This window comes from Variovorax ureilyticus (genome assembly GCF_037889935.1).
Lineage (GTDB): Bacteria > Pseudomonadota > Gammaproteobacteria > Burkholderiales > Burkholderiaceae_C > Variovorax > Variovorax ureilyticus.
In genome coordinates this window covers 1-54,754 of record NZ_JBBKZU010000002.1, presented here as the reverse complement: position 1 = coordinate 54,754, position 54,754 = coordinate 1, and the positions used below count along the sequence as shown (strand labels likewise).

Annotated in this window: 57 protein-coding genes (1 of these 57 cut by a window edge); 34 read left to right on the top strand and 23 right to left on the bottom strand. The window is 66.1% G+C overall.

Going from position 1 to position 54,754, the window contains the following annotated elements:
• From WKW77_RS04605 to WKW77_RS04580, 6 genes are all read left to right on the top strand, one after another.
• Positions 1–761, top strand: the 3' portion of a protein-coding gene (locus WKW77_RS04605; protein ID WP_340355663.1) for a hydroxymethylglutaryl-CoA lyase. The gene continues 187 nt to the left of window position 1, outside the view; the window shows 761 of its 948 coding nt (coding positions 188–948); its start codon lies beyond the left edge, outside the window; it ends in the stop codon at positions 759–761.
• 14 nt (positions 762–775) lie between these two features.
• Positions 776–1,921, top strand: a complete 1,146-nt coding sequence (locus WKW77_RS04600; protein ID WP_340355662.1) for a CaiB/BaiF CoA transferase family protein — start codon at positions 776–778, stop codon at positions 1,919–1,921.
• A gap of 49 nt (positions 1,922–1,970) precedes the next feature.
• Positions 1,971–2,957, top strand: coding sequence for a tripartite tricarboxylate transporter substrate binding protein (locus tag WKW77_RS04595; protein WP_340355661.1), 987 nt, complete (start codon positions 1,971–1,973; stop codon positions 2,955–2,957).
• Positions 2,958–3,065: 108 nt separating this feature from the next.
• Positions 3,066–4,148 (top strand): 4-hydroxyphenylpyruvate dioxygenase, encoded by a 1,083-nt coding sequence (gene hppD, locus WKW77_RS04590; protein ID WP_340355660.1) that lies wholly within the window; start codon positions 3,066–3,068, stop codon positions 4,146–4,148.
• Positions 4,149–4,271: 123 nt separating this feature from the next.
• Complete coding sequence (locus WKW77_RS04585; RefSeq protein WP_340355659.1) at positions 4,272–4,499, top strand: CDGSH iron-sulfur domain-containing protein; 228 nt, start codon at positions 4,272–4,274, stop codon at positions 4,497–4,499.
• A gap of 26 nt (positions 4,500–4,525) precedes the next feature.
• Positions 4,526–5,200, top strand: a complete 675-nt coding sequence (locus tag WKW77_RS04580; RefSeq protein ID WP_340355658.1) for a protein-L-isoaspartate(D-aspartate) O-methyltransferase — start codon at positions 4,526–4,528, stop codon at positions 5,198–5,200.
• A gap of 4 nt (positions 5,201–5,204) precedes the next feature.
• Here WKW77_RS04580 and WKW77_RS04575 read toward each other — a convergent pair whose 3' ends face one another.
• Positions 5,205–6,092, bottom strand: a complete 888-nt coding sequence (locus tag WKW77_RS04575) for a LysR substrate-binding domain-containing protein (RefSeq protein ID WP_340355657.1) — start codon at positions 6,090–6,092, stop codon at positions 5,205–5,207.
• A 276-nt stretch (positions 6,093–6,368) separates the two neighbouring features.
• Here WKW77_RS04575 and WKW77_RS04570 point away from each other — a divergent pair, with 276 nt between their 5' ends.
• From WKW77_RS04570 to WKW77_RS04535, 8 genes are all read left to right on the top strand, one after another.
• Complete coding sequence (locus WKW77_RS04570; RefSeq protein WP_340355656.1) at positions 6,369–8,228, top strand: TRAP transporter large permease; 1,860 nt, start codon at positions 6,369–6,371, stop codon at positions 8,226–8,228.
• Between the two features lie 38 nt (positions 8,229–8,266).
• Positions 8,267–9,127, top strand: coding sequence for a transketolase (locus tag WKW77_RS04565; protein ID WP_340355655.1), 861 nt, complete (start codon positions 8,267–8,269; stop codon positions 9,125–9,127).
• Positions 9,124–10,134: a transketolase family protein gene (locus WKW77_RS04560; RefSeq protein WP_340355654.1), complete on the top strand. Its 1,011-nt coding sequence runs from the start codon at positions 9,124–9,126 to the stop codon at positions 10,132–10,134. The genes WKW77_RS04565 and WKW77_RS04560 overlap by 4 nt, the downstream gene beginning before the upstream one ends.
• A 56-nt stretch (positions 10,135–10,190) precedes the next feature.
• Complete coding sequence (locus WKW77_RS04555) at positions 10,191–10,940, top strand: SDR family NAD(P)-dependent oxidoreductase (RefSeq protein ID WP_340355653.1); 750 nt, start codon at positions 10,191–10,193, stop codon at positions 10,938–10,940.
• Positions 10,941–10,977: 37 nt separating this feature from the next.
• Positions 10,978–12,009, top strand: coding sequence for a TRAP transporter substrate-binding protein (locus tag WKW77_RS04550; protein ID WP_340355652.1), 1,032 nt, complete (start codon positions 10,978–10,980; stop codon positions 12,007–12,009).
• A gap of 61 nt (positions 12,010–12,070) precedes the next feature.
• Positions 12,071–14,095, top strand: a complete 2,025-nt coding sequence (gene tkt, locus WKW77_RS04545; protein ID WP_340355651.1) for a transketolase — start codon at positions 12,071–12,073, stop codon at positions 14,093–14,095.
• A gap of 249 nt (positions 14,096–14,344) precedes the next feature.
• Positions 14,345–14,671: a PRC-barrel domain-containing protein gene (locus WKW77_RS04540; protein ID WP_340355650.1), complete on the top strand. Its 327-nt coding sequence runs from the start codon at positions 14,345–14,347 to the stop codon at positions 14,669–14,671.
• A gap of 78 nt (positions 14,672–14,749) precedes the next feature.
• Positions 14,750–15,553 (top strand): phytanoyl-CoA dioxygenase family protein, encoded by an 804-nt coding sequence (locus tag WKW77_RS04535; protein ID WP_340355649.1) that lies wholly within the window; start codon positions 14,750–14,752, stop codon positions 15,551–15,553.
• A gap of 18 nt (positions 15,554–15,571) precedes the next feature.
• On the opposite strand, the gene WKW77_RS04530 is transcribed toward WKW77_RS04535, so the two are convergent.
• Complete coding sequence (locus WKW77_RS04530) at positions 15,572–16,528, bottom strand: LysR family transcriptional regulator (RefSeq protein WP_340355648.1); 957 nt, start codon at positions 16,526–16,528, stop codon at positions 15,572–15,574.
• 134 nt (positions 16,529–16,662) lie between these two features.
• On the opposite strand from WKW77_RS04530, the gene WKW77_RS04525 reads away from it, so the two are divergent.
• Positions 16,663–17,412, top strand: a complete 750-nt coding sequence (locus WKW77_RS04525; RefSeq protein WP_340355647.1) for an SDR family NAD(P)-dependent oxidoreductase — start codon at positions 16,663–16,665, stop codon at positions 17,410–17,412.
• Positions 17,413–17,457: 45 nt separating this feature from the next.
• Here WKW77_RS04525 and WKW77_RS04520 read toward each other — a convergent pair whose 3' ends face one another.
• The 8 genes from WKW77_RS04520 to WKW77_RS04485 form a co-directional block, all read right to left on the bottom strand.
• Positions 17,458–18,012: a flavodoxin family protein gene (locus WKW77_RS04520; RefSeq protein WP_340355646.1), complete on the bottom strand. Its 555-nt coding sequence runs from the start codon at positions 18,010–18,012 to the stop codon at positions 17,458–17,460.
• Positions 18,013–18,153: 141 nt separating this feature from the next.
• Positions 18,154–19,413, bottom strand: a complete 1,260-nt coding sequence (locus WKW77_RS04515) for a dihydrolipoamide acetyltransferase family protein (RefSeq protein WP_340355645.1) — start codon at positions 19,411–19,413, stop codon at positions 18,154–18,156.
• A gap of 1 nt (position 19,414) precedes the next feature.
• Positions 19,415–20,428: an alpha-ketoacid dehydrogenase subunit beta gene (locus tag WKW77_RS04510; protein ID WP_340355644.1), complete on the bottom strand. Its 1,014-nt coding sequence runs from the start codon at positions 20,426–20,428 to the stop codon at positions 19,415–19,417.
• A 48-nt stretch (positions 20,429–20,476) separates the two neighbouring features.
• Positions 20,477–21,715 (bottom strand): 3-methyl-2-oxobutanoate dehydrogenase (2-methylpropanoyl-transferring) subunit alpha, encoded by a 1,239-nt coding sequence (locus WKW77_RS04505; protein WP_340355642.1) that lies wholly within the window; start codon positions 21,713–21,715, stop codon positions 20,477–20,479.
• 299 nt (positions 21,716–22,014) lie between these two features.
• Entirely contained in the window at positions 22,015–22,554 is a 540-nt protein-coding gene (locus WKW77_RS04500; RefSeq protein WP_340355641.1) for an SET domain-containing protein, read from the bottom strand.
• Between the two features lie 237 nt (positions 22,555–22,791).
• Positions 22,792–22,956, bottom strand: a complete 165-nt coding sequence (locus tag WKW77_RS04495; RefSeq protein ID WP_340355640.1) for a hypothetical protein — start codon at positions 22,954–22,956, stop codon at positions 22,792–22,794.
• A gap of 195 nt (positions 22,957–23,151) precedes the next feature.
• Positions 23,152–24,177 carry a class I fructose-bisphosphate aldolase gene (locus WKW77_RS04490; RefSeq protein ID WP_340355639.1) on the bottom strand — a complete coding sequence of 342 codons (1,026 nt, stop codon included), beginning with the start codon at positions 24,175–24,177 and terminating at the stop codon, positions 23,152–23,154.
• A 191-nt stretch (positions 24,178–24,368) separates the two neighbouring features.
• Positions 24,369–25,283: a LysR family transcriptional regulator gene (locus WKW77_RS04485; RefSeq protein WP_340355638.1), complete on the bottom strand. Its 915-nt coding sequence runs from the start codon at positions 25,281–25,283 to the stop codon at positions 24,369–24,371.
• 229 nt (positions 25,284–25,512) lie between these two features.
• Here WKW77_RS04485 and WKW77_RS04480 point away from each other — a divergent pair, with 229 nt between their 5' ends.
• Together WKW77_RS04480 and WKW77_RS04475 are read left to right on the top strand one after the other, a co-directional pair.
• Positions 25,513–25,980 (top strand): Ohr family peroxiredoxin, encoded by a 468-nt coding sequence (locus tag WKW77_RS04480; RefSeq protein ID WP_340355637.1) that lies wholly within the window; start codon positions 25,513–25,515, stop codon positions 25,978–25,980.
• 151 nt (positions 25,981–26,131) lie between these two features.
• Positions 26,132–26,881 carry an SDR family NAD(P)-dependent oxidoreductase gene (locus WKW77_RS04475; RefSeq protein WP_340355636.1) on the top strand — a complete coding sequence of 250 codons (750 nt, stop codon included), beginning with the start codon at positions 26,132–26,134 and terminating at the stop codon, positions 26,879–26,881.
• 306 nt (positions 26,882–27,187) lie between these two features.
• Here WKW77_RS04475 and WKW77_RS04470 read toward each other — a convergent pair whose 3' ends face one another.
• The 7 genes from WKW77_RS04470 to WKW77_RS04440 all read right to left on the bottom strand — a co-directional run bounded on the left by WKW77_RS04470 (position 27,188) and on the right by WKW77_RS04440 (position 33,845).
• On the bottom strand, positions 27,188–28,162 hold the full coding sequence (locus WKW77_RS04470; RefSeq protein ID WP_340355635.1) for a PDR/VanB family oxidoreductase: 975 nt from the start codon (positions 28,160–28,162) through the stop codon (positions 27,188–27,190).
• 19 nt (positions 28,163–28,181) lie between these two features.
• Positions 28,182–29,258: a Rieske 2Fe-2S domain-containing protein gene (locus tag WKW77_RS04465; RefSeq protein WP_340355634.1), complete on the bottom strand. Its 1,077-nt coding sequence runs from the start codon at positions 29,256–29,258 to the stop codon at positions 28,182–28,184.
• 63 nt (positions 29,259–29,321) lie between these two features.
• On the bottom strand, positions 29,322–30,035 hold the full coding sequence (locus tag WKW77_RS04460) for an ABC transporter ATP-binding protein (RefSeq protein WP_340355633.1): 714 nt from the start codon (positions 30,033–30,035) through the stop codon (positions 29,322–29,324).
• Positions 30,032–30,778 carry an ABC transporter ATP-binding protein gene (locus WKW77_RS04455; protein ID WP_340355632.1) on the bottom strand — a complete coding sequence of 249 codons (747 nt, stop codon included), beginning with the start codon at positions 30,776–30,778 and terminating at the stop codon, positions 30,032–30,034. The genes WKW77_RS04460 and WKW77_RS04455 overlap by 4 nt, the downstream gene beginning before the upstream one ends.
• Entirely contained in the window at positions 30,775–31,776 is a 1,002-nt protein-coding gene (locus tag WKW77_RS04450) for a branched-chain amino acid ABC transporter permease (protein ID WP_340355631.1), read from the bottom strand. The genes WKW77_RS04455 and WKW77_RS04450 overlap by 4 nt, the downstream gene beginning before the upstream one ends.
• The gene (locus WKW77_RS04445) at positions 31,773–32,630 is read right to left on the bottom strand and encodes a branched-chain amino acid ABC transporter permease (RefSeq protein WP_340355630.1); all 858 of its coding nucleotides are present in this window, start codon (positions 32,628–32,630) and stop codon (positions 31,773–31,775) included. Before WKW77_RS04445 ends, WKW77_RS04450 begins: the two co-directional genes overlap by 4 nt.
• A gap of 36 nt (positions 32,631–32,666) precedes the next feature.
• The gene (locus tag WKW77_RS04440) at positions 32,667–33,845 is read right to left on the bottom strand and encodes an ABC transporter substrate-binding protein (protein ID WP_340355629.1); all 1,179 of its coding nucleotides are present in this window, start codon (positions 33,843–33,845) and stop codon (positions 32,667–32,669) included.
• 287 nt (positions 33,846–34,132) lie between these two features.
• Here WKW77_RS04440 and WKW77_RS04435 point away from each other — a divergent pair, with 287 nt between their 5' ends.
• Entirely contained in the window at positions 34,133–34,807 is a 675-nt protein-coding gene (locus WKW77_RS04435) for a MarR family winged helix-turn-helix transcriptional regulator (RefSeq protein WP_340355628.1), read from the top strand.
• Between the two features lie 315 nt (positions 34,808–35,122).
• On the top strand, positions 35,123–35,659 hold the full coding sequence (locus tag WKW77_RS04430) for a hypothetical protein (RefSeq protein ID WP_340355627.1): 537 nt from the start codon (positions 35,123–35,125) through the stop codon (positions 35,657–35,659).
• A 205-nt stretch (positions 35,660–35,864) separates the two neighbouring features.
• On the opposite strand, the gene WKW77_RS04425 is transcribed toward WKW77_RS04430, so the two are convergent.
• Complete coding sequence (locus WKW77_RS04425; RefSeq protein ID WP_340355626.1) at positions 35,865–36,731, bottom strand: LysR family transcriptional regulator; 867 nt, start codon at positions 36,729–36,731, stop codon at positions 35,865–35,867.
• A 126-nt stretch (positions 36,732–36,857) separates the two neighbouring features.
• Between WKW77_RS04425 and WKW77_RS04420 the strand changes: the two genes are divergently transcribed.
• The 3 genes from WKW77_RS04420 to WKW77_RS04410 are packed head-to-tail and all read left to right on the top strand — an operon-like array spanning position 36,858 to position 39,851.
• Entirely contained in the window at positions 36,858–37,985 is a 1,128-nt protein-coding gene (locus tag WKW77_RS04420; RefSeq protein ID WP_340355625.1) for a TauD/TfdA family dioxygenase, read from the top strand.
• 43 nt (positions 37,986–38,028) lie between these two features.
• Positions 38,029–38,985 (top strand): Bug family tripartite tricarboxylate transporter substrate binding protein, encoded by a 957-nt coding sequence (locus WKW77_RS04415; RefSeq protein ID WP_340355624.1) that lies wholly within the window; start codon positions 38,029–38,031, stop codon positions 38,983–38,985.
• Positions 38,982–39,851: an isocitrate lyase/PEP mutase family protein gene (locus WKW77_RS04410; protein ID WP_340355623.1), complete on the top strand. Its 870-nt coding sequence runs from the start codon at positions 38,982–38,984 to the stop codon at positions 39,849–39,851. The genes WKW77_RS04415 and WKW77_RS04410 overlap by 4 nt, the downstream gene beginning before the upstream one ends.
• Positions 39,852–40,159: 308 nt before the next feature.
• Here WKW77_RS04410 and WKW77_RS04405 read toward each other — a convergent pair whose 3' ends face one another.
• Complete coding sequence (locus tag WKW77_RS04405) at positions 40,160–40,432, bottom strand: VF530 family protein (RefSeq protein WP_340355622.1); 273 nt, start codon at positions 40,430–40,432, stop codon at positions 40,160–40,162.
• A gap of 197 nt (positions 40,433–40,629) precedes the next feature.
• Positions 40,630–40,839: a hypothetical protein gene (locus WKW77_RS04400; protein WP_286530381.1), complete on the bottom strand. Its 210-nt coding sequence runs from the start codon at positions 40,837–40,839 to the stop codon at positions 40,630–40,632.
• A gap of 264 nt (positions 40,840–41,103) precedes the next feature.
• On the opposite strand from WKW77_RS04400, the gene WKW77_RS04395 reads away from it, so the two are divergent.
• From WKW77_RS04395 to WKW77_RS04380, 4 genes are all read left to right on the top strand, one after another.
• Positions 41,104–41,643: a winged helix DNA-binding protein gene (locus WKW77_RS04395; RefSeq protein ID WP_340355621.1), complete on the top strand. Its 540-nt coding sequence runs from the start codon at positions 41,104–41,106 to the stop codon at positions 41,641–41,643.
• Positions 41,644–41,895: 252 nt separating this feature from the next.
• A complete protein-coding gene (locus WKW77_RS04390) occupies positions 41,896–43,023 on the top strand; it encodes an LLM class flavin-dependent oxidoreductase (RefSeq protein WP_340355620.1) in 1,128 nt (375 codons plus the stop codon).
• A complete protein-coding gene (locus WKW77_RS04385) occupies positions 43,020–43,574 on the top strand; it encodes a flavin reductase family protein (RefSeq protein WP_340355619.1) in 555 nt (184 codons plus the stop codon). The genes WKW77_RS04390 and WKW77_RS04385 overlap by 4 nt, the downstream gene beginning before the upstream one ends.
• 53 nt (positions 43,575–43,627) lie before the next feature.
• Positions 43,628–44,410 carry a cyclase family protein gene (locus WKW77_RS04380; protein WP_340355618.1) on the top strand — a complete coding sequence of 261 codons (783 nt, stop codon included), beginning with the start codon at positions 43,628–43,630 and terminating at the stop codon, positions 44,408–44,410.
• Between the two features lie 347 nt (positions 44,411–44,757).
• Here the strand turns inward: WKW77_RS04380 and WKW77_RS04375 are convergent, their stop codons facing one another.
• From WKW77_RS04375 to WKW77_RS04365, 3 genes are all read right to left on the bottom strand, one after another.
• Positions 44,758–45,735 (bottom strand): Bug family tripartite tricarboxylate transporter substrate binding protein, encoded by a 978-nt coding sequence (locus tag WKW77_RS04375; RefSeq protein WP_340355617.1) that lies wholly within the window; start codon positions 45,733–45,735, stop codon positions 44,758–44,760.
• A 17-nt stretch (positions 45,736–45,752) separates the two neighbouring features.
• Positions 45,753–46,754, bottom strand: coding sequence for a Bug family tripartite tricarboxylate transporter substrate binding protein (locus WKW77_RS04370; protein ID WP_340355616.1), 1,002 nt, complete (start codon positions 46,752–46,754; stop codon positions 45,753–45,755).
• 158 nt (positions 46,755–46,912) lie between these two features.
• On the bottom strand, positions 46,913–47,659 hold the full coding sequence (locus tag WKW77_RS04365) for an IclR family transcriptional regulator (protein WP_422823124.1): 747 nt from the start codon (positions 47,657–47,659) through the stop codon (positions 46,913–46,915).
• 159 nt (positions 47,660–47,818) lie between these two features.
• On the opposite strand from WKW77_RS04365, the gene WKW77_RS04360 reads away from it, so the two are divergent.
• From WKW77_RS04360 to WKW77_RS04325, 8 genes are all read left to right on the top strand, one after another.
• On the top strand, positions 47,819–48,814 hold the full coding sequence (locus WKW77_RS04360; protein WP_340355614.1) for a 2Fe-2S iron-sulfur cluster-binding protein: 996 nt from the start codon (positions 47,819–47,821) through the stop codon (positions 48,812–48,814).
• A gap of 38 nt (positions 48,815–48,852) precedes the next feature.
• Positions 48,853–50,220 carry an aromatic ring-hydroxylating oxygenase subunit alpha gene (locus WKW77_RS04355; RefSeq protein WP_340355613.1) on the top strand — a complete coding sequence of 456 codons (1,368 nt, stop codon included), beginning with the start codon at positions 48,853–48,855 and terminating at the stop codon, positions 50,218–50,220.
• Positions 50,217–51,011 carry an SDR family NAD(P)-dependent oxidoreductase gene (locus WKW77_RS04350; RefSeq protein WP_340355612.1) on the top strand — a complete coding sequence of 265 codons (795 nt, stop codon included), beginning with the start codon at positions 50,217–50,219 and terminating at the stop codon, positions 51,009–51,011. The genes WKW77_RS04355 and WKW77_RS04350 overlap by 4 nt, the downstream gene beginning before the upstream one ends.
• 20 nt (positions 51,012–51,031) lie before the next feature.
• Positions 51,032–51,610: a 3-phenylpropionate/cinnamic acid dioxygenase subunit beta gene (locus WKW77_RS04345; RefSeq protein ID WP_340355611.1), complete on the top strand. Its 579-nt coding sequence runs from the start codon at positions 51,032–51,034 to the stop codon at positions 51,608–51,610.
• Between the two features lie 14 nt (positions 51,611–51,624).
• A complete protein-coding gene (locus WKW77_RS04340; protein ID WP_340355610.1) occupies positions 51,625–51,798 on the top strand; it encodes a hypothetical protein in 174 nt (57 codons plus the stop codon).
• Between the two features lie 126 nt (positions 51,799–51,924).
• On the top strand, positions 51,925–53,595 hold the full coding sequence (locus WKW77_RS04335; protein WP_340355609.1) for an FAD-dependent oxidoreductase: 1,671 nt from the start codon (positions 51,925–51,927) through the stop codon (positions 53,593–53,595).
• Entirely contained in the window at positions 53,592–54,275 is a 684-nt protein-coding gene (locus WKW77_RS04330) for a fumarylacetoacetate hydrolase family protein (protein ID WP_340355608.1), read from the top strand. Before WKW77_RS04335 ends, WKW77_RS04330 begins: the two co-directional genes overlap by 4 nt.
• Positions 54,272–54,754, top strand: a 483-nt coding sequence (locus tag WKW77_RS04325; RefSeq protein ID WP_340355607.1) for a fumarylacetoacetate hydrolase family protein, incomplete at its 3' end; no start/stop codon positions are given. The genes WKW77_RS04330 and WKW77_RS04325, both read left to right, overlap by 4 nt.

Below are 54,754 nucleotides of genomic sequence, written 5' to 3'. Positions count from 1 at the left end.
AGCTTGCCGACACCGAGGAAGTGCTGGCCTACGCGAAGACGCTGCCGGGCCTGTTCGCATCCGTGCTCGTGCCGAACCTTCGCGGTGCCGAACGCGCGCTCGAAGGCGACGCCGACCTGATGATCCTGCCGCTCTCGGCGAGTCACGCCCACAGCCTCGCCAATCTGCGCAAGACACCGGACGACGTAGTCGCCGAACTGGGCCGCATCCGCGCGGCGCGCGACGCCTCGGGCAGAAAGACGCTGATCGAAGGCGGCGTCGGCACGGCGTTCGGCTGCACGATCCAGGGGCACGTCGAGGAGTCCGAAGTCCTTCGCCTCATGCAGGCCCTGCTGGACGCGGGCGCCGACCGCGTGAGCCTGGCGGACACCGTCGGCTATGCCGATCCGGCCTCGGTCGGCCGCCTGTTCGAGAAGGCGCTGAAGATCGCGGGCGACCGCTTCTGCTGTGGGCATTTCCACGACACGCGCGGCCTTGCGCTGGTCAACGTGCATGCCGCGCTGCAACTCGGTGTCAGCCGCTTCGACGCCTCGCTCGCCGGCATCGGCGGCTGCCCGCACGCTCCGGGCGCGAGCGGCAATGCGTCCACCGAAGACCTGGCGTTCATGCTGGAAGCCATGGGCATCGATACCGGCCTTCACATTCCCGCGCTGCTGGCGCTGCGCGCCAAGGTGGCGGGCTGGCTCGACGGCGAACCCACGCACGGCACGCTCTGGCGCGCCGGGCTGCCCAAGACTTTCGCGACCCCTGCAACCGCCTGATCTCCCTCCACACCATGAACCAAGACAACACCCTGCCGCTCGCCGGCATCCGCGTCCTCGAATTCACCCACATGGTGATGGGCCCGACCTGCGGGATGATCCTCGCGGACCTCGGCGCCGAGGTCATCAAGGTCGAGCCGCCCGGCGGCGACAAGACCCGCAAGCTGCCGGGCCTGGGCATCGGCTTCTTCCGCAGCTTCAATCGCAACAAGAAGAGCGTGGTGCTGGACATCACGAGCGAGGCCGGCCGCCAGACCGCCGCCGAACTGGCCGGAAGCTGCGACGTGGTGCTCGAGAACTTCCGGCCGGGCCTCATGAACGAACTCGGCCTGGACTACGAGACCCTGTCGAAGAAATACCCGCGCCTGATCTGCGTGAGCCACAAGGGCTTCCTGCCCGGCCCCTACGAAAAGCGCCTGGCGCTGGACGAGGTGGTGCAGATGATGGGCGGCCTCTCCTACATGACCGGCCCGGTCGGACGCCCGCTGCGCGCGGGCACCAGCGTCAACGACATCATGGGCGGCATGTTCGGCGCCATCGGCGTGCTCGCGGCGCTGCGCGAGCGCGATCGCACCGGGCGCGGGCAGGAAGTGCAGAGCGCGCTGTTCGAGAACTGCGTGTTCCTGTCTTCGCAGCACATGCAGCAGTTCCTCATGACCGGCGAGCCGCCGCCGCCGATGCCCTCGCGCGTGTCGGCCTGGAGCGTCTACGACGTGTTCGCGCTTGCCGGCGGCGATCAGCTGTTCATCGGTGCGGTGAGCGACAAGCAGTTCAACACGCTGTGCCGCGTGCTGGAGCGCACCGACCTGCTGGACCGCCCCGAGTACGCGGACAACGCAGCACGCGTGGCCGTGCGTCCGCAACTCCTGGCCGAACTCGGCGCGATTCTCGTGACCCACCGCATCGATGAGCTCGCGCCCAAGCTGGAGGCCGCAGGCATTCCGTACGCGCCGATCTCCCGCCCCGAGCAACTCGTGAACGATCCGCATTTGAAGCAGAGCGGTGGCCTCGTGCCGATGACGACGGACGACGGCGGAAGCACCGAGGTGGTGTTGCTGCCCCTCACGATGGGCGGCCGCCGCCCGGGTGTTCGCATGCCCTTGCCCCGCATCGGCGAGCACACCGAAGAGGTACTCGCCGGGCTCAAGAACGCCGCTTGAGCCGCATCCCATCAGCATTCCGTTCCATACCAATCATCAGGAGACAGACATGTTCATCGACACCATCGGCCGTCGCTCGCTGCTCGCGTTCGGCGCCGCCGCACTGGCTGCCAGCTTCGCCGGCACGGCCGCCAGCCAGCCCTCCACGCCCTTGCGCGTGATCCTTCCGGTGAGCGCGGGATCGGGCGTCGACGTGATCGTCCGCTCTGCCCAAGTCGCACTCACGAAGGCGCTCGACGGGCAGCCGGTGGTCATCGAGAACCAGCCGGGCGCGGGTGGCATCACGGGCACGCAGAACCTGGTCAAGGCGGCGCCGGACGGCAACACGATCGCTGTCATCTCCAACAATCACTCGGTGAATCCGAGCGTCTTCAAGAAGCTGCCTTACGACAGCCTCGCCGACATCACCCCCATCACCATCCTGGGCGGCTCGCCGTTCGTGCTGGTCGTCAACCCGAACAAGGTGAGCGCGAAGAACGCCAAGGAACTCCAGGCCCTGATGAAGGCCAAGCCGGGCGAGTTCAACTACGGGTCCTCCGGCAACGGAACGATCATTCACCTCGCCGGCGAGATGTTCGTCGACGAGGCAAGCGTGAAGGCGCGCCATATCCCCTACAAGGGGATGGGTCCCATGATCACGGACATCATGGGTGGCCAGGTCGAGATGGGCGTGGGCGCTGTCGCGGCCGTGCAGGGCCAGATCAAGTCCGGCGCCCTGCGGCCCATCGGCGTGATGGGCAAGGAGCGCGTGCCATCGCTGCCCGAGGTGCCCACCATGGCCGAGCAGGGATTCCCGGGCGTCGATGTCGCGGGCTGGTTCGCGGTCGTCGGCCCCAAGGGCCTGCCGCCGGCGCAGGTCAAGCGCCTCCGCGATGCATTTGCGACCGCATTCAACGATCCCGACGTCAAGGCCGGTTTCGCGAAGCGCGACGACTTCCTGATCCTCAACACACCCGAAGAAGCCGGCAAGTTCCTCAAGTCCGAGCAGGAACGCTATGCCAGGCTCGTCAAGAAGGCCAACGTCACACTCGAATGACCCGCAGACCGACCACCTGCGCCCTCCGCCGACTTCGTCCACACTGTCACGTTCAGGCGCGACCTCGACGCCGGTCGGCCGAACTCATCTGTTTCCGAGGAGCTCTTCATGAGTGATCTGTTCGACAACCCCATGGGCCTGTGCGGCTTCGAGTTCGTGGAATTCGCCTCGCCCAGCCCGGGCGTGCTGGAGCCCCTGTTCGAGAAGCTCGGCTTCACGCTGGTGGCCAAGCACCGTTCGAAGAACGTGCTGCTGTATCGCCAGGGCGGCATCAACTTCATCGTGAACAACGAGCCGGGGCAGGCGGCCTACTTCGCCGCCGAGCACGGTGCCTCGGCCTGTGGGCTGGCCTTCCGCGTGCGCGATTCGCACAAGGCCTACCAGCGGGCGCTGGAGCTGGGCGCCCAGCCCGTGGACATCCCCACCGGTCCGATGGAGTTGCGCCTGCCGGCCATCAAGGGCATCGGCGGTGCGCCGCTGTACCTCATCGACCGCTTCGAGGACGGCAAGTCCATCTACGACATCGACTTCGAGTTCCTGCCGGGCGTGGACCGCCACCCCAAGGGCCACGGCTTCCAGGTCGTGGACCACCTCACGCACAACGTGTATCGCGGCCGCATGGCCTACTGGGCGGACTTCTACGCCAAGCTCTTCAATTTCCGCGAGATCCGCTACTTCGACATCAGCGGCGAGTACACCGGGCTGACCTCCAAGGCGATGACGGCGCCGGACGGGCTGATCCGCATTCCTCTCAACGAGGAAGCCAGGCAGGGCGGCGGCCAGATCGAGGAGTTCCTCATGCAGTTCAACGGCGAGGGCATCCAGCACATCGCCCTCCTGACCGACAGCCTGCTCGATTCGATCGACCAGTTGCAGATGGCCGGCATCCCGCTGCTCACGGCACCCAACGACATCTACTACGAGAACCTGGAGAAGCGCCTGCCGGGGCACGGGCAGGCCGTGGGCGAACTGCAGGCGCGCGGCATCCTGCTGGACGGCACGACCGAAGGCGGCCAGCCGCGCCTGTTGCTGCAGATCTTCTCGGAGCCGATGCTGGGGCCGGTGTTCTTCGAGTTCATCGAGCGCAAGGGCAACTACCGGGAAGGCTTCGGCGAAGGCAATTTCAAGGCGCTGTTCGAGTCGCTGGAAAGAGACCAGATCAACCGCGGCGTGCTCAAGGCCGAAGCCTAGAACACGGCCCCCCGCCGAGTGCCTCCTCGCCCATCAGGGTCTCCCGGTTGAAGTTGCGGGCCCGCTGCGCTCAAATTCCCGGTTGAACGCGTTCGCGCCGCGTCCAACCTGGTGGAGGCAATCATGGCGAGACTGGTCATGCGTACGCGCAGCAAGCCCTATCCGATCGACATCGGCGGCGAGACGCAATTCATCTGCGGTTGCGGCCTGTCGGCGAACCAGCCCTTCTGCGATGGCACCCACAAGCTGACGCGCGATGAACAGGAAGGCACGCTCTGCTGGTACGACGCCGACATGCAGCGCAAGGAGATCGGCCACGCATTCCCCAACATTCGCGCGCCGAGGGAATAGGTCCGGCCCGGCGTGCCGGAGGCACCATGAGCGACCCTGACTTCACGATGCTGCAGCAGCGCATGCTGGCCGAGATCGCCGCCAAGACGGTGTTCTCGACCAACTATCTGGACAAGGCGGCGCTGGATTCGAGGGTCATGAACGCCATGGCCACGGTGCCGCGCCACGCGTTCGTGCCGTTCGAAATGCGGCCCTATGCCTACGTCGACACGCCCTTGCCGATCGGCTACGGCAAGACGATCTCGCAACCCTTCATCGTCGCCGTGATGACCGACCTGCTCGGCGTGCAGCCGACCGACACGGTCCTCGAGATCGGGACGGGGATGGGCTACCAGTCGGCCATCCTGGCGCAACTCGCACACCGCGTCTTCACCGTCGAGATCATCGAGGAACTGGCCGAGCAGGCCGCGCACCGGCTGGCCGACCAGGGGTGCGACAACGTCGAGATCAGGGTCGGCAACGGCTGCCAGGGCTGGCCCGAACATGCGCCCTTCGACAAGATCATGGTGACCGCGGCGCCCGAGCTGATTCCGCCGGCGCTCATCTACCAGTTGAAGCCGGGCGGCACGATGGTGATACCCGCCGGGTTGCCTGATGCACAGCAACTCATCCAGCTCAGGAAGGACGCGCAGGGTTCGGTCACGACGAGGGAGATCTTCCAGGTCCTTTTCTCGACGCTCGAGGACGTGGCCTTGCCGTGATTCTTCAGTCGTTTCTCGCCGCCTCGCCGTGGAGCCATGACAGGAACGCCTCGACCGGCGCGCGCTTCCCATGGCGCGCCGGGTATACGACGAAGTGCGCCTTGATGGGTATGGCCTTGTCCAGGCTCAGGATCGGCTTGAGCTTTCCCTCTGCCATGTGCCGTCCGGCAATGGTGTAGCTCTCCAGCGCCACGCCCAGGCCCAGCGCCGCGGCATCGAGCGACATCATCGCGCGGTCGAAGCGAAGGACGAATCGCTCGGGCGCACGCTGGTTGGTGTGGGCCTTGAACCAGTCTGACCACTGCACCACGCTGACGTTGCTCTGGATCAGCGGAACATCCAGCAACTGCTCGGGCCGCTTCAGGCGATGCTGGCGAATGAAGGCGGGACTCGCCAGCGGCACGATCCGCTCCTCGAAGAGCGGCTCGATCACGAGGTCGGGCCATTGCGGCACGCCGTAGCGGATGTCGATGTCCGCCTGCCCGAGCCTGAAGTCGCTGTGGGTGTGAGCGGCCGACAGGTTCAGCGAGATGTCGGGATAGGCCTGCGCAAAGGCGGCCAGCCGCGGGAGCAGCCACAAGCTCGCGAAGCTGGGCGTGGAGTGCACATAGAGGCTGTTGCGCACGCCCTGGCGCAGGTCGTCGCTCGCCGCACCGATGGCCTGAAGAGCGCCGCTGACACGCGTGAGGTACTGCTCGCCCGCGGCACTCAGGCGCACCCCATGCGCGCTGCGTTCGAACAGGCGCACGCCCAGGTGGGCCTCGAGCCGCGCCACCTGGTGGCTGATCGCGGACGCCGTGAGATGCAACTCGGCGGCGGCCAGCGCAAAGCTGCGGCGGCGGGCCACGGCCTCGAAGGCCTGGAGGTTCACGAAGGGAGGAATGGAGGCCATGGGGGAACCCTGACGTCAGATGAATTCCTGTCATCTTAGGCTGATAACTCTTCGCTTGTCGTCAAGTGACCGAGCGCGGAACATCCGCTCCCAGGAACCCAGGAGACAAGGCGGTCACGCAAGTGCGCCAGCCATCAAGGCCTCGCCGAAGGCATCGGCACCTCCGACGTTCGATCCATCGATCCACCAGCTCAAGGAGACAACCGAGATGCCGAACCCTGACAACCATGGGACCCGAGGCCGGGCGATGCCGCAAGCGCGCACGGGGAGCCTGAAGTGAGCAGCGCGCTACTGGAAGCACACCCCGTGCAAGCGGACGGTTCGCTTCTCGCCCGTGCCGAGTCGTGGCTCGGCCACGCCATCGAGATTCCCGCCGCCGCGCTGGTCGTGGGCGAAGTGGCCGTGCTGCTGGCGGGCGTGGTCATGCGCTTCATCTTCAACAGCCCGATCCCGTGGGCCGACGAACTCGCGTCGATCCTGTTCCTCTGGCTCGCCAACCTGGGCGCCGCCGTGGCGCTGCGCCGCGGCTCGCACATGCGCACCACCGCGCTGGTGTCGCGCTGGGGCCCCCGGGCGAGGGCCTGGGCGGAAGCCCTGGCGATCGCGGTGCCCTGCCTGATGCTCGTGATCCTGATCGGCCCGATGACCGAATACGCGGCCGACGAATGGATCGTGCAGACGCCGGCCCTGTCGTGGCCGAACACGATCCGTGCCGCGGCGGTGCCTGCAGGCGCGGCAGTGATGATCGCGCTCGGCCTGCTGCGCCTGGCCCGCGTCGGCATCGCCGATCTCGTCGGGGTGACCGTCGCTATCGCGGCGCTGGCCGGCGCGCTCTATGTCGGCTCGGGCTGGCTGCAGTCGGTCGGCAACTGGAATCTCGTCATCTTCTTCGCGCTGCTGCTGGGCGCCGGCGTCCTGCTGGGCGTGCCGATCGCGTTCTGCTTCGGCATGGCGACGGTGGCCTTCCTGCTCTGCGTCACCTCCACACCGCTCGCGGTGGTCAGCGGCCGCATCGACGAGGGCATGAGCTCGCTGATCCTGCTGGCCGTGCCGCTGTTCATCCTGCTGGGACACCTGGTGGAGATGACGGGCATGGCCAAGGCGATGGTGGACTTCCTGGCTTCGCTGCTGGGCCATGTGCGTGGCGGCCTGAACTACGTGCTGCTCGGGGCGATGCTGCTGGTGTCCGGCATCTCCGGCGCCAAGACCGCCGACATGGCCGCCGTGGCCCCGGTGCTGCTGCCGGAGATGAAGAAGCGCGGCAACGACGAGGGCGAGCTGATCTCGCTGCTGGCCGCATCCGGCGCCATGGCCGAGACCGTTCCGCCCTCGCTGGTGTTGATCACGATCGGCTCGGTCGCGGGCATCTCGATCGGCGCGCTGTTCACCGGCGGACTGCTGCCCGGCGTCGTTCTGGCGGTGATGCTGGCATTCCTGGCCCGCTACCGCAGCGCAGAGGTTGCGCACGGCCTGAAGCGCGCCCCCATCGGCGTCATCGGCCGCACGCTGCTGATCTCGCTGCCGGCGCTCCTGCTGCCCGTGCTGATCCGCACGGCCGTGGTCGAAGGCGTGGCGACGGCCACCGAGGTGTCGACCATCGGCATTGCCTATGCGGTCGTCGCGGGCCTGTTCATCTATCGCCGCTTCGACTGGCGCCGCCTCTATCCGATGCTGGTCGACACGGCGGCCCTGTCGGGCGCGATCCTCTTCATCATCGGCACGGCCACCGGCATGTCCTGGGCGCTGACGCAGTCGGGCTTCTCGCACAGCCTGGCCGAACTGATGACCAGCGTGCCGGGTGGCAAGTACGGCTTCCTGCTGGTGTCGATCGCGGCCTTCATCGTGCTGGGCAGCGTGCTGGAAGGCATCCCCGCGATGGTGCTCTTCGCGCCGCTGCTGTTCCCGGTCGCCAAGGCCATCGGCGTGCACGAGGTGCACTACGCGATGGTGATCATCCTGGCCATGGGCATCGGCCTGTTCGCCCCGCCCTTCGGCCTGGGCTACTACGCCGCCTGCACGATCGGCCGCGCACACCCCGACGTCGCGCTGCGCCGCATCTGGCCGTATCTCGGCGCGCTGCTGGTGGGCCTGCTCATCGTGGCCTTCGTGCCCTGGTTCTCCATCGGGCTGCTCTGAACCGCTCCCTTCACCGACTTCTTCAACCAAGGACTTCCATGTCTGATCCGACGACGAATCTCCGCGAGCGGGCCTACCGCATCCGCCGCTTTGCCCTGCGCATGGGCGAAGTGCAGGGCCAGGGCTACATCGGCCAGGCCCTCGGCTGGGCGGACGTGCTCGCCGTGGCCTACGGCCACGCGCTCAACTACCGTCCCGCCGAGCCCGAGTGGGAAGGCCGCGATCGCTTCCTGCTCTCGCACGGCCACTACGCCATCGCCTTCTACGCGGCGCTGATCGAGGGCGGCATCATCCAGGAGAGCGAACTCGAAACCTACGGCAGCGACGACAGCCGCCTGCCGATGTCGGGCATGGCCACCTACACGCCGGGCATGGAGATGTCGGGCGGTTCGCTCGGCCAGGGCCTGCCGATCGCCGTGGGCATGGCGCTCGGCCTGCGGCAGAAGAAGAACCCGGCCTTCGTCTACGTGTCGATGTCCGACGGCGAACTCGACGAGGGCTCGGTCTGGGAAGCCGCCATGGGCGCCGCGCACCATCGGCTGTCGAACCTGATCTGCCTGGTCGACATCAACAACCAGCAGGCCGACGGGCCATCGAGCAAGGTGCTCGGCTTCGAGCCGCTCGCCGACAAGTGGGCGGCCTTCGGATGGGACGTGCAGCGCGTGGACGGCAACGATCTGCCTGCGGTGCTGAAGGCCTTCAACCGTGCGCGCGACCTGTCCGAAGCGAAGCCGCGCGTGATCCTCTTCGACACCCTGATGGGCAAGGGCGTGCCTTTCCTCGAACAGCGCGAGAAGAACCACTTCATCCGCGTCGACCCGCCGGAATGGCAGCAGGCACTGCAGATCCTGGACGACAGCTGGTCGGCTGCCCAACAAACCGAAGGAGCCCTCGCATGAACACCGTCGTTGCGGAAAAGAAGAAGCCGCGCCTCACCACCTCGGCGATGATCGCCTCGATCGCGGCCGAAGGGCAACGCGTCAAGGCAGCGCCGTTCGGCAAGGCACTGGTCGAGCTGGGCGCGCAGCGTCCGGAGGTCGTCGGGATGACGGCCGACCTCGCCAAGTACACCGACCTGCACCTGTTCGCGCAGGCCTACCCCGAGCGCTTTCACCAGATGGGCATGGCCGAGCAACTGCTGCTCGCCGCCGCGGGCGGCATGGCCAAGGAAGGCCTGATTCCCTTCGCGACCACCTACGCGGTGTTCGGAACGCGGCGCGCGTATGACTTCATCCACCAGGTCATCGCCGAGGAGAACCTCAACGTCAAGATGTGCTTCGCGCTGCCGGGCCTGACGACCGGCTACGGCCCCAGCCACCAGGCGACGGAGGACATCGCGATGATGCGCGGCATTCCGGGCCTGACGATCGTCGACCCGTGCGACGCGCTCGACATCGAACAGGCCGTGCCCCAGATCGCGGCGCACAAGGGGCCGGTCTACATGCGTCTCCTGCGCGGCAACGTGCCCCTCGTGCTCGACGAGTACGACTACAGGTTCGAGCTCGGCAAGGCCAGGATGCTGCGCGACGGCAACGACGTGCTGGTCATCTCCAGCGGCTTCATGACGATGCGTGCGCTCGAAGTCGCGCAAGACCTGGCGGCGGACAACGTAGGCGTGGCCGTGCTGCACTGCCCCACCATCAAGCCGCTCGACGAGGCCGCCATCGTCGAAGCCGTTCGCTACAAGCACCGCCTGGTGGTCGTTGCGGAGAACCATTCCGTCATCGGCGGGCTGGGCGAATCCGTCGCCAGCGCGCTGCTGCGGCATCGCGTGCAGCCGGCCGGCTTCGAGCTCGCCGGATTGCCCGACGCCTTCCTCGACGCGGGCGCATTGCCCACGCTGCACGAGCGCTACGGCATCAGCCGAGAGGCGCTGGCCGGCCGCATCCGCAAGTGGCTGGGCTGAAACCCGGGCCAGACCCTTTTCATTCAACGCAACACACCCCCTCAATGGAGATCGACATGCTTCTCGCTGACAAAGTAGCCCTCATCACCGGCGGCGCCGGCCTCAACGGACTCGGTTTCGCCACCGCACGCATGCTGGCGGCGCAAGGCGCCCGCGTCGTCATCCTCGACCTGGAACGCGCCGACCCGGCAGGCGCCGCCGCCAAGCTCGGCCCGCAGCACGTGGGCCTGGTGGCCGATGTCACGGACAAGGCCTCCTGCGAGCGTGCCGCCAAGGCGGCCGTGGAGCAATGCGGCCGCATCGACATCCTGGTCAACAACGCCGGCATCACGCAGCCGCGCAAGACGGCCGACATCACCGGCGCGGACTACGACGCGGTGCTCGACGTGAGCCTGCGCGGCACGCTCTACATGTCGCAGGCCGTGCTGCCGGCGATGCGCGCGGCCAAGAGCGGCTCCATCGTCTGCATCTCGTCGGTGTCGGCGCAGCGCGGCGGCGGCATCCTGGGCGGCCCGCACTACTCGGCGGCCAAGGCCGGCGTGCTCGGCCTCGCCCGCGCGATGGCGCGCGAATTCGGCATCGACGGCATCCGCGTCAACTGCATCACGCCCGGCCTCATCGCGACCGACATCAACAAGGGCCTGATCCCCGACGACCGCATGCAGGGCATCCTGGACCAGATCCCGCTGAACCGCATCGGCGAGCCGGCCGACGTCGCCGGTTGCGTGGTCTTCCTGGCCAGCCCGCTCGCCAAGTACTGCACCGGCATCACGCTGGACGTCAACGGCGGCATGTTGATCCACTGACCGCCTGCTCCCCACACACCTACAGAAGGAGACAACGATGACCCAGCCCCAAACCTCTCGCGCGGGCCTGACCCGCCGGCAATGCCTGGCCGGCGCCGCGGCGCTCCCCCTGATCGCCGCGCTGCCGCGTCGCGCGCATGCGGCCGAGTTCACCTACAAGCTCGCCACCGGCCAGGACCCCAGCCACCCCGTGAACAAGCGGGCGCAGGAAGCCATCGAGCGCATCAAGGAAGCGACCAAGGGACGCCTGGAGATCCGCCTGTTCCCGGCCAACCAGCTCGGCTCGGACACGGACCTCCTGGCCCAGGTGCGAAACGGCGGCGTGGAGTTCTTCAACCAGGCCAGCTCGGTCCTGTCGACGCTGGTACCGGCGGCGGGCATCGTCAACACCGGGTTCGCCTTCACCGACTACGACCAGGTCTGGAAAGCGATGGACGGCCCGCTCGGCAAGTACGTTCGCGGCCAGATCGAGAAGGTGGGCCTTCTCACGATGTCCAAGCCCTGGGACAACGGCTTCCGCCAGATCACCACGTCCACCAAGCCGATCAACACCCCCGATGACCTGAAGGGCCTGAAGCTGCGCGTGCCCTCGGCCCCGATGCTCTCGACGCTGTTCACCGCGCTCGGCGCGAGCCCGACGCCGATCAATTTCAACGAGGTGTATTCGGCGCTGCAGACCAAGCTGGTCGAAGGCCAGGAGAACCCGCTGGCGATCATCGCCACGGCGCGCCTGTACGAAGTGCAGAAGTACTGCAGCCTGACCAACCATGTGTGGGACGCTTACTGGATCCTCGGCAATCGCAAGGCCGTGGACCGCCTGCCCAAGGACATCCAGGAGATCGTCTTGCGCGAGTTCGACAAGTCCGCCGACGACGAGCGCGCCGACATCGCGGCGCTCAGCAAGTCGCTGCGCGGCGATCTGCAGGCCAAGGGCCTCCAGTTCGTCGAGGCCGACAAGAAGGCGTTCAAGGCGACGCTGACCAAGAGCACCTTCTACAAGGATTGGCGCGGCAAGTTCGGCGAGGACGCCTGGAAGCTGCTCGAAGAAAGCGCGGGGTCGCTCGCATGAGCGCCGCGCCGGACCGCTCCAGGCAAGCTCGCACCGCAGTGCGAAGCACGGAGGTTGCCCAATGAGCGCAGTGCTTGCTCCGGGCGCAGACGTGGCGACCCGGCCCGCGTTGTCGAAGCTCGCCAACGCGATCCGCTTCCTCGCGATCGATGCGATCGTCCGCGCGGGCGAGGGGCACCAGGGCGTGCCGCTCGGCATGGCCGAGATCGCCACCGCGCTCTATACGCGTCACCTGAAATTCTTGCCGGCCGATCCCACCTGGGCCGATCGCGACCGCGTCGTCCTGTCGAACGGCCACGGGTCGATGCTGCTCTACGCGCTGCTGTACCTGACGGGCTACGAAGCCATCTCGATCGATCAGGTTCAGCGCTTCCGCGAGATGGGCTCGCACTGCGAAGGCCATCCCGAGATCGCGCCCGCGCATGGCATCGAGGTGACCACCGGCCCCCTGGGCCAGGGCATCGCCGACGCGTTCGGGATGGCGGTGGCGGAGGCCTATCTCAACGCGCGCTTCGGCAGCGGATTGGTGGACCACCACACCTACGCCTTCGTCGGCGACGGCTGCCTGCAGGAGGGCATCGGCCAGGAAATGATCTCGCTGGCCGGGCATCTGCGCCTGGGCAAGCTCGTGCTGCTCTGGGACGACAACCGCATCACCGATGACGGCAGCACCGCGTTGTCGATCAGCGAGAACGTGGCCGAGCGTTTTCGCGTGGCCGACTGGCACGTCGTCGAAGTCGACGGTCACGACCTCGAAGCGGTGGCGGCGGCGCTGGCGGCCGCGAAGCTCGACCCCCGTCCGTCGATGATCGCGTGCCGCACCGTGATCGCTCGCGGCCTCGCCCGGCTGCAGGGCCAGCGCGGCGGTCACAGCGGGCGCCTGTATCCCGAAGATGCGGACATCGCCCGGGAGGAACTCGACTGGCCGCATGCGCCCTTCGAGGTGCCGGCACAGGTGCTCGAAGCCTGGCGCGATGCGGGCCGCCGCAGCGCAGAGAAGCATGCGGCCTGGCAGGCCCGGCACGCCGCGCTCGCGCCTGCCGAGCGTGCCGAGTTCGATCGCGTCATCGCCGGCCGATTGCCCGACGGCTGGCGCGAGACATTGCTCGCCTACAAACGGCAAGCCTCGGAGCGAAGCGATTCGCCCGGCGGGATCATGATCTCGGCCGAGATCAACGACCTGCTCACGGACGTGCTGCCCGAGCGCATGGTGGGCTGCGCCGACCTCGAGGCGCCGACCAGCCACAAGCGCCGGCTCGCGGCCTTCACCGCCGCCGACCGCAGCGGCGCGTATGTGCACTGCGGCGTGCGGGAGCACCTGATGGGCGCCATGGCCAACGGCATGGCGGCGCATGGCGGTGTCATCCCGCTGGCCGTCACCTACCTCGCGTTCTCGGACTACGAGCGACCCGCCATGCGCATGGCGGCGTTGATGGGCCTTCCCGTGAAGTTCATCTTCAGCCACGACTCCATCGGCGTCGGCAGGAACGGCCCCACGCACCAGCCCGTGGAGATCCTGGCCTCGCTGCGCGCCATGCCCAACATGCTCGTGCTGCGCCCCGCGGATGCGGTCGAGGCCGCCGAGTGCTGGGAGATCGCGCTGGAGCACACGAGCGGCCCCGTCACGATGGTCTTCGCGCGACAGGCGCTGCCGCTGGTGCGGCGCACGCACCAGTCCGATAACCTCTCGCGGCGCGGCGGCTACGTGCTGGCCGAGGCCGAAAGCGGCGCCCGGCAGGTGACCCTGATGTCCACCGGCTCCGAGGTGGCGATCGCGCTGCAGGCGCGTGACCTCCTGCAGGCCCAGGGCATTCCCACGGCGGTGGTCTCGATGCCTTCCTGGGAACTCTTCGATGCACAGGACGCGGCCTACCGCGCCTGCGTGCTGCCGCGGGGCGGCGTGCGGGTGGCCGTCGAAGCGGCCGTGCGCTTCGGATGGGACCGCCACCTCGGCGAGCGCGGCGGATTCATCGGCATGAGCGGCTTCGGCGCCTCCGGGCCCGCCGAGGAGCTCTACGAGCACTTCGGCATCGTGCCTTCGGCGGTGGCCGCCGAGGCGAAGCGATTGCTGCAGCCCGGAAGCTGACGAGAGCCGCCTGCCCACCTGCGGCGCTGCCATCCGCAATCCGGGCTCGCGCACAATCGTAGGAAGTCCCTGACATGCGCAGGCGCCATGCATGCGCCGAGTTGCATGCACGCAAGGGACTGCCTACACGAGAAGGATGCCAATGCCGATCGGCCCTGCGCGGGCATCGCGCGATACCTGCTCCATCGGGACTCGCTTTTTTTCGACTGAACGCCGGGCCCCCGCCGGCACGACCCACGGAGCATTCGCATGACCATCCCCGTATCGGCCCAGGACGTGATCTCCTCAGATCGCGTCGAGGGCACCCACGTCTACAACAGCAGCGGCGACAGACTGGGCACCATCGACGATCTGATGATCGACAAGGTGTCGGGACAGGTCCGCTACGCCATCATGGCGTTCGGCGGCTTCCTCGGCATCGGCACGGAAACCCACCCGGTCCCCTGGAGCATGCTGAAGTACGACACCGCACTGGATGGCTACGTGGTCCCTTTGGATGAGGCGACCCTTGAGCGCGCGCCCCGCAATGCCGGGGACAAGGGCCTGCCTCCGACCATGCCTGCGACAGCGCGGTGAACACGTCGCTACAGGCAGTGCACCCGGCCGCGAAAGGGTATATACCAACGCCTTTCCACGAATGATCCGGGTCACGACATGGCGCAACTCACTGCCGATGAGCTCACCTCCTACCGGAACGAGGGCTGGGTGCGGCCCGCGTACCGCCTGCCTCACGACCGCACGACGTTCATGCGCGAAGCGCTGGACGAGCTGATCCGGCGCAACCCTGGCGTGCGCCCCGAAAAGCTGGTGTCGGCGCACATCGAAGGTGACAACGGGGAAGGCGTCCACGGCAGTGCAGCGTTCCTGGAACTGGCGCGCGATCCGGCGTTGGTGGAGCTGGTGTCCGGCGTCCTCGGGGACGATGTCATCCTGTGGGGCTGTCACGTGTTCTGCAAGCCGGCAGGCGACGGCTATGAAACACCGTGGCACCAGGATGGCCACTACTGGCCGATCCGCCCGCTCGCGACCTGCACCGTCTGGGTCGCGCTGGAGGACTCCGACGCCGGCAATGGCTGCCTGCGCGTGATACCCGGTTCGCACAAGGAGCGGCGACTGCACGACCACCTCCACGAAGACCGCACGGACCTGACGCTGGCGCAGCGGCTCGCGCCTGGCACGTTCGACGAAGACACGGCCGCGGACGTCGAACTGGCGGCCGGGCAGATGTCGCTGCATGACGTCTACATGATCCATGGCGCGCGAGCCAACACGTCGAATCGCAGGCGCACCGGCGTGGCCTTGCGCTACATGCCTTCGACGTCCGTCTTCGACCGCTCGCTCAGGCCCGTGGATGGCAAGAGCGGCGTGCCGGTCGACTTCGCGCGCCGTCCACTCTGGCTCGTGCGCGGGGTGGATCGCAGCGGTTGCAACGATTTCAGCGCCGGGCACCGGCGCTGACCCGCGAATCCGCGCTGCCTATCGTCGACGCGGCCTCGTTCCGGAGGAAGCAGGCGTGGCGGGAGGCTGGGCTTCGCTCAGTCGTGCAGGGAAGACCTCCAGCAGCCAATCGACGAACACCCGCAGCCGATGGGTGACGTGCCGGCTTTGCGGATACACGACGTGGAAGGGATACGGGGCCGGTCGCCAGCGTTCCAGGATTTCCACCAACGACCCTTCGCGCAGTGACGGCGCGGCCGCGTAGGCAAACGTCTGGACGATGCCCAGGCCCGCCACGCAGGCCGCGAGGTGGGCGTTGCTCTCGTTGACGCCGACGCGGTGCTCGACCTTGATCTCGGTCTTCTCGCCGTTGCGCTCGAAGCGAAACGGCACCGCCCGGCCGTTCTGGCTGGACACATAGCTCACCAGCCGGTGGCCGTTCTTCAACTCGTCGGGGTAGGCAGGTGTGCCGTACTGCTTGAGGTAGCCCGGCGTGGCGCAGGTGATCAGCGCCGCCTCGCCCAGGCGGCGGCCCACCAGCGATGAGCTTTCCAGCGGACCGCCGCGGATGACGCAGTCGACCTTGTCGCTGATCAGGTCCACCGAGCGGTCGGACACGCCCAGGTCGATGCGAATGTCCGGAAAGCGCGCCACGAAGTCCGGGAGCAGCGGGATGAGTACGTCCCGCGCAGTGGAGCCGCCGACGTCGATGCGCAGATGGCCTCGCGGTTTGCCGCGCGCGAGGTTGAAAGAGGCATCGATGTCCTCCAGGTCGCGCAGGATGCGCGTGCTCCTGGCGTAGTAGTCCTCGCCTTCCGGCGTCACCGTCACGCGCCGGGTCGTGCGCTGCAGCAGCCGCACGCCGAGATGGGCCTCCAGTTCCCGGACCAGCTTGCTGACCGTGGCGAGGGGCACGTCCAGCGAATCGGCCGCGCGGGTGAATCCACCTGCCTCCACCACGCGGGCAAAGGCGCGCATCGCCAGAAGCTGATCCATGGGCAGTTCCTCCTTGCAGGGTCGCCATTATCTACAAGGGTGGATAGTGATTCCATTCAATGAGCTTTTTCGATCAATGACCGGAGCCTAGAGTCACGCCATCCCAACCCTCAAGTCACGAAACGGAGCTCATCATGAACAAGCAACTCGAAGGCAAGATCGCCCTGGTCACCGGTGGCAGCAGCGGCATCGGCCTGGGTGCCGCCAAGGAACTGGCGGCCCAGGGCGCCAGGGTCTTCATCACCGGGCGGCGCCAGGCGGAACTGGACGCAGCGGTCGCGCAGATCGGTTCATCGGCGACGGCGCTGCGCGCCGATGCTTCGGTGCTGTCGGACCTCGATGCGGTCTATGCCCGCATCGCGAAGACGGCCGGTCGGCTGGACATCCTCTTCGCCAATGCCGGCGGCGGCGACATGATGCCGCTGGGCGCCATCACCGAAGAGCATTTCGATCGCATCTTCGGCACCAATGTGCGCGGCGTGCTCTTCACGGTGCAGAAGGCGCTGCCGCTGCTGAGCAAGGGTGCGTCGGTGATCCTCACCTCGTCCACCACGTCCATCCAGGGCACGGCCAACTTCAGTGTCTACAGCGCCAGCAAGGCGGCGGTGCGCAACTTCGCGCGCTCCTGGGCTTTGGACCTGAAGGATCGCGCGATCCGCGTCAACGCGGTAAGCCCCGGCCCCGTCCGCACGCCGGGCCTGGGCGATCTGGTGCCCGATGAGGCGCGCCAGGGGCTGTTCGATTTCCTCGCGTCGCAGGTGCCGCTGGGCCGGCTGGGCGAGCCCGGCGAGATCGGCAAGGCCGTGGCCTTCCTGGCCTCCGACGCCGCCAGCTTCATCAATGGCATCGAGCTGTTCGTCGACGGGGGCATGGCCCAGGTCTGACTGCGCTGGCGCCGCTCGCCCTCACCGGAAGGCAGGAACGCCGGATCAGACCGACGCCGCCGGCAGATTCGGCCGGTTCCCTGGCGGCGCGCCGGCCGCTTCGCGATCGCTCGGCGGCAGGAGCGCAGCCGACGCCAGTGCGTCGCCGAAGGCGAGCAACTCCTTCGTCGCGCTGCCGTCCTCGATGTCGTGCGTCAGCAGTTCGGTCGTCAGTACCGGCGGGCGCTGAAGCAGCCGGGTGGCTTCCGACACGGCGTTCGCCGCACTGGTCGCGTTCATGACCGTGATCTGCGCGACACGCCGCAGTTGACCGGCGTTCTCGGCCAGAAAAGTGCGCATCGGGCCCGCCATCTGCGCGGCCCAGATCGGGGACACGATGACGACCGCATCGAAGTCGGCGGGCGCGGGTCCTTCGTAGCGGATGGCGGGCCAGCGCCGCAGCAGCGAATCGAGCAGGCAGCGCAGATCGCCCGTGAATCCCGAGCGCGGGCGCGCGTCGCGGATCTCGCCGAGCGCCCAGCCGTGATGCGACGCGAGCAACTGCGCGACGCGGCGACATGTGCCGCTGTACGAATAGAAAACCACCAGGGTATTGCTCATGAAGGGCTCCTTGGAGGCATCCCTCGCATTCGCGCCTTCCAGGTGGACATGCCGGACGACCCCTGCCGCCATCTTGATCGTCCGGCCGGCGTGCGCTTTGCGCCAGGTCAAGCAATGCGCGCGCCGGAGACGTCCTTTTCGCTACTCGACGAACAGCAGCGCCGGGCCTTCGATCACCGCGCGCATGGCCTGCACGAACCGGGCGGCGTCCATGCCGTCGACGACGCGATGGTCGAACGAGGAAGACAGGTTCATCATCCGGCGCGGCACGACGGCGCCGCCGCGCCAGACCGGACGTTCCACGATCCGGTTGACCGCGACGATCGCCACCTCGGGCCGGTTGATCACCGGTGTCGAGACGATGCCGCCGAGCGCGCCGAGGCTGCTGATTGTGATCGTCGAGCCGCTGAGCTCCGCGCGCGTGGCGCGGCCTGCCCTCGCGGCTTCGACCAGGCGTGCCATGTCTGAAGCCGTGGCCCACAGGTCCTTCGCCTCGACGTGCCGGACCACCGGCACGACCAGGCCGTTCGGAGTCTGCGTCGCGACGCCGATGTGTACCGCGCCGTGCCGTGTGACGATGCCCGCTTCATCGTCGAAGCGGGCATTGATCTGCGGGAATTCGCGCACCGCCAGCACGGTCGCCCGCATCAGCAGAGGCAGCAGGGTCAGGTGCCCGCGCTCGGCGCTCCATTTCGCGTTGAGCGCCGATCGCAGGGCCTCGATCTCGGTGACGTCGATCTCCTCGACGTAGCTGAAATGCGGGATGCGCCGCTTCGACTCCTGCATCTGCAGCGCGATGCGGCGGCGCAGGCCGATGACGGGGACGGCCTGCTCTTCGTCGCGCTCGGCGTTCGCGGCGCCGGGCGCGCGGCTCGGCGGACGGGCGCCATGCGCGGCGACGTGCGCGTCCAGATCCGCGTGCACGATGCGGCCGGCGGTTCCGCTGGGCACGACGTCCTTCAGATCGACGCCGAGTTCCCAGGCCCGCCGGCGCACTGCCGGCGAAGCGATCGGACGATCCTCCGCGGCCCGCGGGGACGACGGCGCCAACGGCGCCGACGGCGTCTTCGGCGCCTTCGGCTCCGCAACGCGCTCCGCCACGGACGAGGGTGGCAAGGCCGCGCGCGCGGACCCGGGCGCCGGCGCCCCGTCGCCCGACCGCTCGATACGGATCAGTTCGGAGCCCACGGCCAGGGTCTGTCCGACTTCTCCGCCGAGCGCGATCACGCGGCCGGCGACCGGCGAAGGGATCTCGACGTTGGCCTTGTCGGTCATCACGTCGGCCAGCCCCTGGTCCTCGACGACCGCATCGCCGGGCTGGACGTGCCAGGCCACGAGTTCGACCTCCGCGATGCCTTCGCCCACGTCGGGCACCTTGATCACATGGATGCTGCCGGACATGTCAGGTCTCCATCGCTCGCCTGAACGCTGCAGCCACGCGCGCTGGGCCGGGGAAATAGGCCCATTCCAGCGCATGCGGATAGGGCGTGTCCCAGCCGGTCACGCGTTCGATGGGCGCCTCCAGGTGATAGAAGCAATGCTCCTGCACCAGCGCGACGAGTTCCGCGCCGAAGCCGCTGGTGCGCGTGGCTTCATGGACGACGACGCAACGGCCCGTCTTCCTGACGGAGGCGACGATCGCCGGCAGGTCCAGCGGCCAGATGCTACGCAGGTCGATGATCTCGGCATCCACCCCGCTCTCGGCCGCGGCCGCTTCGCAGACGAACACCATCGTCCCGTAGGCCAGCACCGTCAGATCCGCGCCGGAGCGCAGCACCTTGGCCGTGTCGAGCGGCACAGTGTAGTGGCCTTCGGGCACTTCCCCCGATGGATGTTGAGACCACGGAACCAGCGGCCGGTCGTGGTGGCCGTCGAACGGGCCGTTGTAGAGCCGCTTGGGTTCGAGAAAGATCACCGGGTCGTCGTTCTCGATCGACGCGATCAGCAGGCCCTTGGCATCGTAGGGATTGCTCGGCATCACCGTGCGCAGGCCGCAGACATGCGTGAACAGCGCCTCCGGACTCTGGCTGTGCGTCTGCCCGCCGTAGATGCCGCCGCCGCAGGGCATGCGGATCGTGATCGGCGCCGAGAAGTCGCCGGCCGAGCGATAGCGCAGCCGCGCCGCCTCCGAGACGATCTGGTCCGACGCCGGGTAGAAGTAGTCCGCGAACTGCACCTCGACCACCGGACGCAGTCCATAGGCGGCCATGCCGATCGCCGAGCCGACGATGCCGCCCTCGGAGATCGGTGCATCGAAGACGCGCGAGCGGCCGTATTTCGCCTGCAGCCCTTCGGTACAGCGGAAGACACCGCCGAAGTAGCCGACGTCCTGTCCGTAGATCACGACGTCCGGATCGCGCTCGAGCATCACGTCCATCGCCGAGCGCAGGGCCTGGACCATCGTCATGCGGGCCATGTCAGCGGCGTCCGAACCCCGCGGAGCGGGCAAGGCTGGGGGTGAATTTCATGTCTGCGCCTGCCGCATCTGCTCGTGGAGGTGGGGCGGCATGTCCTTGTAGACGTCCTCGAACATCGACTCCAGCGGCGGGACATGGCCGTCGATCAGCGTGCCGCCGTAGGACTCGGCCTCCTTCATCGCGGCGGCCACCTCGGCCTCTAGCTGCTCCTGCGTGCGCCGGTGCTCATCGTCGGACCAGGCATCCAGGCCCACCAGATGCTGCTTCAGCCGGGCGATCGGATCGCCCAGCGGGAAATGCTGCCAGTCGTCCGCCGGCCGATAACGCGCGGGGTCGTCCGACGTCGAGTGCGCCCCGGCCCGGTAGGTGACCCACTCGATCAGCGTGGGACCGAGATTGCTGCGCGCCCGCGCCGCCGCCCAGCGCGACGCGGCGAGCACCGCGAGGAAATCATTGCCATCGACACGCAGCGACGCGATGCCACAGCCGACGCCGCGTGCCGCGAAAGTCGTCGCCTCTCCCCCCGCGATGGCCTGGAAGGTCGAGATCGCCCACTGGTTGTTGACGACGTTGAGGATCACCGGCGCGCGATAGACATGCGCGAAGGTGAGCGCCGTGTGAAAGTCCGATTCGGCCGTGGCGCCGTCGCCTATCCACGCCGACGCGATCTTCGTGTCGCCCTTGATCGCCGAGGCCATGGCCCACCCGACTGCCTGGATGAACTGCGTGGCCAGGTTGCCGCTGATCGAGAAGAACCCGGCGCGCTTGTACGAATACATCACCGGGAGTTGGCGCCCCCGCATGGGGTCGCGTCCGTTGCTCATCAACTGGCAGATGAGCTCCACCATCGGAATGTCCTCGCGCGCCAGCAGCAGGCCCTGCTGGCGGTAGGTCGGAAAACACATGTCGCCGGGCTGGATGGCGAACGCATGGGCGGTCGCGATCGCCTCCTCGCCGAGACACTGGATGTAGAAGGAAATCTTCTTCTGCCGCTGCGCGATCAACATCTTCGCGTCGAAGGCTCGCGTCTTCATCATCGCGCGCAGGCCGCGCTGGAGAAGCGGCACATCGGGCTCGGGCGCCCACGGGCCGACGGCGCGGCCGTCCTCGTCGAGCACGCGCACCAGGGTAAAAGCCAGGTCCGCGGTGTCGACCGGTGTCGCGTCGATCGCCGGCTTGCGCACAGCGCCGGCGGGCGACAGGTGCAGGTAGGAGAAGTCGGTCTCGTGACCCGGGCGCCCGGTCGGCTCGGGCACGTACAAGCGAAGAGATTCCAGCGAAGTCATCTTTGTCGTCTCCTCGCGCGCGTGAGGGGCTGGCCGAAAGTATGCGCTTCAAAGCGCCACGGAGGAATGCTCGACGGCAGCAGACGGTTGTTCGCCGGGCTCGACGGCCGGCGACACGAAAAAGCCCCGGCCGTCACCGGTCGGGGCAAGAGGTCGGTGGTCGACCTTGGAGAAAGGATTTCGCAGGGATCTCATCATGAGCGCATTGGCAGCACCTTGCAACCACACGGCAGTGCAGGCTCGTGCACACGAATGAGGAGCCGTCGAGACGTGCCCGGCCCGACCTGTCCGCCCGGAATTCAGGCGACGATCGCCCCGGCTTCTTCCTCGCGCCATGGCGCCTCTTCCCGATCGCCCACCTCGCCTGCTTCGGTCACCAGCATGGTCCCGCGGCAATTGGCCGAACCGCAGTGGCAGGGGTAGTCGGATGCCTGCGCATCGTCGGCGGCCGTGAGGTTGTAGTCGATGAAAAGCTCTTCGCCCGCAGCGATCGGCTCCAGGGTCACGAACTTCACGACCAGTTCGCCCGCCTCGTCGTACTCCTCGATCGCCTCGCAGTTCGGCTCGCACGCATGGTTGAAGTGACGCGTGGCATTGCCACCCTTGGCGCCATCGATCATCTCTTCGTTCGTGAGGCAGAAAAGATAGGTGAGCTGGTCGTTCCAGTCCTTGGCCGCCACCTCCGCGGGGGTGTAGCGGCGCCCTTCGTAGAGCCCCAGCACGGCATCGGGAGGAAGCGAGCAGGTCGCAAAGGCGCCAAGCCCATGCACGCCACTCGGTCCAACGCGCACGAAAGGCGTCGAAGAACGCTTGGGGGTCTTGAGTGAACGCTTGGTCATGCAACGCTTCCGGGGAGGCCGGCGATTCTATGTCGCGGTGCCGTAGCGGGGCTCGAGACTTGCCGAGGTGCACGCCGGACCGGACGACACGGCGCAAGCCTCATCGGCCTCGTTCAACCGATATCGCTCGAACCTGATGATCGTTCCGGGCTTCCTGCTGGCGATGATCGGGATCGGCCTGGGCCTCCCCCACACGTGGGCGCCGAAGCCTCCGGCCGGGCGCCCGAGCGACTCTCGTCAGGCTTCCTGCCCGCCTCGAATCACGGCCGTCGAACGCTGGATCTGCGAAGCCATCAGCCGCTCCATGCGCGTTGGCGGCTCGCGGTGCACGACGAGGTCGATGACCCAGCCGACCGTCACCAGGACAGCCAGTGCGCCAAGGCTGAAGATCGCTGATTCCATTGCCCGCTCCTGAGTCGTGAAGGCCGTACTTTGCGCGGCGCGGTCGGGCTTGTGAATCCTCCAAATGGAGGGCGCGGTCTGTGACGCAGTTCCCTTTTTTGCCCGCGATCGTGTGGTAAAGGGTCCGTCGCGCTGGCGCCTCGCGACGCTTGCAGATGTCAAAGACGCCGGTGCGGCTCAGGCCCGTTTGCGGGATCAATCGCCGGCATTTTCCATGTCCGCACCGTACGCACCCACGCTGGCCGCACCATTCAGTCGTGCGCGCTTGAGCAGCGCCTCCTGCGCTTGCCGCACGTTGGCGGGCCGGCCACACCAGGCGTGCAGCGCAGGCTCCTGAAGCGCGCGTCCATAGGAGAAGCTCAGCTGCCACGGCTGTAGGCCCTGTCGGTTCAGCGCATCCAGATTGGCCGTCGCCTCGACAGGAGACTGTCCGCCGGACAGGAAGTTGATGCTCGGGACCGCCGCTGGCACCGCCCTGCGCAGCACGCGGATCGTTTCCGAAGCCACTTCCTCGGGCGTTGCCTGTAAGGCGTTCGCCTTGCCCGGCACCACCATACTGGGCTTGAGCAACATGTGTTCGAACGCCACCCGATGGCGAGTCAGGGCGCGGAAGACCTCGTGCAAAACGGCCTGCGTCACCTCCGCGCAGCGCGCCAGCGTGTGATCGCCGTCGATCAGCACCTCGGGCTCGACGATCGGCACCATGCCCTGCTCCTGCGATACCGCGGCGTAGCGAGCAAGCGCTTCCGCGTTGGCTTCGATCGCGGCGCGGCTTGGCAAGGTGTCGGAGACGTTGTAGACGGCGCGCCATTTAGCGAATCGCGCGCCTTGCTGCTTGTAGCCCTTGAGACGTTCGGCGAGCCCATCGAGGCCTTGCGTGATCTCGTCGCCGGGTGCCAACGCGAGCGGGATCTTTCCCGCATCGACCTTGATGCCGGGCACGATCCCTTGTCGCACTGCCAACTGCGGCAGCGGCTCGCCATCGTCCGCGCGGTGGTTCAGCGTCTCTTCGTACAGGATGACGCCGCTGATGTACCGGCCAAGGTCCGGCGTCGCCAGCAACAGGCTGCGATAAGCGCGCCGGTTCTCCTCGGTCGATTCCACGCCGATCGTCTTGAATCGCTTGGCGATGGTCGGTCCGCTTTCGTCGGCGGCCAGAACCCCCTTGCCTTTCTGAACGAGCGCGTCGATGGTCGCTTGGAGTTCGTCGGGAGTGGCCATGGAAATCCTCCATACGGGACGTTCAGTCTCTCGCGGGAGGTGCTGCGACACAAGTCCCTGTTGCCCGTGATGCCATGCGGGCCTTCGCCGAGTGCGTGTGGCAGGCGTCGCCGGCGATGAACACGCGCGGGAGGCGCGGCGGGGCGCACGCTCGATGGGCTCGATACCTCGACGATGGCGTTTGTGTCGTCTCACCTTCCATCGACGGAACCGTATGGCGCGAACGCTTCCACCGTCCAGTCGACAAAGGCACGCAGCTTGGCGCTCATGTGCCGGCTGGACGGGTAGGCCACCGACACGACCATCGGTGCCGGCTCCCAATCGGTCAGCAACTCGACCAGTGCCCCGCTCTCGACGTACGGCTGGGCCATGAAGGCGAAGGTCTGCGCCACGCCGAGCCCGGTCAGCAGCGCCGTCAGGTGGGCCGTGCTTTCGTTGACTGCGATGACGGCACGCCCGTTGATCTCGATTTGCTCGTGGCCATGCTCGTAGCGCGGCGGAACGTAACGTCCGGTGCCCGATAAGAAATAGCTCACCACCCGGTGCCCTTCGAGCAGGTCAGTCGGCGTCCTGGGCGTACCGTGGCGCTTCAGGTAATCGGGCGTTGCGCAGGTCATGTAGGGCATCTGCGCGACGCGGCGCGCCACCAGCGACGGATCGCTCAACACGCCGCCGCGGAGCACGCAATCCACCCCTTCGCCGATCAGGTGGACTGGCCGGTCGCTCACGCCGAGCTCGAGAAGGATGTCCGGGTAGCGCCTGTGGAACGCCGGCAGCATGGGAATCAGGATTCGGTTGGCCAGCGACGAGCCGATGTCCACACGCAGACGGCCTCTGGGGCTGGCTTGCGCATTCGTGACATCGGCCTCTATGTCGTCGATGTCGGCCAGCACTCGCGAAATTCGCTCGTAGTAGGCAGCACCCTCCGGTGTCACCGTGACACGGCGCGTCGTGCGCTGCAGCAGCTTCACACGCAAGTGGCTCTCCAGTTGCTGGACCAGCTTTGTCACGCTGGGCTTTGGCATTTGCAGCAAGTCGGCCGCCCGCGTGAAGGTGCCGGCTTCTACAACCCGGGCGAACACGCGCATGGCTGCGATTTGGTCCATCGCCGGATTATTGGCTAACCGGAAATAAACATGTCCCGCCCACCATCTTGGTCATCCCGAGGGCCGGTCCGACACTTCATGCCATCGCCACCGACCTCCTGGCGTTCCGCCACCTTCCACCCGTTTCCGGCAAGCGATTCAAGCCCTATCGCGATGCCCATGGCGCACAACGCAACCCTTGCGTCTGCGCTCAAACCACAGGGCGAACCAAACCGAAAAGGAATCCGAAATGACCACCAAGATCCAAACCGTGCTGCTGACGGGCAAGACTCATACGACGGCCAGCCGCCGCGAGGGTGCCCCGCGCGGCGATGAACGCGTCGACATCCAGATGTCCACGCCCGGCAAGTCCGGCAATGAAATCATGCTCAAGGCGATCCAGCTGCACCCGACGGCCGAGCAGTTGTTCGCCGGAGCCTGGTCGGCCTGCTACACCGGCGCCCTGGGCGTCGCAGCCAAGGCGAAGAAGGTGGCGCTGCCCTCAGACATGTCAGTCGACATCGAAGTGGACCTCGGCCAGACCGGCGATGCGTACTTCATCCAGGCCCGGATCGATGTACGCATGCCGGGCGTCGCGCCCCACGTGGCGGAAGCCATTGCGCATGCTGCGCATGACATGTGCCCTTACTCGAAGGCCGTGCACGGCAACATCGACGTCGCCACGAACATCGTGGCCGCAGAAGCTTTGGCGGCGTAGTACCCCAGCCTCACCATGCACCGAACCTCGCTGTCGATTCGACAGCGAGTGCAACAGGAAACACGCAGCGTGCCTTGAGCATCTCTTGATCGACGCAGGCTGCGATCCCTCACTTCTCGACCCATCACCACTCACCTTCTCAGAGAACAGCATGTCCAAGCCCCTCGCCAACAAAGTCGCCCTCATCACAGGCGGTTCACGCGGCATCGGTGCCGCCATCGCCCGCCGCTTGGCGCACGATGGCGCCGATGTCGCCATCAGCTATTCAACCTCCGCCGACCGCGCCGAGTCGCTGGTCAAGGAACTGAAGGAGGCAGGCGTGCGCGCCGCAGCTTTCCAGGCAGACCAGGCAGACCCGCGACAGGTCGAGGCGCTGGTGAACAGTGCGGCGCGCCACTTCGGCAGGCTGGACATTCTTGTCAACAACGCAGGCGTGTTCGTGGTCGGCCAGGTCGGTGCGCCCGATAGCGACGTCGCGTCCTTCGACCGCCAGTTCGCCATCAACGTCGGCGGCGTGGCCGCAGCCGTGCGCGCGGCAGTACCACTCATCAGCGATCACGGTCGCATCATCTCGATCGGCTCCGGTGCAGCCGATCGCACGCCCTGGCCGGGCGTGGCCGACTATTCGGCGACGAAGGCCGCGGTGTCTGCCTACACCCGCGGCTGGGCGCGCGATCTTGCTCCGCGCGGCATCACTGTCAACACCGTGCAGCCGGGCTCGGTCGACACCGAGATGAACCCGCAGGATGGCGACTTCGCGGCCGTGCAAAAGGCCGCCATTCCCCTCGGGCGGTATGGCCGGCCCGAAGAGATCGCTGCGGCGGTGGCGTTTCTCGCGAGCCCCGACGCCAGCTTTGTCACGGGTGTATCACTCGACGTGGATGGAGGCGCTGGCGCGTGATTGCCAAGCTCGGCAACAGCCGGGGGCAAAACACTCGGGACGGCCGCCGGCGTGACTCTGGGCGAACCTGACACCCTGGGACCAGCGTGTACGCCAGGTCGAGCCGGCATACCTCGGATTCGTCAATTGCCCACCGTTCACTACGCCACCGAAAGCGCAATGTGGCTCGTGCCACTGTGCAGCGAAAGCGATCTATTGGGCAGGCACGCGCGGAGGACTGCAAACTGGCGCTCTGCGGACCTTCGTGGCGCCCTACCTGCAGCAACCGCAGGATCCCAAGCACGCCGGCGGCGTGCGCACTCGCTGCTAGAGATCCAGCACCAGGCGGTCCGATCTGGCGCGCGAGCAGCAAGGCGTGAACTGGTCGTTGGCCGCGTGTTCTTCCGATGTGAAATAGAGATCTCTATGATCGGGAATGCCGCTGATTACGCGCGTCGCGCACGTGCCGCAGACTCCCTGTTCGCAGGAACTCTCAACCTCGATGCCCGCGTCCATCAGCGCCTGCAGCGCGGTCTGGTCCTTGCGAACCGCGATGACGCGGCCCGATCTCGCCAATTCGACCTCGAAGCCTTGGTCGCCGCTGGATTGCCCGAGCTCGTTGGCAAAGAACTCGTAGTGCAACTGCGACTCCGGCCAGCCATTGGCGCGGGCGGCCGAAAGAACAGCGTCCATGAAGCCCTTCGGCCCGCAGACATACAAGTGCTCCCGAGGCTGAGGACACGCCAGCCGGCCCTGGATGTCGAACCTTTGGCCCACCAGACAGTCGTCGCTGTGGAAATGGACGCTGCCTGCAAAGCGTGACTTGGCAATGCGCCCCCTGAAGGCGGTGCGTTCCGCCGAGCGGGTGCAGAAGTGCATCTCGAACTCGGCGCCTTGGGCCGCCAGGCTCTCCGCCATGCACAGGATCGGCGTCACGCCAATGCCGCCTGCCAGCAGCAGATGGCGCCCGGCGCCAGCAGCAAGCTGAAAGTGGTTCTTGGGTTCGCTGATCATCAGCGAAACACCCACCTCGATCGTCTCGTGCATCGCTTTTGATCCGCCGCGCGACGAAGGCTCCTTCAGCACGGCGATGAGATAGCGATGCGTTTCCGACGGGTCGTTGCAGAGGGAATACTGTCGCACGAGGCCATCGCCCACATGTACGTCGATATGGGCACCGGCCGCGAAGGCCGGGAGGCTTTCACCGTCGCAGGGCACCAGTTCGAAACTGACGATCTCCCTGGCCTCCTCTTGCTTGGCTGCGACCCTGACGCGCAGATGTCCCGCGGATTCCTTCGTCATCGGTAGATCCTTCCCGCGCTCATGCCAGCGACTGGGTAGTGAGGCGCTCGACGATCCGGCGCGCACGATTCGCACCGGCATCGACGTGGATGTCGAGCCATGTCGCGCGGTCACCGAACTGGAGCATGTTCCGGTACTGGGCTTCGATCACGCCGCGGTCCTCGTCAAAGGTGAACTCCGTCTGCTCGACCACGGTCTCGAAGTTGTCGTCGCGCTCCGGATGCCGGTTGCTGGCCATGCTCCAGAAGTAGTGGCAGGTGGTCTCGGTTTCGGGCGTGATGCCGTGAAAGCCCCGCATGTGAAAGCCACCGCGATCGGGGTTCTCGATGGAATCCGTACCGGGCTCGATCGCGCCCGTCCAGATCTCGAGGTGAGAAACGCGAAAGACGATTTCCTGCCAGCGATCGCACTTGTCTCCGAACGGCCAGGCGGCGCGGTACGTCGGCGGCGGCGTCGAGCCGGGCATCAGTCGCACCACTTTCACGGAATCTCCATCCTGGGTGACCTTCATCGCGGCATTCATGTGCAGATGGGCATCGCCGCCGATGGTCTTGAGATGCACGTAGCCGAGATGGCTGAGGTCCAGCAGGTTGTCATGGATCAACTGCCACGGAGAGTTGTAGTGATACATGCCGCTGCCGAAGCGGTAGCGCGGATCGTCGTGGGGAGAATAGACGGGCGGTTCCTCCGAAGGCGCCGCGCCGGCGACGCTCGGCATCCAGATCCAGACGATCTGGTTCTTCTCCGCGACGTGGTAGGGCCTGACGCAGGCCTTGGACGGCACGCGCTCCTGCCCGGGGATTTCCAGGCACTGCCCGCTTGGCGCATAGAGCATGCCGTGGTAGCCGCAGCGCACGCCCTCGGCTTCCACCGTGCCGCAGGACAGCGGCAGCGACCGATGGCAGCAGCGGTCTTCCAGCGCCGCGATCTGCCCGTTGCCCGTGCGAAAGAGCACCACCTTCTGATTGAGAAGGGTGCGCCCGACGGGCTTGTCCCGGATGTCGGATGAGAAGGCGGCGACGTACCAGCGGTCGAGCGGAAAGCTGCTGCGCGGGGTCCCCGTGGCGTCGTGGACTTTGATCGTGGCTGTGTTCATGAAAGTTCTCCTGGAGAAAGCCTGTTTGCAGGGATGAGCGTTGGGGGGCAGGACCGACTCGCGTCAATGGACGGCGATGCCGACCCAGCGGTCCAATGCCTCGGTGTCATGGATGAGTGCATCTGCCGCGGCTTCGTGCACGACGGTGCCGTGGTCGAGGATGACGGCACGCTCCGCGTAGCGAAGCGCCTCGTCCACCTGCTGCTCCACGATGACGACCGCAATACCGGTTTGCCTGCTCATCTCCTGGAAGGCGCGCAGCAGTTCCTGGCGGATCAACGGCGCGAGGCCTTCGAGCGGCTCGTCGAGCAGGATCAGCCTCGGCTGCCCGAGCAGGGCACGTGCCACCGAGAGCATCTGCTGCTCGCCGCCGGACAACTGCGTGCCTGCGTTACGTCGTCGCTCGGCCAGCCGCGGGAAGAGCGCGTAGGCCTCGTCGATGGCGCTGCGCGGGCGGTGCTTCATTCCCGCAGCGAGGTTCTCCTCGACCGACAGCGAAGGGAAGATGTCGCGCGTCTGCGGTACATAGCCCAAACCCCGGTGTGCACGCTGGTGCGGGCTCAAGGCGGTGATGTCCTCGCCTTCGAATTCGATGCGACCTGAGCGCACCCGCACCAGGCCCATCAGCGCGCGGAGCGTCGTGCTCTTGCCAGCGCCGTTCCGGCCCAGCATGGCCAGTCGCTCGCCTGCGGCAACCTGCAGAGTCAACTCGTTCAACACGGTGGTTGGGCCGTAGCCGGCGACCAGGCCAGCGACTTTCAGGATCGGTGTGCTCATGCTGGATGTCCGAGGTAGGCTGCGCGAACCCTGGGGTCACGGCGAATCTGATCGGGCGAGCCGTCGGCCAGGACGGCGCCTTCGGCCAGCACGACGATGCGGTTGGCAAAGCGGAACACCAGGTCCATGTCATGCTCGATGATCAGCACGGCGAGGTCCTTCGGCAGCGCATCCAGCGCCGAGAGAAGCCGCGTGCCGTCGCCCTTCGGCACGCCGGCCATGGGCTCGTCCAGCAGCAGGACCTTGGGACGCAGCGCAAGGGCCAGCGCCATCTCGATCAGGCGCTGCTCTCCATAGGCGAGGTCTTCCGTCGGGGTGGCGGCGTGGGCCAGCAGGCCGAATCGCCCGAGCAGTGCGCGCGCTTCGTCCTGCAGGCGGGGATAGTCGTCGATGCTGCGCCAGGCGCGGGCGCTCAGGCCTTCGCGCTCGAAGAGAGCCATCTCGATCTGCCGCTGCACCGGCAGGTGCGGTGCAAGCGTCGTGATCTGGAACGTTCGGGCCAGGCCCATGCGCACGCGCCGGGCCTGGCTCAGCCCTGTCACGTCCTTGCCGCCGAGGCGGATCCCGCCCTTGTCCGACCGCAGCACTCCGCTGACCTGATTCACCAGCGTGGTCTTGCCGGCACCATTGGGCCCGATGAGGGCGAGCCGGTCTCCCGCAGCGAGCCGGAAGGACACGGACCGCGTGACATGCAGGCCGCCGAAGCGCTTGTCCAATCCTTCGACTTCAAGAAGCAGACTCATCGGGAGCCTCCCATCCGGCGGCGCAGGAACGCGACCACCTTCGCTGGCGGCAACAGCACGACGCCCATCAGCAGGAAGCCGACGACGAACAGCCAGTGATAGGGATTGATGGATGCCGCGGTGTGGTGCAGCAGGGTGAAGACCACGGTGCCGATCACGGCCCCATACAGGCGCCCCGCACCGCCCAGGATCAGCATGACGAGGAGCTCCGCCGAGAGCGCGAACGACAGGCTGTCCAGGCCGACCACCGCATTGGTCTGGGCCGACAAGGCTCCGGCCGCGCCTGCCACGGCGCCGGCCACCGTGTAGATGGCGAGCAATCGCCTGTAGATCGGTGTGCCGAGCGCCGCCATGCGCGCCCGGTTCTCGTGGATACCGCGCACCGTCAGCCCGAAGGGAGAGTTCACCAGCCGCCAGAGCAGGTAGAAGACGACCACCAGGATGGCGAGCGCATACCAGGCGGCCACCCTGCCCTCCAGATCGAATGCGAAGCGGCCGAACAGGGGCGCGATGCTGAAGCCCGAGAGGCCGTCGTCGGCACCGGTCCAGTCGCGCGCCTTCTGAGCCAGGCTGAGGACGATCTGCGCGACGGCGACGGTGAGCATCAGGAAGGTGAAGCCCTGGTAGCGCAAAAGGAAGGCGCCGCTGGCGAAGGCCAGCACGCCGCCGGCGCCGATGCCCACGGCCAGTCCGAGCAGGGGCTCGGGCGCGACCTTGAGGGCGAAGATGCCCGCGGCATAGGCGCCGACACCGAACATAGCGGCATGCCCGAGCGTGGCCAGCCCGGCCACGCCGACCACCAGGTCCAGCGAAAGCACCAGCAGCGCGGTGATGAAGATGCGCGTCAGCAGGCCCAACTGGTCGGGCAGCAGCGTGCAGGCAAAGGCGCCGGCCGCCAGCAGCAGCACGGAGGCGCGCCAGGCGGGTGCGCATTTCGGCCGCGCCGGCGCGGCGGGTTCCTGCATGCGCGACATGTGAGGGACGGTGTGGGTGCTCATCGCTTCAATATTCCGTTGGGACGCCAGGCGAGCAGCGCGGCCATGGCGAGGAAGAAGAACAGGCTGCCCCAGTCGGAGGCGAGGTACTTGCTCGCGGTTTCGATCACGCCCAGGGCCACGGCGGCCACGAGCGAGCCCGCGATGCTCCCCATGCCGCCGACGGACACCACCACGAGGACGAGCACCAGGTACTTGAGCGCGTAGTAAGGCTCCAGGGGCATCAGCTCCGCACCAAGGATTCCACCCAGGCCGGCGAGCGCGGCGCCGGCCGCGAAGCTCGCGCACTGAACGACCCGAATCGGAATGCCCAGGCTGGAGGCGCAACCGTCGTGATCCACCGCCGCGCGCAGCCAGATGCCGAAGCGCGTGCGCGCCACCACCCACGCCGCCATCGCCGCAATGCCGAGACCGGCGCCAATCACCAGCAGGCGCTGGGCCGGCAAGGTACGCCATCCCAGGTCCACCGAGCCGGCCAGCGCCGGGGGCAGCGGAATCAGCTGGACCTGCGGGCCCGCCAGGGCATTGGTGGTCGCAATCAGCACGAAGCTCAGGCCGATGGTGAAAAGCACCTGCTCCAGTTCCTTGCGGCGGTAGAGGTGCCTCAGCACCAGGGCCTCGAGCGTCGCGCCGAGCAGCCCGGTCAGCGCAATGGCAACGGGCACGGCAAGCCAGAAGTTCCATTGCGCCTCGCGCACCAGCAGTGCGGCGCAATAGCCGCCGACCATGGCGAAGGCTCCGTGACTGAGGTTGACGAAGCGCATCAGCCCCAGCGTGAGCGACAGGCCGACGGCGATGACGAACAGCACCATGCCGTACGCCAGTCCGTCGACGGCGATATTGAAGAGGACGTTCACGTCAACAGACCCCAAGCGCTGAACCCGAGCGCCTCATCACTTGTCCAGACCATGGTCGGTCTGCGGTCCGAAGCTCTGGACCTCCTTGTTCACCAGCGCGGCTCCGGCCTTCTCGACCTTGCGGAGATAGACGTCCTGCACGATGTGACGAGTCCTCGCGTCGATGCGGACCGGCCCGCGCGGACTGTCCCACTCGAGGGCCTTTGCGGCGGCGATCGCCTTGGCGCCATCCTTGCGGCCGCCGGTGGCCTCGATCATCTTGTGGATGACGTACATGCCGTCCCAGGCACCGACCGAGGCATAGTTGGCCACGGCGTTCGCATCACGCTTCTTCAGCGCCTCGACGAAAGCCCTGTTGGCCGGCGAATCGTGTGCGCCGGAATAGTGGAACGCCGTGGTCAATCCCAGGGACGCGTCGCCGAACTTCTGAAGGTCGAATTCGTCCGTCTCGGCGGTGCCGAGGAACTGCACGCCAGCCTTGGCAAGGCCGTTCTCGTTGTACGCCTTGATGAAGCCCAGGTTGGGCGGCCCGCCGGGCAGAAAGGTGTAGACGGCCTGCGCGCCGCTGGCCTTGATCCGCTGCACGAACGGGCCGAAATCGGTGGTCGCGATCGGCATGCGGATCGACTCCACCACCGTGCCGCCCTGCCTGACGAACTCGCTCTTGAATGCGGTCTCTCCATCGATGCCCGGGCCATAGTCGGTGACGGCCGTCACCACCTTCTTCACGTTCTGCTTGGCGGCCCATTGCGCCAGCGGCGCAGTGACTTGCCACAGCGTATAGCTGGTGCGAACGAAGTACTCCGACTTCTCGGTGATGGAGGACGTCGCCGCGTTGAAGATCACCGTCGGCGTCTGGGACTGCTGGATCAGCGGAGCCACCGCAAGCGCGTTGGGGGTGAAGACGAACCCACCCAGATAGTCGACCTTGTCCTTGACGATGAGCTCCTGCACCAGGCTCTTGGTCTGCCCTGGATTCGGGCCGCCGGTGTCGCGGTAGATGAACTCGACGTCCCTGCCGCCCAGCTTGCCGCCCTGGCTCGCCAGATAGGCTTCGGCACCCGCCTTGAACAGGGCGCCGTAGTGGGCAAACGGGCCGGAGAAGGGGCCGACGATGCCGACCTTTACCGCCTGGGCTTGTGCTTGCGCGGCGGTGAGAGAGAAAGCAGCAACGGCGGCAAGCGCACCAATGACGCGGCGGCGTGTGGGGGTCATGTCTAGTCTCCTGACGATTGGACTCGCGGGGGCGCGAACCTGTGGTTTTGCCGGGCTTGACCGCCCAACTAGTTGTAGTTTCAACTAGTTGATATGCCAACTACAATAGGGTTTCTACCCGGTCGAGCCGACGCGCGGCCCTCGCCGGTTCGTTCGCCGAAAATGTTCCCCGCGGAATCTGGTTGCACCTTTGGCCGCTCCGATCCGCGTGCGGCAATCCTTCTGCGCAGCCAGTGCAAGCCGGCATTCCAGTCCCCGTCATTTCTTTGAACAGGAGAGAGCCATCGATGCCCGCCACCAAGGCTTCCACAAAAGCAGATCGCCCAGCCTCCAAGTTGTCGCGGCGTGCGATCGGCGCGCGAGCAGAACCGAACCGAAAGACCAAGAACCCACCGCCCGTTCAGGACCTGAACGAAGACGCCGTCCTGATCGGGTCCGACGGCATCGATCTCGAGAACTACTTACCGGCCTATCTCACATGGGTCGCGAACAAGCTCTCACGAAGCGCCTCGCAGCACTATCTGCGGCTCTTTGACATCGGGATCGAAACATGGCGCTGCATGGTGCTGCTGGCCGTCGAAGACTCGATCTCGGCCCAGAAGGTGTCGCAGATCATCGGCATGGACAAGGGCTCGGTCAGCCGCTGCTTCAAGAGCATGCAGGCCAAAGGGCTCATCAAACTCGGCCTTGAAGCCAGCGACGGCAGGCTGCGCATTGCAACGCTGACTGCCAAGGGGCGTGCTTTGCATGAGCAGATTCGCGGCATCGCCCTGGAGCGCGAGCGCGCCCTGCTTTCAGTGTTAAGTGACAGCGAGCGGGAGGTGCTGCTGTCACTGCTCAAACGTTTGCATGAGAACTTGCCGCAAGTCGAGCTGGCCACCCAGCGCTACGTCGACGGTCGATTCCCCTTTGCCCAAGCGCTTCAAAGCCGCAGCTCGGAACAGCACGACGATGAGCAATAGCGCCGGAGCCGTGAAGAGTCCAGCGGCTGTCTGTTCCTCCGCCAAAATGCCCTGGGAGGCGCTCCGCAATGGACAGCAGCTAGCAAACGAACCGCTACCGTTTCGCAGCAGCGGAAGCGGTCGTCCCGACATGCAGGCACGGAGGACTCCAAGCTGGCGCTCCACGGACACTCAAATCCCCCTACTCGCACATCGGTGGTTGCGGTTACCTTCGAGCTTCCCGAGCAGCCGTGGCTTTCTTCCCAATCCACCATCGAAGACCTTCTCAGCTCGCCTATGATGCCGCGGCACTTTTCACAACGACCAAAGGAAGTCATGCGTCTAGTTCTCAGGTTTGCCATGCTCGCGGCAATCGTTGCCCTCGCTGGCTGTGCGGCAAACGTTCAGCGCCAAGGTGACACCCAGAAGCTCACCCTTTCTCCTGTTGCCGCCAAGCGCGTCGCACTTGATGTTCAGGGCGGCAAGGAGTTGCTCGCAGAGTCGACCGACTGGACTCAGTTCCAAAAAGAGTGGCAAGTCGGAATGAAGGAGGCGACAACCGCCGCCGGAATGACCTTGGTACCAATGGATGCAGCGATGGCACCGAACGCTGAGGCGACCACCCTGGTGACCGTGAACATCAAGGACTATCGATACGTCACTCGCGGCTCGCGTATCGCCGTCGGCATGATGACCGGCAATGCATGGATCGATGCCGACGTCTCGTTCTCGGAACTGCCAGGCGCCACGCCGGCCGGCCGACGCAAATACCTGACGACATCCTCCGCAATGCAGGGAATTGCCGCGCCAATGACCGAGACGCAGATTCGCGGGATCTGCGACGAGATCATGAAGGATGTTGCGCAAAAATAGGCGTCATCATGACGAGCGCGTAGCGGGGGTGTCGCTACCGGCGTAGGGTCCTCCGAGAGCTCCTTCCCTTTCCGGATCGAGACAAAAGCCGAGCCGCAACCCCTCGACAGGTTGACTGCGACGAGCAGACGTGCCGAGACTAGACTGAGCCTAGTCAATTTATTGGACGACAGGGTCAGGCCGCGCCCCGTGCGCATCCGGCAACTTAGCGCAACTGCTGCGTCAGCGCCTCGCGCAGCGCCACCAGTGCCCTGTCGTCCTCACTCGATTTTCGGCTCACCAGAGTGAGGACCAGGTTCGGGGCGCTTCTTCCCAGTGACACTTCGCGTACAGGGTAGGCCTTGCGCAGGCCCTCGTCCAGCATGTGGACGATCGCCACGCCCAATCCGCCGCTGACCATCGCAATGATGGCGGGCGCCGAGTCCAGCTCCAGCGCGCCGCGCTTGTCCGGCACCAGCGAAAGGACGTGCCGTGCCGCCATGGCGCCGGTGACGGTGTTCCTGTCGTAGCGGATCCAGTCGTAGCGGCGCAGCAATGCGGTCGCACTCGCTTCGGTGGAATCGGGCGGCGCGATCAGCATCAGGTCCCGACGCGCCAGCGGCCACCAGCGCAGGCGGTCGCTGCCGCCCTTGGCCGGCATGGCCACCACGGCCGCATCGAGCTGCCCGGCCTTGACGTCGGCTACCAGAGACGCACTTCGGCCGCGCATGGGCCGTACCGCCAGGCGCGGATGCCGCTCGCGCAGCGAGGACAGCGTGCCGGGCAGGAGGGACGGCAGCAGCGACTCGATGATGCCCAGCCGTACCACGCCTTCGATAGCCATGGACGGACGGCGGCGCAGCACGTCGAGCCGCAGCAGCCCTTCGCGCATGGCCGATGCCACGTCGAAGGCGGCGACCAGCGGGCGCACCTGCGCGCCGGAGCGATCGAAGAGCGTCATGCCCAGGTACTGCTCCAACTGCTTCATCTGCATGCTCACCGCGCTGGGCGTGAGGTTCATCTGCACGGCCGCGCCGGCGAAGCTGCCGCTGCGGATGACGGCGTCCAGGGTGGAGAAAGCCTCGATCTTCATCAAATTCTCTGACGTTCGGATTCAAGAATCATCGCTTTTTATTGATCTTAGGCAAACCTAGACTGTCCTTCATCGAGTAGCCGCGCATCTCCCCGGCCCGTCATCAACCTGAGAGGACAAGACCTTATGAGCACCCCCTTCCAAGCTCGACCATGGCTGGCCGAGGACGTTCGCAACGACACGTCGTGGATCATCCGAATGACAGCCGAGGAAGTGGCGGGCTTCGACACGGCGTTGGCGCACGCCGAAGGCACCGGCAAGGGCTTGCTGGCCATGGATCTGGAAGACTTTCCCCTGCCCGCGGCCTCGCGCGCCGTGCTCAAGCGCGCCATCGAGACCACCCAGGAACGCTGGGGCATGTGCCTGCTCAAAGGCTTTCCGGTGGAGCGCTGGACCGAGGCCCAGACCCGCCTGGCCTATTGGGGCATGGGCCTGCACATGGGCGTGGGCCGCACGCAGAACCGGGCCAGCGAGATCATCAACGACGTGCGCGACGCCGGCGGCGACTACAAGGTCAAGGGCGGCCGCGGCTACAACACCAATGCCGGGCTGGACTTCCACCAGGACTCCTGCGACGTGGTCGCGCTGCTGTGCCGCCGCACGGCCAAGAGCGGAGGCACGAGCAAGGTGATCAGCTCCATCGCGCTGCGCGACGAGGTGCAGCGGCTGCGCCCCGACCTGATTCCGGTGCTGCAGCAGCGCTGGTTCCATAGCTACCAGGGCACGCAGGACCCGGTGCAGCCGCCGTTCTACGGTTGCCCGATCTTCGGCGACGACCCGTCCTACTTCTGCGCGCGCACCAACCGCAAGAACACCGACGCCGCCCAGCGCGACTTCCAGGAAGTGCCACGCCTGACCCAGGCGCAAATCGAAGCCCTCGACCTGCTTGATCAGCTCATGCCCAGCGACAAGCTTTGCTACTCGATGGAACTGGAACGCGGCGATCTGCAACTCCTGAACAACTACGTCACTCTGCACTCGCGCACGAACTTCGAGGACTTCGAGGAACCCGACAAGAAGCGCCACCTGCTGCGCCTGTGGCTGTCGATTCCTGCCTCGCAACCCCTGCCCCCGCAGTGGGAGGAGTACTACGGGGACGTGCGTCCCGGCGCGGTGCGAGGTGGCGTGCGCGGCAGCGCCATCACCGCCGAATTCCTGGCCTACGAGGAACGCCATGCCCGCGCGCTCGGCATGGCCTGGCGTCCCTGGCAGCCGCTGGTGACGCGCGAACCCGCCATCGTGGACGCCGGGTGACACGCATCGCTCGCCGCTCGCACATCCCACTAGGAGACATGACATGAATAGACGCAAGACACTGTGCCTGCTGGGCGGGGGGGCGGTGGCCCTGGCCAGCCCGTGGGTGCGGGCCCAGACGGTGACCCGTTTGCTGGTAGGCGCCACGCCCGGCGGCGGCACCGACATCGTCGCCCGCCAGCTGGCCCTGGAACTGAGCAGCCGGCTGGGCCGGCAGTTCATCGTCGACAACCGTCCCGGTGCCGCAGGCAACATCGCTGCCCAGGCCGTGGCCAAATCGGCGCCGGATGGCGCTACGCTGCTCCTGAGCTACACCAGCCACGCCATCAACCCGTCGCTGTACGGCAAGCTGCCTTTCGACGCCGTTGCGGACTTCACGCCGCTGGCAGGCATCGCGTCCCTGCCCGGCATCCTCGTGGCGCGCTCCGGCCTGCCCGCCAAGGACATCAAAGAACTCATCGCGCTGGCGAAGTCCAAGCCGGGCAAGCTCAACATCGCCATTGCCGGGCTGGGCAGCTCCAATCACCTGGCCAGTGAAGTGCTCAAGCTCGACGCGGGCATCGACATCACCGGCGTGCCCTACAAGGGCACCGGTCCGGCGCTGCTGGACGTGGTGGCCGGGCAGATCGACCTGGTGATTTCCGGCGTGGCCAGCGCACAGCCGCTCTTGCGCGGCGGCAAGGTGAAGGCACTGGGCGTCACCAGCAAGCAGCGGCTGGCGGATTTCCCGGATGTTCCCGCCATTGCAGAGGCGGTGCCGGGCTTCGACTTCAGTTCGTGGTATGGCCTGTTCGGCCCCGCGGGCATGGAGCCGGCCGAGGCGGCGCGCATTTCCGCCGCCGCGCGCGAGGCGCTTGGCTCGCCCGCCATGCGCGAGCGCTTCAAGAGCGAGGGGCTCATCGCCATGGGCACGGGCCAGGAGGAATTCAGCCGTTTCGTCAAGAGCGAGATCGTCCGCTGGGGCAAGATCGTCCACGCCACCGGAGCGAAGCCGGAATGAACATGCTGCGCGAACGGCTGCGGCAGGATCGCCCCCTGCTCGCACCGGGTGTGTACGACGCACTGACCGCCCTCCTGGCCCAGCAGGCCGGCTTCGAGGCGCTGTACCTTTCGGGCGGCGCGGTCGCCTACACACAACTGGGGCGTTCCGACATCGGTCTGACCACCGCCAGCGAAACGGCGAACGTGCTCGCCCGCATCACCGATCGCGTCCAGCTTCCGGTGATCGTGGATGCCGACACCGGCTACGGCAACGCGCTGAACGTGCAGCGCACCGTGCGCGACTTCGAGCGCGCCGGCGCGACCATGATCCAGCTGGAAGACCAGGACTTCCCCAAGCGCTGCGGCCACCTGGCCGGCAAATCGCTCGTCAGCCGCCAGGAGATGCGCGGCAAGCTGCGCGCCGCGCTGGATGCACGGCGCAGCGCCGACACGCTGATCCTGGCGCGCACCGATGCGGTCGCCGTCGAGGGCACGGAGGCCGCGTTCGAGCGGGCTGAGGCTTATCTCGAATGCGGCGTGGATGCGCTGTTCATCGAGGCCTTGCGTTCGCGCGAAGAGATGCGCGCGGCATGCGAGCGCTTTGGCCATCGTGTGCCATTGCTGGCCAACATGATCGAAGGCGGGCGCACGCCAGTGAGCAGCGCGGCCGACCTGGGCTCGCTGGGTTTTCGCATCGTCATCTTCCCCGGCGGCACGGCTCGCTGGGTGGCGGCCGGCCTGCAGCGCTACTTCGCCTCGCTGCAGGCCGAGGGCACCACTCAGCCGCTGCGCAGCCAGATGCTGGACTTCGACCAACTCAATGGGGTCATCGGAACGCCGGAACTTCTGATGCAGGGTACGGCCTATGCGAGCGACCGCACCTAGTCGAGGTTGCATTCAGAGGGTGCGTTGCGTAGCCACCCAGCCCGCAGGCGCCCCACTTCCTCTGCAGTCATAAGATCCATGCGCGACTCTCGTCTGGCCCGCTCTGCCGGCTACTGCAGCGTAGCGTAGCGGGCTTTCAGTCAGGCAGACATGGACGACTGCACGGTGGCTGCTCTACGGACGTTCCAGTGCTCTGCTCCGTTGTCGCTGCCGGGAGTTGTGACCTTGCGCGTCCGATTGCCGATGTCTGCTTCCCCAAATTGAGCGGTATCGACGACCGGCGCGCTCTGGCCGGGCGCGGACCTGCACTAGCGACTCTCGGTCAAGGAGCGCCGCATCCGCTTTTCTTCGCGCAGCATAAACAGATAGAGCCCTTCCACTTTCTCTCGAGCCCAAGGCGTCTTGCGCAGGAATTTCAGACTGGACTTGACGCTCGGGTCATGCGAGAAGCAGCGTACCGGTATCCGCTGCGCGAGGTCCGCCCATCCATAACGGGCTTCCAGCGATCGAACCATCGTCTCCAGCGTCACGCCGTGTAGAGGGTTTCGCGGCTGGGCGATGGGCGGCGGGGCTTCGTGCATCTAGAGATTCTGCGCCCTGTTTGTCCGGCGTGACTCGTGACCGCAGGGTCTGGTGGGCACCTTGCTCGAGGGCCCGGTCCTGGCCGATGACGGCTGCCGGCCGACTCCGGCAGCACGGCTAGAAACATCGAACCGTGAGTATGTGTGCCAGCTGGACGCCGAAGGCGGCCCGGGCGGGCGGAACAAGGTTCTTCAGCTCAAGCGTCGCTTCTTCGGCGACGACCGAACAGCATGGCCGCGAGCGGAATGGTGGTCAGCACGCCCACGGCTACCAGCGTCCACCCGATGTTCTTGCGTTGCTCTTCACTGAGCTTGTCGGAAAGCAGCAGGCCCACGCCCGCTCCCAGAGCGCCGCGGGTCCCAGCCAACAAGGCGAGTTCGGGCAAGCGAATTTCAGTTGTGAACACGACAAAACTCCTTTCGTGGCGGAGGGCTGTCCTTCAGTATGCGCCAGACCGTCGGTAGAGCCATCAGCCCCTCGACGCAAGGCGCAGTCGCGTGAGGGCCTCCGTCAACTTTGACATCATCTTCTTATGCATCGTGGTTGACTGCCACCAGACGCGAATTGACCGGTGATGCGAGCTCTTCGGCGCTTCTACTCCCCCTATGATTCGTCGTCACTCACGCAGCCGACTTTCGCCTTCGGCAGCCCCTTGCACCTTCCTCGATCGATGAAATCCGAAAAATCAAAGCGCGCCACCGCCTCGCACCACTGGCACCTGGCCGAAGACGATCTCGGTGTCGCGGTGACCGATCTCGAGTACGCCGTGATGCGCACCTACGAGTCGTTCGTGCGATGGCAGGCCGAGTGCCTGGCGGCCGTCACGGGCGCGGTCCTGACCGGCCAGGAGAACGCGCTGCTGCATGTGATTCGCATGCACGACCAACCGAAGACCATCAAAGATCTGTTGCATCTCACGAACCGCCAGGACGTGCCCAATGTGCAGTACGGCCTGCGCAAGCTGCTCAAAATGGGCTTCATCGAAAAGCAGGGCTCGGGGCGGGCTGGCGTCTACTACGAAGCCACGGCGGAAGGCGCGAAGGTCTGTGACGACTACGCCAAGTTACGAAAGAAGTTGCTGCTGGAGGGTGCCAAACGCCACCCTGCCTTCAGGCAGCATTCGCACAGCGCTGGAGCCCATCTGGAGCTCCTGGAACGGTTGTACGAGTCAGTGACGCGAGAGGCCGCCACGTTCCACCGGCGCGGCTGATCGACCCGCGGGCCAGATCCACCGCTTCGGCGGCGACCTTCACACCTCACCTCTCGCAGCGCATCTCTTCGGCCCGCGCGGCCACGAAGACCGATGACAGGCGTGCCCTTGTCCTGAGACCGCGACCCGGGGGAAAACCCCCGTACCGGCTCGAAGGTGGCTTCCTATACTTCGATCGAATAGAAAGTCTATTTAAATGTCTATCTGATCCAACTCTCGGCATCCAAGCCGTCGTCAACCGAAGGAGCATCCATGAATCGCTTGCTGAACACATCCGACTTCCTGCTGGGCACGTTCGCCTCCAACTGCTCGGGCGGCATGTCCGTCACCAAGGTCGAGGAGCGATGGGACAACTCCTGGGACAACAACTTGCGCCTGGCAAGGCTGCTGGATGAGGCCGGCATCGACTTCATGCTGCCCATCGCGCGATGGATCGGCTACGGCGGTGAGACGGACTTTCATGGCAACGTGCTGGAGACCGTCACCTGGGCAGCCGCGCTGCTGGCACATACCCGGCGCCTGACCGTGTTCGCGACGGTCCATACCGCGGCGAACCATCCGATGGTGGTGGCCAAGCAGATCGCCACGCTCGATCAGGTCGGCGCGGGACGCGCCGGTCTCAACATCGTTGCGGGATGGAACCGGCCGGAGTACGAAGCGCTCGGCCTGGCGCTGGCCGACGATCACAAGACCCGCTATGGCTATGCGCAGGAGTGGTTCGACATCATCCAGAAACTGTGGACACACCCGCGTCCCTTCGATTGGCAGGGCGAGTATTTCAAGCTCAGCAAGGCCTACGGCCTTCCTGCGCCGCGCAACGGCCGGCCGCCCATCCTGAACGCCGCGGGCTCGAGCGAAGGGCGCGAGTTCGCCCTGAACAACGCGGACTTCCTGTTCACGCCCGCGATCGATCTCGATCGCTCCAGCCAGGAGATCGCCGAGTTGAAGGCCAAGGCCGTCGCGCAAGGGCGCAAGGTCGACATACTGACCTTCTCGCATGTCGTGTGCCGGCCCACCGAGCGCGAGGCGAAGGACTATCTCAAGCACTTCGGCAACGACCACGCCGACTGGGCCGCGGTCGACAACCTCATTGCGCTGCAATTCGCCAATGCCAAGTCTTTTCCTCATGACTTGCTGGCGCTGATCCGCGATCGTATGGCGGCCGGCCATGGAGGCTATCCGTTGACCGGCACGCCCGAGCAGGTGGCGGACGGCATTTGCGCGCTCGCTGCGGCGGGCTTCAAGGGAACCACCCTGTCCTTCGTTGACTACGTCGAGGAGTTCCCTTACTTCCGCGACCAGGTCCTGCCCATCCTCGAATCCCGAGGGCTGCGCGCGCCCGTCGAAGTGCCCTCCGAATCCTTGCGGTTGGCAGCATGAACGCCGCGCAAGCCACCTCCATGTCGGGCGCGCCGCATTCGCTCGCCATAGCGGCCGAACCGTCGGCGTTCAGGTCGGCGATGCGTGAACTCGCCGGGGGCGTCAGCATCGTCACGGTGCAGGTCGGGCATGAGCGCACCGGATTCACCGCCACGTCGGTGACCTCACTCTCGGCCGATCCGCCCACGGTGATCGCCTGCGTCAACAGGACGAGTTCATCGGCATCGCTGCTGCTCAAAACCGATCGCTTCGGAGTGAGCATGCTCACACACGCCCAGCAGCAGGTCGCCAACCGATTCGCCGGCATGAACGGCGTGACCGGCAGCCAGCGCTACGCCGCCGAACGCTGGACGCAGCTCACCGCAGACGGCGCACCCGTCATGGTCGACAGCGCGATCTCGCTGGACTGCCGTATCGAGGACATGATCCAGAAGCACTCGCACTGGATCCTGGTCGGACGTGTGATGGCCATTCACCGCGGCGAGATCGAGGCGCCCCCCCTGGTGTACTGGCGAGGCGGCTATCACCAGCTCGCCGATTGCCGCGCCTAGTTCGTCGTGCGAGCCACGCATGGCTCGCACCACTTCACTTGCAGAGACCCTCCATGAACCAAAGCTCCCTGTCCCCGCTCCAGCGTGCCCTGACCACCGACTCGGTGCGCATCGTTGACCTGACCCAGACCTTGTCGCCATCCTTTCCCGCACTGCAACTGCCGCCCCAGTTCGGCCAGGTGTGGTCGTTCAAGATGGAGAAGATCTCGCAATACGACGATGCCGGCCCGGGCTGGTACTGGAACAACTTTTCGTGCGGCGAACACACCGGCACGCACTTCGATGCGCCTGTGCACTGGGTGACCGGCAAGGACCATCCCAACAACGCCGTCGACACGATCGACCCCTCGCACTTTGTCGGTCCGGCCGTCGTAGTGGACGCGAGCGCCCAGGTCGCACTGGACCCCGACTGGCTGTTGACTGTCGATTTCCTCGAGGGCTGGGAAGCCCGGCATGGACGCATTCCGGCGGGCGCCTGGGTGCTGTTTCGTACCGACTGGTCCAAGCGCGTCGACGATCCGGCTGCATTCGTCAACATGCGGGAGGACGGCGCTCACACGCCGGGTCCGACGCAGGAGGCGGTGCAATGGCTCATCGAGGAGCGCGATGTCAGGGGATTCGGCGTCGAGACGATCAACACCGATGCGGGCCAGTCCCACGCGTGGCCGGTGGCCTATCCCTGTCACACACTGATGCACGGCTCAAACAGGTACGGACTGCAATGCTTGACGAACCTCGACCAGTTGCCGCCGACGGGCGTCGTGATCCTCGCAGCGCCGCTGAAGATCGAGGGCGGCTCGGGCAGTCCACTACGGGTCCTTGCGCTGGTTGGGTGAGCCACCCATTGAGCAAGCGACCATCATTTTTTGTGGAGGTTGCGCATGCGGAAACTGGCGGCGATACGAAACAGTGACAGTCCTGTTCACCCTGTGCGCACTGGCCGCCGATCTGGCCTTGTCTTGAACGCTCAACAACTTCACCCGCCTCACCAGAGCTGAATTGCCTACGGAGATGCTGGATCAATGAACGATCGCGTCGGATCTGAGGGCATCACCATCCGATGCGGTTGCGATTGCATTCGACTTCGCGACGAATGGCCTTCCCGCGGGGCGTCTTGCGCCTCTCGCGAGTTGTCGGCGCTTGCCCAGTTGCATCGGCTCCGACCTGGACCCATTCGCTGGCGCTATTCAGCCTTGGCGCCAGTGGCCTTGACCGCCGCGCCCCATTTGCGCGACTCGGATGCGATCCACTGGCCGAATTGCTCCGGCGTGCTCGCCACCACCTCGAACTCCATGTCGCGCAGACGGGCGGTGATGTCCGGTGATTGAAGGACCTTCACAAGTTCACGGTGATAACGCTCGATGATCGGCTTGGGCGTGCGCGCCGGCGCGAGCAGGCCGACCCAGCCGGTCGCTTCCATCGTCGGGTAGCCGAGTTCGACGAGCGTCGGAACGTTGGGCGCGCTCGGGAAGCGCTTGTCACCGGTGGTCGCCAGCAGCTTCAGTCGACCCTGCGACACGAACTGCTGGACATTCCCCGGCACCATGAACGCGACATGCACGTTGCCACCGAGCAGATCGGTGAGCGCCGGCGTCGCGCCCTTGTATGGCACGTGAGTGACCTTGATGTCCGCGGCGGCCTTGAACATCTCCATCGTCAGGTGTGAGGCGCTGCCCATCGAGACCGAGGCATACGAGTACTTGGCGGGATTCGCCTTCGCCTTCGCGATGAACTCCTTCGCAGTGCCGAAGTCCGCCGCCGGGCCTGCGACGAGATACTGGGGCGACTTCACCGCGAGCGTGATAGGCGCGAGGTCCTTCTGCGGATCGAAAGGCATGTTGTCGAACAGCGCCTTGTTGATCGCCAGCGGACCGTTGTAGCCCACCAGCAGCGTGTGCCCGTCGGGCGGCGCCTTGGCGACGTAGTCGGCGCCGATGTTGCCGCCCGCGCCGGGCTTGTTCTCGACAACCACGGGCTGGCCGAGGGCTTCCTGCAGCTTCGGCGCGATGAGGCGCGCCAGCGCATCGTTGGTGCTGCCGACGATCGGCACGACGATCTTGATGGGCTTGGTCGGTGCCCACGCCTGGGCACCGGCGTTCGATGCGAAGGTGGATCCCAGCAAGAGGCCCATTGCCACAGCGACGGTGTTCCATCTGGTCATGGTCATGTCTCCGCGGGTTACTCGGGCTGGATGTTCGCGGCCTTCGCGACCTGCCCCCAACGGGCGATGTCGCCGGCGATGCGCCTGGACAATGCCGCCGCATCGGCGTCGCCCGGGTCCATGCCGAGCGTGTGCATCTTCTCGATCATGTCCTTGTCCTTGAGGATGTCGCCGACGGTTGAGCGCAGCTTGGCCAGAACCGGCGCCGGCGTGCCCCTGGGCGCCATCAGCGCGGTCCAGATCGGCGCGTCATAGCCCGGGTAGCCGAGTTCAGCGATGGTGGGCACGTCCGGCAGTGCGGTAGAGCGCCTGGCGGTCGTGACGGCCAGCGCCTTGAGCTTGCCGCCCTTGACCTGCTGGATCACCGCGGGACTGTCGAGCACGCCGGTCTGGATCTCGCCGCCCAGAACGCCGGAGACCACCGGGCCGGAGCCGCGATAGAGGATGTGATTGAACTTCATGCCCGAGACCGAGGAGATCGTCTCCGCCACGAGAACGAAGGAAGTGGTCGGCGTGCCGTTGTCCAGCTTGCCGTCCTTCTGCTTCTTGGAGTACGCCACGAGGTCGGCGAAGTTCTTCACCGGCAGCGAGGACGACACCGTCACGACTAGCGGAAAGGAGCCGAGCAGCGCGATCGGCTCGTAGTCCTTCACCGGGTCGTACGGCAGGCTCTTCATCAGGATCGGATTGGTGGTCAGCCCGCCGCTGGACGACACGAGCAGCGTGTAGCCGTCGGGCTGCGACTTGGCCACGAAGTCGTTGCCGATCGCGGAGTTCGCGCCGGCCTTGTTCTCGACGATGAAGCTCTGCTTCAGCTTGTCCTGCAGCTTGGCGGCGAGCAGGCGCGCAAGGATGTCGTTGGTGCCGCCGGGCGCAAAGCCGACGACGATCTTGACCGGCTTGTCCGGGTAGTCCTGTGCACGAGCGTGCTGAGGCGCGAACGAGATGAGGGTGGCGGCGAAGGCGGCGCTGAGTGCGCGCAGGACGAACCTGCGCGAGAGCGCGGATGGCGTGTGCATGGGCGATGTCTCCGTATCGGTCGGGGGGGTCGACGTGGTTGCGATCCGAGTCCATAGGTCGGATCGCCAGTCCATTTTATGGACAGCTTTTGATTCAGGTCAAATTTGTGGTCAACGTGTCCGCAGAGCGGACAGAAAACGGAGCGGCCCCGCCGACGCTACTTCGCGGGCGCGTCGGCGCTCCCGTAGCCCAGCATCGCCGAAAGATTCTTCGCCTCCTCCTGCAGCAGCTTTGCAATGTGCTTCAGGCGCGTGCCGTCCAGTCGGACTTCCGGGCCGAAAACGCCGAGTGATCCCGCCACCGCGCCATGCCGGTCGAAGAAGGGCACCGCCACCGAGACCGCGCCGGAGATGAGCTCGCTGTGGCTGCTCGCATAGCCGCGCTTGCGTGTCTGCGCGAGTTCGTTCTGCAATTCCTTGATGTTGACGTTGGTGCCTTGCGCGAAGGCACGCAGCTCGTCTTCGCTGGACCCCATGTACGCGAGGATCGCGCGCCCGGTCGCACCACGGACGATGCGCTCGGTGTAGCCCACGCCCCGCTTGAAGTTCAGCGGCTGCGGGCTGGGCAGCTCGGCGACGCACAAGCGCAGCTCCCGTTGCGGAAGGAACATCGCGACCGTCTCGTTCGTGGTCTGCCAGATGCGGCGCAGCACCGGTTCGGCCAAGGCGGAGAGATCGAGGCTCGATGTCCACACATGCGCCAACCGCGCAACGGAAGGGCCGAGTCGGAACCGCTGCGGCTCGCCCACGGACACCAGGAAGCCGTTCTCCTCCAGCGTGTAGAGCAGGCGGTAGAGCGTCGGGCGCGAGAGATCCACGCGCTTGAGCAGCTCGGACGGCGTCAGTTCGAAATCCTGCGGCGTGAACGCCAGAAGGATCTCCAGCGCGCGACCAACGGCGCGCACGTTTTCGTTTTTCTCTGAGACTGCCAAGGGAACTCCTCCAATGCTTGTTAAGGGTTGAGGCCCTCGATTGTCCGCTACATGGACAAGTTGACCTAAATCAAATTTAGTCCATACAATGGATGCACAGTCCGTCCTTTGGACACAACTTTGGAGACCGCCATGAGTTCAACCGTCCCCGTGACGCTGCTGTTTTCGGACGGTGTCGCGCACCGCCTGGAAGTGCCCTGCGGCAAGAAGATCGTCGAAGCGGCAAGCGAAGCTGGCCTCAATCTGCTGACCGATTGCTCCAACGGCCAATGCGGCACCTGCACCGCGCAACTGCTCTCGGGCGCGGTCGAGATGGAGGACTACGACGCTTCCGTCCTTCCGGATGAAGACAGGGACTTGGGCGCGGTGCTGCCGTGCGTCTGCCGCGTGACAGGCGCTTGCGCGGTCGAGTTCCCGTACGACTCCACCGAAGCGCTCGCGGAAGAAGCGCCGCCGATTCCCGGCGAGGTCGTCGCCGTGCGCCAGGTCGCGAGCGAGACGATGCTGCTCGAAGTCTCGATTCCCGACGGCGTCCTCTTCGAGCCCGGGCAGTACGTCCGCATCCAGCCCGAAGGGACGGAGATCGCGCGCTCGTACTCGATGGCGAACGGGCCCGGCAGCAACCACCTCGAGTTCTTCATCCGCCTCGTGCCGGACGGCGCGTTCTCTAGTTGGCTGGCTTCCGCGAAAGCGGGCGACAAGGTCGAGCTCAGCGTGCCGCACGGCACCTTCTTCCTGCGGGACGAAGAACGCCCTCGCCTCTTCGTCGCCGGCGGGACCGGCGTAGCGCCCTTCCTCTCGATGCTGCGCAGCATGAGCGACAAGGCCCGCGCGCAGCCGACCACCTTGTTGATCGGCGCCCGCACGCGCGGCCATCTCTTCGCGCTCGACGAACTCGAAGCCCTCCGCCAGGCCTCGCCGAACGTGCAGGTCAGGCTGGCCGTGGAGCAGGACGCCGATGCCGATTGCCATCAAGGTTATGCAACCGATCTGATCGGCCATCTCGGCCTCGACCCGACGACCCGCGTCTACCTGTGCGGTCCACCACCCATGGTCGAAGCCGGCCGCAAGGCCGCCGAAGCCGCGGGCCTGCCACGTCAGGACGTGCTTTGCGAACGCTTCGCCTGAATACCCCCGCCCCCGCTCAACCCTCACCGAGAGACCCAATGATCCCGATCACTACCGAATCCCGATACAACGCGATGATCAACCTGCGCAAGGGCGAGATCAGTCGAGAAATCTTCTCCAGCAAGGAAATCTTCGAAGAGGAACTGGAGAAAGTCTTCACCCGCGCATGGCTCTTCGTGGGCCACGAAAGCCAGGTCCCGAACCCCGGCGACTTCTTCACGTCACGCATGGGCGCCGAGTCGGTCATCCTCGCGCGCGACAAGAAGAAGAAGGTCCATGTGTTCCTGAACTCGTGCCGGCACCGCGGCATGAAGGTGTGCCAGTACGACCACGGCAACACCCAGCTCTTCACCTGCCCGTACCACAGCTGGAGCTACACGACCGAAGGCAAGCTCTTCGGCGTGCCGCAGTTCAAGAACCTCTACGAAGGTTGCCTGGACAAGGACGACTGGTCGCTCATCGAAGTGCGGAAGATGGAAATCTACAAGGGCACCGTCTGGGCCAGCTGGGACAAGGATGCGCCCGACCTGATGACCTATCTTGGCGACGCGAAGACGCATCTGGACCTCGCGCTCGATTGCCGCGACGGCCGCGAAGGTGGCTCTGAAGTACTCATCGGCGTGCACAAGTGGATCATCCCGTGCAACTGGAAATTCGCTGCGGAGAACTTCCTCGGCGACACGTATCACAACGTGAGCCACCGCTCGGTCGACATGATCGGCATCGGCCCGTCCGCAGAAGCGGGAGCCAAGGGCCGTCGCGACAACGAGCTGGAGAAGGCGCAGCACGTGTGGGCGAACTTCCCGGCTGGCCACGGCGTGCACAGCGCCATCATGCCGGAGACGTGGGAGTTCCTCGACACCTATCAGAACAACCCGATCGTGGCCGAATACTTCCGCGAGGCCCATGCCAAGCGCAAGGAACGGCTGGGCGACGAGCGGCACCGGCTGGTGCCCTTCGTCGGCACGATCTATCCCAACGTCTCGTTCCACGGCAACCAGCCGCGCAACCTTTGCGTATGGCATCCGCACGGTCCGGAATCGACGGAGGCCTGGCGCTTCTTCCTCGTGGATGCGGATGCGCCGCAAGAGGTGAAAGACTTCCTGCGCACCTACTACATGCGCTATTCGGGCCCCGCCGGCATGACGGAGCAGGACGACATGGAGAACTGGAACTACGCCACCGCCGGCAGCCGCGGGGTCATTGCGAAGCGCTACCCCTACAACTACCAGCAGTCGCTCGGCAAGGTCCAGACTACCGGCCCAGTGGCGGGCAACGTGAGCCTGCAGGTGAGCGAGGAGAACCCGCGGCAGTTCTACCGCCGCTGGCGCGACTACATGAACGGCGCCGATTGGGACACCCTGCTCGGCCGCAAGGACAAGGAGCCGGCGAGCTTCGCCGCATGACCATGGGCGTCGTCATCGTCACCGGAGGCACCTTCGGCCTCGGCCAGTCGATCACCGTCGAGCTGGCCCGTCGGGGGCATCGGGTCGTATCCTTCGGGCTCGCCCAACCACAGGTATCCAGCACCGCAAAGGGCTTCGACAGCCTTCTTGCGGAACTGGAGGAAGCAGGCTGCAAGGCCGATGTGCTCGAAGCCGACGTCTCGAACGCTGGCGACGTGCAGCGCATCGTCGAACACACCATCGACAAGTACGGAACCATCGACGGGCTGGTCAACAACGCGGCCATCGGCCCGCTCGGCACGGTCCTCACCACCGACGAACCGACGTTCGACCGCATCGTCGACGTGAACCTCAAAGGCACCTACCTGATGTCGCGCGCGACGCTGCCGCACATGATCAAGGCGGGTGGCGGCTCGATCGTCAACATCGGTTCCGGCGCCGGTTACGGCAAGCCGAACATGGCGATCTACAGCGCCAGCAAGGGCGCTATCGTCGCGCTGAGCACCGCCATGGCCTACGACCACTTCCATGACCACGTGCGCGTGAACGTCGCCATCCCCGGTGGCGGCGGCATCGTGTCGGGCATGAGCGTCGGCCGCATGGGCGGCAACCTGGACGCCTTCAAGAGCAAGCCCGTGTCGGGCACCGTGGCCGGGCGGCCCGCCACCGGTCGCGACCTGGCCAATGCGGTCGCGTTCCTGCTGTCCGACGACGCGGCTGCCATCTCGGGAACAGTTGTCGACGTCGGCTGCTTCGCCCATCAGGGCGGCCCCATTCCTCAAAAGCAATGAGCCCAACATCAGGAGAAATCATGTCTGAACTCGCAGAACCCGCGGTCACGCAGGCCCGCCTTCCGCGCGACGCCAAGTACTACGAAGTCAAGCGCGAAATCGAGGAGTTCCTCTACGACGAGGCGAACATGCTGGACGACCGCCAGTTCAATGAATGGCTGGACACGCTGGCTGACGACCTCGAGTACTTCATGCCGATGGAATACAACGTCAAGTTCGGCGACCATGCGACCCGCGAGTTCACCACGCGCGACAAGCAGATGAGCTGGTTCAACGAGGGCAAGTGGACCCTGAGCAAGCGCGCCGAACAGATCCTGACCGGCGTGCATTGGGCCGAGGAGCCGCTGTCCCGCGTCAGCAGGCTGGTGAGCAATGTGCAGCTCACGGCCATGCGCACCAACGACGAAGGCGCGCTCGAAGTGGATGTTTCCAGCCGCTTCCTCACCTACCAGAACCGCTGCGAGTACGAGCAGTACTTCTTCGTCGGCGACCGCAAAGACCGCATGCGCAAGACCGCCGACGGCTGGAAGCTGTGCCAGCGCGAGATCCGCATCCACCAGAACGTGCTGCTGGCGAAGAACCTCAGCATCTTCTTCTGAGCGAGGGACACGACATGCTCAATCTCATGAACGTCCAGGTCGGGCAAAGCATCCGGCTGAAGAACGGCACCGTGGCTGAGGTGATCGACAACATCGGCGACGGCATCTGGCTGCAGCTTCGCCTTCCCGGAAGCGACGAGGAGGAACTCGTGCATTGCGAGGAGATGGCGGAGCTGGTGGAACAGTAAGTGGGCACCGGGTGGATAAGGGCTTCTGATGAATCGAGACTGAAAGATTGATTTTTCTTTCGCTGTGTCTTTGACTTTAATCACGGCAATCCCACCCTTACCCCATCCTCCCACCTGGAACAGAGCATGACCAAGAACATCGAGACGCAAGTACTGATCGTCGGAGGCGGGCCGGTCGGCCTCACGCTGGCCACCGATCTGGCGCAGCGGGGCGTCTCAGTCGTCGTGGCTGAAACGCGCCACCGCGGCGAGCCGCCGAGCGTCAAGTGCAACCACGTCTCGTCGCGCACCATGGAGATCTTTCGCCGCCTCGGCGTGTCCAAGGTCATGCGCGAGTCGGGCCTGCCGGCCGAACATGCCAACGATGTGTCGTACCGCACGACCTTCACCGGCGAAGAACTCTCGCGCATCCACATCCCCTCGCGCGCGAGTCGCTACACCGACAAGAGTGGGCCGGACGGCTGGTGGCCCACGGCCGAACCACCGCATCGCATCAACCAGATCTACCTTGAGCCCGTGCTGTTCGCCCACGCAGAGACCACCAAGGGCATCACGATCCTCTGCCGCACGCGCGTCGACGAGTTCACGCAGGACGATCACGGCGTCAGTGCCAAGGGCGTCGACCTCGATTCGGGCGAGGAAGTGCGGATCTTCAGCCAGTACATGATCGGCTGCGACGGTGGCCGCTCCAGCGTGCGCAAGGCGATCGGCGCCAAGCTCTCCGGCACCGATGTCGTGGGCCGAGTGCAATCGACCTACTTCCGCGCGCCCGACCTGCTGTCCCGTACCGCGAACAAGCCGGCGTGGGCCACCTTCTCGCTGAACCCCCGCCGCAGCGGCAACGTCTACGCCATCGACGGCCGCGAGACCTTCCTGCTGCACAACTACCTGCGCTCGGACGAGCTGGAGTTCGATTCGGTCGACCGCGACTGGGCGATCCGCACCATCCTCGGCGTTGGCGAGGACTTCAAGTACGAAATCATCTCCAAGGAAGACTGGATCGGTCGCCGCCTCGTCGCCGACAAGTTCCGCGATCGCCGCGTCTTCATCTGCGGCGACGCATCGCACCTCTGGGTCCCGATGGCGGGCTATGGCATGAACGCCGGCATTGCGGACGCGATGAACCTGTCGTGGCAACTGGCCGCTCGTCTGAACGGCTGGGCCGAGGAAGGCGTGCTGACTGCCTACGAAGCCGAGCGACAGCCCATCACCGAGCAGGTCTCCAGGTTCGCGATGAACCACGCGATCGCACTCCAGAAAGAGCGCGAAGGCGTGCCGGCCGGTATCGAGGAACCCGGCCCTGCCGGCGAAGAGACCCGCAGGGCCGCCGGGCAGGCGCTGTACGACCTCAACGTCAAGCAGTACTGCTGCGCCGGCCTGAACTTCGGCTACTACTACGACGCTTCGCCGCTGATCGCCTACGACGGCGAGGCTGCGCCCACGTACTCGATGGACCAGTTCACGCCATCCACCGCGCCCGGATGCCGCACACCGCACTTCTGGCTGGCCGACGGACGTTCGCTCTACGACGCCATGGGGCCGGAATACACGCTGCTGCGCTTCGACCCGACGGCCGATGTCCGTCCACTTCAAGAGGCTGCTGCCCGCAGGGGCCTGCCACTGGCTGTGCTCGATGTGCCGCCCGGCGAAGTGCCGGACGCCTATCGCCACGCGCTCGTGCTTTCGCGGCCGGACCAGCATGTGGCATGGCGCGGCGACCGCACGCCGGACGACGCGCTCGCTCTGGTCGACCGCCTGCGAGGCTGCTTCACCGACACGCCCAACACCAACGCATGATCCAACCGATTCTTCAATTCGGAGTGCCACCGTATCGCCTGAGCGGCACGGTCTACGGCACGCTGCTCAACAGCGCCGCCAGCCTGGCTTCGCTCGGCGATGCAGTGAACGCGGCACCCTACAAGGCCGCACCCAAGGCGCCGGTGCTCTACGTCAAGCCGCGCAACACGCTGGCTGTCGACGGGGACCAAGTTGCCGTTCCGCAATCCGCCGGCGAACTTCAGGTCGGCGCATCGCTCGGCCTCGTCGTGGGGCGAACCGCCTGCCGGGTGTCCGAGGCGGATGCGCTCTCGTATCTGGCCGGGTACACCGTGGTGATCGATTTCAGTGTTCCGCATGACAGCTTCTATCGACCTTCCGTGCGCTTCAAGGCGCTCGACGGCTCGTGCGTCATCGGCCCATCGGTGGTGCCGGCACATCGAATCCCTGATCCGGACAACCTACCGATCAGTGTCTACGTTGACGGAACGCTTGCTCAATCCAACTCGACCGCAGGCATGGTCCGCAACGCTGCACGCCTGCTTGCCGACGTGACCGAGTTCATGACGCTCGCACCCGGCGACATCCTGCTGCTGGGCGTCCCCGGGGACACACCCAATGCCAAGGCCGGCCAATCGGTCGCCGTGGAAATCGAAGGCGTCGGTCGCCTGGAGAACGTGCTGGCGAAGGAGGAAGCATGAAGCGCGCAAGAGTGGCGTATTCCGGCGCCATCCACGAGGCCGTGCCACATGGCGACGCACTGCGTCTGGCCGATGGCCGCATCGTCGATCAGGATGCCGTGGTGTGGCTTCCGCCGTTCGAGGTCGGAACGATCATCGCGCTCGGCCTGAACTATGCGGACCATGCGAAGGAGCTCTCGTTCGGCGCGCAGGAAGAACCGCTGGTCTTTCTCAAGGGCCCAGGCTCGGTCATCGGTCATCGCGGGCAGACCCGCAGGCCCTCCGACGTGAAGTTCATGCACTACGAGTGCGAGCTGGCGGTCGTCATCGGAAAGACGGCGTGCAAGGTCTCGCGCAAGGACGCGATGTCGCACGTGGCGGGCTACACCGTCGCCAACGACTACGCGATCCGCGACTACCTCGAGAACTGGTATCGCCCCAACCTGCGCGTGAAGAACCGCGACACCTGCACGCCGATCGGCCCCTGGCTGGTGGACGCC

What these genes read in the sequence shown, in the direction of transcription:
- WKW77_RS04600 (WP_340355662.1), top strand. Translation starts at nt 776, where the DNA reads ATGAACCAAGACAACACCCTGCCGCTCGCCGGCATCCGCGTCCTCGAA.
- WKW77_RS04595 (WP_340355661.1), top strand. Translation starts at nt 1,971, where the DNA reads ATGTTCATCGACACCATCGGCCGTCGCTCGCTGCTCGCGTTCGGCGCC.
- hppD (WP_340355660.1), top strand. Translation starts at nt 3,066, where the DNA reads ATGAGTGATCTGTTCGACAACCCCATGGGCCTGTGCGGCTTCGAGTTC.
- WKW77_RS04585 (WP_340355659.1), top strand. Translation starts at nt 4,272, where the DNA reads ATGGCGAGACTGGTCATGCGTACGCGCAGCAAGCCCTATCCGATCGAC.
- WKW77_RS04580 (WP_340355658.1), top strand. Translation starts at nt 4,526, where the DNA reads ATGAGCGACCCTGACTTCACGATGCTGCAGCAGCGCATGCTGGCCGAG.
- WKW77_RS04575 (WP_340355657.1), bottom strand. Translation starts at nt 6,092, where the DNA reads ATGGCCTCCATTCCTCCCTTCGTGAACCTCCAGGCCTTCGAGGCCGTG.
- WKW77_RS04565 (WP_340355655.1), top strand. Translation starts at nt 8,267, where the DNA reads ATGTCTGATCCGACGACGAATCTCCGCGAGCGGGCCTACCGCATCCGC.
- WKW77_RS04560 (WP_340355654.1), top strand. Translation starts at nt 9,124, where the DNA reads ATGAACACCGTCGTTGCGGAAAAGAAGAAGCCGCGCCTCACCACCTCG.
- WKW77_RS04555 (WP_340355653.1), top strand. Translation starts at nt 10,191, where the DNA reads ATGCTTCTCGCTGACAAAGTAGCCCTCATCACCGGCGGCGCCGGCCTC.
- WKW77_RS04550 (WP_340355652.1), top strand. Translation starts at nt 10,978, where the DNA reads ATGACCCAGCCCCAAACCTCTCGCGCGGGCCTGACCCGCCGGCAATGC.
- tkt (WP_340355651.1), top strand. Translation starts at nt 12,071, where the DNA reads ATGAGCGCAGTGCTTGCTCCGGGCGCAGACGTGGCGACCCGGCCCGCG.
- WKW77_RS04540 (WP_340355650.1), top strand. Translation starts at nt 14,345, where the DNA reads ATGACCATCCCCGTATCGGCCCAGGACGTGATCTCCTCAGATCGCGTC.
- WKW77_RS04535 (WP_340355649.1), top strand. Translation starts at nt 14,750, where the DNA reads ATGGCGCAACTCACTGCCGATGAGCTCACCTCCTACCGGAACGAGGGC.
- WKW77_RS04530 (WP_340355648.1), bottom strand. Translation starts at nt 16,528, where the DNA reads ATGGATCAGCTTCTGGCGATGCGCGCCTTTGCCCGCGTGGTGGAGGCA.
- WKW77_RS04525 (WP_340355647.1), top strand. Translation starts at nt 16,663, where the DNA reads ATGAACAAGCAACTCGAAGGCAAGATCGCCCTGGTCACCGGTGGCAGC.
- WKW77_RS04520 (WP_340355646.1), bottom strand. Translation starts at nt 18,012, where the DNA reads ATGAGCAATACCCTGGTGGTTTTCTATTCGTACAGCGGCACATGTCGC.
- WKW77_RS04515 (WP_340355645.1), bottom strand. Translation starts at nt 19,413, where the DNA reads ATGTCCGGCAGCATCCATGTGATCAAGGTGCCCGACGTGGGCGAAGGC.
- WKW77_RS04510 (WP_340355644.1), bottom strand. Translation starts at nt 20,428, where the DNA reads ATGGCCCGCATGACGATGGTCCAGGCCCTGCGCTCGGCGATGGACGTG.
- WKW77_RS04505 (WP_340355642.1), bottom strand. Translation starts at nt 21,715, where the DNA reads ATGACTTCGCTGGAATCTCTTCGCTTGTACGTGCCCGAGCCGACCGGG.
- WKW77_RS04500 (WP_340355641.1), bottom strand. Translation starts at nt 22,554, where the DNA reads ATGACCAAGCGTTCACTCAAGACCCCCAAGCGTTCTTCGACGCCTTTC.
- WKW77_RS04495 (WP_340355640.1), bottom strand. Translation starts at nt 22,956, where the DNA reads ATGGAATCAGCGATCTTCAGCCTTGGCGCACTGGCTGTCCTGGTGACG.
- WKW77_RS04490 (WP_340355639.1), bottom strand. Translation starts at nt 24,177, where the DNA reads ATGGCCACTCCCGACGAACTCCAAGCGACCATCGACGCGCTCGTTCAG.
- WKW77_RS04485 (WP_340355638.1), bottom strand. Translation starts at nt 25,283, where the DNA reads ATGGACCAAATCGCAGCCATGCGCGTGTTCGCCCGGGTTGTAGAAGCC.
- WKW77_RS04480 (WP_340355637.1), top strand. Translation starts at nt 25,513, where the DNA reads ATGACCACCAAGATCCAAACCGTGCTGCTGACGGGCAAGACTCATACG.
- WKW77_RS04475 (WP_340355636.1), top strand. Translation starts at nt 26,132, where the DNA reads ATGTCCAAGCCCCTCGCCAACAAAGTCGCCCTCATCACAGGCGGTTCA.
- WKW77_RS04470 (WP_340355635.1), bottom strand. Translation starts at nt 28,162, where the DNA reads ATGACGAAGGAATCCGCGGGACATCTGCGCGTCAGGGTCGCAGCCAAG.
- WKW77_RS04465 (WP_340355634.1), bottom strand. Translation starts at nt 29,258, where the DNA reads ATGAACACAGCCACGATCAAAGTCCACGACGCCACGGGGACCCCGCGC.
- WKW77_RS04460 (WP_340355633.1), bottom strand. Translation starts at nt 30,035, where the DNA reads ATGAGCACACCGATCCTGAAAGTCGCTGGCCTGGTCGCCGGCTACGGC.
- WKW77_RS04455 (WP_340355632.1), bottom strand. Translation starts at nt 30,778, where the DNA reads ATGAGTCTGCTTCTTGAAGTCGAAGGATTGGACAAGCGCTTCGGCGGC.
- WKW77_RS04450 (WP_340355631.1), bottom strand. Translation starts at nt 31,776, where the DNA reads ATGAGCACCCACACCGTCCCTCACATGTCGCGCATGCAGGAACCCGCC.
- WKW77_RS04440 (WP_340355629.1), bottom strand. Translation starts at nt 33,845, where the DNA reads ATGACCCCCACACGCCGCCGCGTCATTGGTGCGCTTGCCGCCGTTGCT.
- WKW77_RS04435 (WP_340355628.1), top strand. Translation starts at nt 34,133, where the DNA reads ATGCCCGCCACCAAGGCTTCCACAAAAGCAGATCGCCCAGCCTCCAAG.
- WKW77_RS04430 (WP_340355627.1), top strand. Translation starts at nt 35,123, where the DNA reads ATGCGTCTAGTTCTCAGGTTTGCCATGCTCGCGGCAATCGTTGCCCTC.
- WKW77_RS04425 (WP_340355626.1), bottom strand. Translation starts at nt 36,731, where the DNA reads ATGAAGATCGAGGCTTTCTCCACCCTGGACGCCGTCATCCGCAGCGGC.
- WKW77_RS04420 (WP_340355625.1), top strand. Translation starts at nt 36,858, where the DNA reads ATGAGCACCCCCTTCCAAGCTCGACCATGGCTGGCCGAGGACGTTCGC.
- WKW77_RS04415 (WP_340355624.1), top strand. Translation starts at nt 38,029, where the DNA reads ATGAATAGACGCAAGACACTGTGCCTGCTGGGCGGGGGGGCGGTGGCC.
- WKW77_RS04410 (WP_340355623.1), top strand. Translation starts at nt 38,982, where the DNA reads ATGAACATGCTGCGCGAACGGCTGCGGCAGGATCGCCCCCTGCTCGCA.
- WKW77_RS04405 (WP_340355622.1), bottom strand. Translation starts at nt 40,432, where the DNA reads ATGCACGAAGCCCCGCCGCCCATCGCCCAGCCGCGAAACCCTCTACAC.
- WKW77_RS04395 (WP_340355621.1), top strand. Translation starts at nt 41,104, where the DNA reads ATGAAATCCGAAAAATCAAAGCGCGCCACCGCCTCGCACCACTGGCAC.
- WKW77_RS04390 (WP_340355620.1), top strand. Translation starts at nt 41,896, where the DNA reads ATGAATCGCTTGCTGAACACATCCGACTTCCTGCTGGGCACGTTCGCC.
- WKW77_RS04385 (WP_340355619.1), top strand. Translation starts at nt 43,020, where the DNA reads ATGAACGCCGCGCAAGCCACCTCCATGTCGGGCGCGCCGCATTCGCTC.
- WKW77_RS04380 (WP_340355618.1), top strand. Translation starts at nt 43,628, where the DNA reads ATGAACCAAAGCTCCCTGTCCCCGCTCCAGCGTGCCCTGACCACCGAC.
- WKW77_RS04375 (WP_340355617.1), bottom strand. Translation starts at nt 45,735, where the DNA reads ATGACCAGATGGAACACCGTCGCTGTGGCAATGGGCCTCTTGCTGGGA.
- WKW77_RS04370 (WP_340355616.1), bottom strand. Translation starts at nt 46,754, where the DNA reads ATGCACACGCCATCCGCGCTCTCGCGCAGGTTCGTCCTGCGCGCACTC.
- WKW77_RS04360 (WP_340355614.1), top strand. Translation starts at nt 47,819, where the DNA reads ATGAGTTCAACCGTCCCCGTGACGCTGCTGTTTTCGGACGGTGTCGCG.
- WKW77_RS04355 (WP_340355613.1), top strand. Translation starts at nt 48,853, where the DNA reads ATGATCCCGATCACTACCGAATCCCGATACAACGCGATGATCAACCTG.
- WKW77_RS04350 (WP_340355612.1), top strand. Translation starts at nt 50,217, where the DNA reads ATGACCATGGGCGTCGTCATCGTCACCGGAGGCACCTTCGGCCTCGGC.
- WKW77_RS04345 (WP_340355611.1), top strand. Translation starts at nt 51,032, where the DNA reads ATGTCTGAACTCGCAGAACCCGCGGTCACGCAGGCCCGCCTTCCGCGC.
- WKW77_RS04340 (WP_340355610.1), top strand. Translation starts at nt 51,625, where the DNA reads ATGCTCAATCTCATGAACGTCCAGGTCGGGCAAAGCATCCGGCTGAAG.
- WKW77_RS04335 (WP_340355609.1), top strand. Translation starts at nt 51,925, where the DNA reads ATGACCAAGAACATCGAGACGCAAGTACTGATCGTCGGAGGCGGGCCG.
- WKW77_RS04330 (WP_340355608.1), top strand. Translation starts at nt 53,592, where the DNA reads ATGATCCAACCGATTCTTCAATTCGGAGTGCCACCGTATCGCCTGAGC.